This is a genomic window from Bradyrhizobium sp., from assembly GCF_022844465.1.
Taxonomy (GTDB): Bacteria; Pseudomonadota; Alphaproteobacteria; order Rhizobiales; family Xanthobacteraceae; genus Bradyrhizobium.
This window is the reverse complement of the sequence record NZ_JALHLP010000005.1, coordinates 114,145-170,382: the sequence shown is the minus strand read 5'-3', so window position 1 is coordinate 170,382 and position 56,238 is coordinate 114,145. Positions and strand designations below refer to the sequence as shown.

The following is a 56,238-nucleotide window of genomic DNA, read 5'->3' as shown; positions in this document are numbered from 1 at the left end:
GCTGGCCCAATCCCCACAACAGATTCTGCAGCGCCAGCGCAAGGCCGAAGACGTCGCGGCCCCAGGCGAACTCACGGCTCATCGGCTGGATGAAGAAGCCGAGGCTGGAGCGTGGTCCGAAGCTCAACAGCGCGATCGCGCACCCGCAGATGACAATCACCAGCGGCGTCCGCCAGGTGCCGAAGCCCGAGGATGGACGAAGGTTGCCGGTCGTCACAGACATGTCAGTTCCCCTGCAAGCAAATCAACCTGGCACGAGACTTAATGCATTTGCATGAAAAGCCCAAGAGCGCCTTGGTCAAAGTCCGGGCCGCAGGGCAGCCCTGCAAAATCGGCGAGTGCAATCAGGGCAATTAATTCAGGAAAGCGACCCCGCCACGCTGCTACCGCCGGGTGCTCGCCTGCTCGGCCGAGCTTTGCGCGGCTTCCGAAAGCCGGGCGGAGATCGCCGCAGTTTCGGCCGCCGTACCCCAGCTCGGCGCGTCGCTGCCGTCGCCCCAGGCGCGCGGCCGGTAGAAGGTGTGGACACCGAACTTGTACATCTTCCTCATTTCGCTGACCCAGGACGGGCGCACCCAATAGGCGTGGTAATGCGTCGACTTGTCGACTTCCGGCAGCCAGAGCTGGCCGTCCAGCATCGCCTTGGCGATCTTGCGGGCGCGGTCCCACATGTCAGGCTCTCGCACCACGTCGGCGTTGTTGTCGCAGGCGAACGTGAACTGGCACGCCAGATGACGATGCTTGTTCTGATAAACCACGCCGCACACCGTATCCGGATATTTTCCGGAGAAAGCGCGGTTCAGCACCACCTGCGCCACCGCGATCTGGCCGCGCACGGCTTCGCCGCGGGCCTCGAAATAGACCGCATCGGCCAGGCACTTCTCCGATCTGGCGCGCGACTTTTCGTCGAACAGGCCGAGGTGTTCGGCCGGCGTCTTGGCGCGCTGGTTGTCGGAGTTGACCTCGCCCTTCGGCGCGACGCTTTCACCCATCCGACCTACCCGCGCCGGCCCGTCGGCATCAGCCGGCAGCGCCGCTATCACCTTGATTTCGGGATCGGCAAGCGTGCCCGGCAGGACGATGACGGGTTCTTCCCCAGGCCGCCAACGCTCGATGCTTTCCGGCGAGCCGAGCGACGATCCGAAAAACAGGCTCGAAGTCTCGAAGGAGAATCCATCGCGCCGCGGCGCTGCCATCGGGGTCTCCGGCGCGGTGCCGAAACCATGATGCGGTCTGGCCTCGCGCGGCGGCGGCAGATCGAATCGCGCCAGCGGCGGCGCGCTGAGCGCGGCCTGAAGCTCGGGGTCGAGCGGCGCGCGCTCGATTGCCGGCGCTGCTTCGGCGGTCTTGGCGCCGGCGACCGATGAATTGGAGGTGGCGGGATCCTCGGTCACCGGCGCGCGCTCGGCCGGGCCCGCGGTTTCCGCCGGCGCAGGAATCGGCGCGACCACAAGGCGATCGCCCTTCAGCGTGCGATCGACCTTGGGAAAATCCGCGGCATGGTAGCGCGGCAGCGGCGCGATGAGCGGACCACGCGTCACCGAGCCGGTGACGTCGACGCCGTGATGGTCGAGGCTTGTCAGCCGGTAAGGTGCAGCCTGCGGCGAGAAAGTTCCGATCGGACGACCGAAACTGAAAGTCGCGACTTGAACGGTCGCCCCGGCGGAGAACACCCGCTTCTGCCAGCGCTCGGCAACGCCGGGCTGCCGGGCCAGCAGCGCCGCGATATCCTGGTGTCCGATCTCGGTCGGCATCAATGCGAAGACGCAAAGACCGAGTCCGAAGGACGCGATTCGCGCGCCCTTCGGCTGGTTACGCAACACAAACATCGATACGCTCACGCAACACTTACACGATCGAATGTCAGTACATCCGTGCAATTCGACCTGTTTTGTTGGTATAGAATTTAGGTTGCCGGCGGGTTAATCGGCATGGCCTGCGTGTTACACGCAAGATAACGCGCGATCTTTGCCCGGTCGCATGCGAAGTCTTGGTAAACAGGCGCTCGACGAAAGTGGTAAACATCCCGTCAACGAGGACAATGAAGGAACTTCGATGCGCGAAAACATGCGCACGTCATTCCGGGGCGATGCGAAGCATCGAACTACGGTGCGCAATTGCGCACCTGGGGTCTGGTGCTTCGCACCATCCCGGAATGGCGCCATCAATTTGTTGTCCCGCAACCCTACGCGCCGCACAAATAAAAATGGCCGAGAAAGCATCTCGGCCATTTCAATTTTGACATCGGTTACGACCTACGCCTGGCTTGCCACCTTCTTGCCAAGCGCGGCCTGCGCCGCGGCAAGGCGGGCGATCGGCACGCGATAGGGCGAGCACGAGACGTAGTCGAGCCCGATCTCGTGGCAGAACGCCACCGATGCCGGGTCGCCGCCATGCTCGCCGCAAATGCCGACCTTGAGGTTGGGCCGCGTCTTGCGGCCGCGCGCGACGCCGATCTTCACGAGTTCGCCGACGCCGTCGCGGTCGACCGAGATGAACGGGTCGATCTCGAGAATTCCCTTCGCCACATAGGTGCCGAGGAAGCTCGCGGCGTCGTCACGGCTGATGCCATAGGTGGTCTGGGTGAGGTCGTTGGTGCCGAACGAGAAGAACTCGGCGGTGCGGGCGATGTCGCCGGCCATCAGGCAGGCGCGCGGCAGTTCGATCATGGTGCCAACCTGATAGGCCAGCTTCTTGCCGGTCTCCTTGAACACCGACTGTGCGGTGGCGTCGATCCGCGCCTTGACGAGGTCGAATTCGGCCTTGGTGGCGATCAGCGGAACCATCACCTCGAGGCCGACAGCCTTGCCGGTACGCCGTTCGGCTTCGATTGCGGCCTCGAAGATCGCGCGCGCCTGCATCTCCGCGATTTCCGGGTAGGCGATGGCGAGGCGACAGCCGCGGAAGCCCAGCATCGGGTTGAACTCGGCGAGGTCACGGGCGCGGTCGGCGAGCCGGCGCGGGTCGGTGTTCATCGCCCGCGCGACTTCCTCGATCTCGGCCTGGGTGTGCGGCAGGAACTCGTGCAAGGGCGGGTCGAGGAGGCGGATCGTGACCGGCAGGCCCTTCATGATCTCGAACAGTTCGACGAAATCCGCGCGCTGCATCGGCAGCAGCTTCGACAGCGCCGCACGGCGCGACTGTTCGTCTTCGGACAGGATCATCTCGCGCACGGTGCGGATCCGGGTCTCCTCGAAGAACATGTGCTCGGTGCGGCACAGCCCGATGCCCTCGGCGCCGAACTTGACCGCGGTGCGCGCGTCATCGGGCGTGTCGCCGTTGACGCGAACGCCGAGCTTGCGGACCGAATCGGCCCAGCCCATCAGCGTGCCGAATTCGCCCGACAGCTTCGGCTCGATCATCGGCATCCGGCCGGCCAGCACCTGGCCGAGCGAGCCGTCGATGGTGATGACGTCGCCGGTCTTGAAGGTGCGCGAGCCGATGCTCATGGTGCCGCGGCCGTAATCGACACGAACGGCGCCGCAACCGGAAACGCAGGGCTTGCCCATGCCGCGCGCGACCACCGCAGCATGCGAGGTCATGCCGCCGCGGGTGGTGAGGATGCCCTCGGCGGCGTGCATGCCGTGAATGTCTTCCGGGCTGGTCTCGATCCGGACCAGGATCACATTGCGGCCGTCGGCCTGCAGCTTGGCCGCCTCGTCGGACGAGAACACGATCTCGCCGGAGGCGGCTCCGGGCGACGCCGGCAGGCCGGTCGCGATCACGTCGCGCTTGGCCGCGGGATCGATGGTCGGATGCAGCAGTTGATCCAGCGAAGCCGGATCGATCCGCATCACCGCGTCCTTTTTCGAGATCAGGCCCTCGTTGGCGAGTTCGACCGCGATGCGCAGCGCGGCCTTGGCGGTGCGCTTGCCGCCGCGGGTCTGCAGCATCCACAATTTGCCCTGCTCGACCGTGAACTCCATGTCCTGCATGTCGCGGTAGTGCTTTTCGAGCAGCGTGTAGAACCGCGTCAGTTCCTTGAAAGCTTCCGGCATCGCGGTTTCCATCGACGGCTTGTCGGAGCCGGATTCCTTGCGCGCGGCTTCGGTGATGTCCTGCGGCGTGCGGATGCCCGCCACCACGTCCTCGCCCTGGGCGTTGATCAGGAACTCGCCATACAGCTTGCTCTCGCCGGTGGAAGGATTGCGCGTGAACGCCACGCCGGTCGCAGAGGTCTCGCCCATGTTGCCGAACACCATGGCCTGGACATTGACCGCGGTGCCCCAGGATTCCGGAATGTCGTGCAGCCGGCGGTAGGTCACCGCGCGCGCATTCATCCAGGACGAAAACACCGCGCCGATCGCGCCCCATAATTGCTGGTGCGGATCCTGCGGAAATTCCTTGCCGGTTTCGCGCGCCACCGCTTCCTTGTACCTGCCGACCAGTTCGACCCAGTCATCGCCGGTGAGATCAGTGTCCAGCGTATAGGCCTGGCTGTCCTTGAAGGTGTCGAGGATGTCCTCGAAATGGTGATGCTCGAAGCCGAGCACCACGTCCGAATACATGGTGATGAAGCGGCGATAGCTGTCATAGGCGAAGCGGCGGTCGCCGGACAATTCGGCGAGCGCTTCGACGGTCCGGTCGTTGAGGCCGAGATTGAGCACGGTGTCCATCATGCCCGGCATCGAGGCGCGGCCGCCTGAACGCACCGACACCAGCAGCGGGTTCTTGGAATCGCCGAACGCCTTGCCGGTCAGGCGTCCGACATGGTCGAGCGCCTTTTCGACCTGCGCCTTCAGCGCCGGGGGATAGGATTTGTCGTGCGCGTAGAAGTACGTGCAAACCGAAGTCGGAATGGTGAAGCCGGGCGGCACCGGCAGGCCGAGATTGGCCATTTCGGCAAGGTTGGCGCCCTTGCCGCCGAGCAGGTCACGCAGGCCCGCCTTGCCCTCCGCCTTGCCGTCGCCGAACGTATAGACCCATTTGCCGGACTTTCCGCCGGCCGCGGCATTCTTGCTTGCCGGGACCTTCTTGCCTGCCTTGGGAAAGATTTTGACATTCGCCTTCGACGGAGCCTGCTTCAGCGGCTTGCGCGCCGGCGGCGCGGCGACTGCCTTGGATCGCGTCGATGATTTTGATTTCGCTGCGGATTTCACTGCAATCTTCCTGGACTTCGCGACGGCTTTGGCCATGAACTGAACAATCCGAAAAAGGGAACAGATGCGCGCCTTACACCACTTTGGGGGGGCCCGCGCAAGCCGCGAAACCCCGGTTTGCGGCGCCAAGCCCTTTCCGTTTCGACTGGGTCGAAACCGCCGCCAGGGTCTTGTTTTGATGTGCTTTCCTCACGCCGATCTCCACGCGTTCGAAAACACCCTAGAACCGAAACATCTTGAACACGCCGAGGCCAACCAGACCGACAAAGATCAGATAGATGGCGACGATGTAGTTCAACAGCCGCGGCATGATCAGGATCAGTATGCCGGCTAACAAAGCGACGATGGCGGGAAGTTGCGCAGCGGTGATGGTCATTGAAATCTCCGGCTGAGGGACGGATCGAATCGAACAACGCAACATACCCGCTGGCGTAGTTCCCGAATAGCAAGACGCGCCTGATATCATCGGGTTCCAAGCCCCGCAAAAATTCCCCGCAAATGCCCCGGATGAGGCCAGCGATTTCCGGAACAATGGTCGGCGCGATGAATTGGGCAGGACCGCAGCGTTTTCCGGCGAAACGGATTGACGGTTCGCCAAAGCAAAGAAAGCGCATCAAGAGCAAACCCTCGCAAATGGAGTTGACCATGCGAACCAGCATATTGGTCGTTGCAGCAGTCGTCGGAACCCTCGCCGCGCCGATCGCGGCGCAGGCGCAGAGCACCATCACAACAGGTGTCGTCGGCGGCAATACGGTGGTGATCGGCGAGTACGACGGCATCGCGGTCGATCGGCGACCCGCCTTCCGTGAGTATATCGTCCGCGAACGGGTACCCAATTATACGATTTCGGAGCGCGTGGTTGTCGGCGGGGTGCTGCCTGAAGCCGGCGTCACCTTTTACGACGTGCCGCAATCGTTCGGGGCGACCCCCTATCGCTATACGGTCGTGAACGGGCAGACCGTGCTGGTGGAGCCGCGCTCGCGTCGAATCGTTCAGGTGGTTGACTAACCCCGGCAGCCTGAACGGTCCATCCTGACGCCGCGCCAACGGAATGCGCATGATGCGTCGGGATACGAAGGCCCCGCCCGTCCCCCCGGGCGGGGTTTTCATTATTCCCTGATTTCGAGGCCCGGTTTCTTGACCACGAGGCGATGTATCTTTTTCCCCGATGAGGCGCTCACGACCTCCTCATCGAGCAACACCGTCGCTTCCTTCAGTTCCGCCAGGACCAGGGCAGCATCGAACGCCGCATAAAGCCGGCCATGTTCGTCACGGTGATCGGCGCTGTCGGTGACGCGCCAGCTCAGGTACAGGATACCGCTGGGCTTGACGACATCGAACAAGCGACGAACTGCGGGCCTGATCTGTTTGCGGTCGAGATGCATGATCACGGTTTCGCACAGCACGTTGTCGTAGGTGCCGAGGCCGCGCAGTTCGGGCAGTTCCGCCTGCGTGAATTTGAAACCGGGGTAGCGCTGCCGCGCCTCTTTGAGCAGTCCTTCGGAAGCATCGAAGCCGACGGCCGCAAAGCCATTGGCATTGAGCCAGGCGACCTCGCGGCCGCTGCCACAGCCGATATCGGCCGAGGTTCCGCCGCGGACAAAAAACCGTTCGACGACTTCCTGCAGATCGACCGGAGCCGGCTGGTCGTGCCACTCTTTTGCAAACGCCGCCGCATTCTGGTCGTAGGCGGCGAGCGTCTGTCGATCCATCGTCTAGCCTTCGATCTTCGAAAAATCCGCGACCGCGCGGGTGGCCGCGCGGATTTCGTTCAGCAACCTTAGTCGATTCTCCCGCACCCGGGGTTCATCGTCATTGACCTTGACCTTGTCGAAGAACGCATCCACCGCCGGGCGAAGCTTTGCCATCGCGCCCATCGCGCCGGCGAAATCCTCCTTGGCCACCGCAGCGGAGGCCTCGCCCCTGGCCTGGCCGATCGCCTTGGCCAGCGCCTTTTCCTCCGGAAGTTTATAGAGCCCGGCGTCCGGCGCCCCGTCGAAGGCGCGCTTGTCCTTCTTCTCCTCGATGGAAAGGATATTGGACGCCCGCTTGGTCCCGGCAAGCAGGTTCTTGCCGTCGTCGGTGTCGAGGAACTTGCCGAGCGCCTCGACGCGGCGGACCACCATCAGCAGATCGTCCTGGCCGCCGAGCGCGAAGACGGCATCGACGAGATCGTGTCGCGCGCCCTGCTCGCGGAGCTGAACCTTCAGGCGGTCGGCGAAGAAGGAGAGCAGTTGAGAAATGAGGGCAGCGTCATTGCTCACAAGACTTTGCAGTGATTCCACAACTCCCCTGTCGCGCTGCTTCTGGGACAATGGGCTGTTTGGATCATATCCCCAAATCCATCGACTTCCGTTGTCGTCAAGTGGGGCCAGACCGTCGATTGCTTTCAGAACAATCTTCTCCAGATGAATTCTGTGCTTATTCTCGACAACCAATCTGATGACGCCCAGCGCCGCTCGCCGCAACGCATACGGGTCCTTGCTCCCCGTGGGCTTTTCATCAATCGCCCAGAAGCCGACCAGCGTATCGATCTTGTCCGCCAGCGACACCGCCACGCTCACCGGATCGGTCGGCACGCGATCAGTCGGCCCTTGCGGCTTGTAGTGCTCCTCGCTCGCTGCGGCGACGGCGGCATCCTCGCCCTGCGCCAGCGCGTAGTATTTTCCCATCAGGCCCTGCAGTTCCGGGAATTCTCCGACGACCTCGGTCAGCAGATCGGCCTTCGCCAGATGCGCCGCGCGCTTCGCCTTTTCGGTATCGGCGCCGACCATTGGAGCGATTTGCGCAGCCAGCTCCGCGATCCGTTGAATCCGCTCGGCCTGCGTGCCGAGCTTCTCGTGAAACACGATTCCGTCGAACTTCGGCAACCGCGCTTCGAGCTTCGTCTTCAGGTCGGTCTCATAGAAGAACTTCGCGTCGCTGAGCCGGGCGCGGATGACGCGCTCGTTGCCGGCGACGATGGCCTTGCCGCCGTCGCTGGCCTCGATGTTGGCGGTGAGGATGAACTTGTTGGTGAGCTGTCCCGTTTTGGGGTCGCGGACCACAAAGCATTTCTGGTTGTTGCGGATGGTGGCGCGGATCACCTCGTCCGGTATCGACAGATATTCCTTTTCGAACGAGCCCATCAGCGCGACCGGCCACTCGACAAGGCCCGCCACCTCGTCGGCCAGCACCTGGTCTTCCACCAGCTCAAAGCCCTGCGCGAATGCCAGTTCGTTGGCGTCCGCGAGGATGATGTCCCTGCGCGCCTGCGCGTCGAGCACGACTTTGGCCGCCTTCAGCTTTGCCTCGTAATCCCCAAAGCGGCGCACCGAGATCGCCGCCGGCGCCATGAAGCGGTGGCCGCAGGTGGTCTGCCCGGCCTCGATGCCATCGACGGAAAACTTCACCACGTCGGGCTGCTCGGTCTCCAGACCGAAGGTGGCGATGATCGAATGCAGCGGCCGCACCCAACTCAGCGATCCCGGCTTGGCCGAACGCTCGCCCCAGCGCATCGATTTCGGCCAGGGAAAAGTGCGGATGATGACCGGCAGGATTTCCGCGAGCACGTCGATCGCATCGCGCCCAGGCTTTTCGATCAGCGCGACATAGAAATCGCCCTTCGGGTCGCGTTGGATCGTCGCCTCGTCGAGCGATTTGAGGCCGGTCGCTCGCAAGAAACCCTGCACGGCCGCATCGGCGGCGCCGAGCTTCGGTCCGCGGCGCTCGGTCTTCAGATCGGATTGCCGCGCCGGAATGCCGTGTACGGTCAGCGCCAGCCGCCGCGGGGTGGCGAAGGCCTTGGCGCCCTCATAGACCAGGCCCTCGGCGACGAGCTTGTCGGTGACCATGCGGCGCAGGTCGTCCGCCGCCTTTGCCTGCATCCGCGCAGGGATTTCCTCGGAGAACAGCTCCAGCAAGAGGTCAGGCATCAGTCCGCCCTGCCCGCTTCGGTGTGAATCCAGGCCTCGCCGCAGGCTTTCGCGAGATCGCGCACCCGCATGATGTAGCTTTGCCGCTCGGTCACCGAGATCACGCCGCGGGCATCCAGCAGATTGAAGACGTGGCTGGCCTTGATGCACTGGTCATAGGCCGGCAGCGCCATCAGATGCGCCTCGCGCTTGCCGTCCTTCCAGCCGGCGTCGAGATATTTCCGGCAGGCTTCTTCGGCCATGGTGAATTGCCGGAACAGCATCTCGGAATCGGAATGCTCGAAATTGTGCCGGGAATATTCCTGCTCGGCCTGCAGGAACACGTCGCCATAGCTGACGCGCGCGCTGCCGTCGCGGCCGTTGAAGTTGAGATCGTAGACGCGGTCGACGCCCTGCACATACATCGCCAGGCGCTCGAGCCCGTAGGTAAGCTCGCCGGCGACGGGCGCGCATTCGACGCCCGCGACCTGCTGGAAATAGGTGAACTGGCTGACTTCCATCCCGTCGCACCAGCACTCCCAGCCCAGCCCCCAGGCGCCCAGCGTCGGGCTTTCCCAATCGTCCTCGACAAAGCGGATGTCGTGCAGGCCGGAATCGATGCCGATGGCGGCGAGCGATTTCAGATAGAGGTCCTGCAGGTCAGGCGGCGACGGCTTCATGATGACCTGAAACTGGTAGTAGTGCTGCAGCCGGTTGGGGTTTTCGCCGTATCGTCCGTCCTTCGGCCGCCGCGAGGGCTGCACATAGGCCGCATTCCAGGGTTTCGGGCCGAGGGCGCGCAATGTGGTCGCGGGGTGGAAGGTGCCGGCGCCCATTTCCATGTCATAGGGCTGCAGGATCACGCAGCTCTGCTCGGCCCAGAACCGCTGCAGGGCGAGGATGAAGCCCTGGAATGAACGCTCCGGGTGCATATGGGCAGGAAGTGCGTCCATCGGCAGAATCAGTCTCGCGAGGGGATTTTGAGCGCGCGGGACCGTATCGGCGTGGAAGCGGGGAATCAAGGCGATGGCGGGGCGTCCTCCTCATGGTGAGGAGCGCGGCGCCGCCACGCGTCTCGAACACGAGGCCCCGATCTTGCGGCATCCTTCGGGACGCGGGCTGGCGCCCGCCTCTGGATGAGGACTGGAAGGTTCAACCCGGCCGATACGCGCCAGTGACGGGGTCGCGCCTCAGGGTTGGAATCTCGCTCGCGCGGGCGGCCTCGGCCACGCGTTCCCTGCGCGCCTCTTCCAGTTCCCGGTTGACGCGGACAGCAGTTTTGTAGGCCCAGCGGAACACAGCGAGCCCGCCCAAGGTGCCTGCGAATGCGATCAGCGGTGGCATCGGTCGATCCTTGTCGTTCACGTAGCCGTCCCAACTGGTATTGTCGCCCAAGCCGGCCTGCGCCGCAATTCCGCTTTTGGGACCAGGCGCGGCCCGATTAACTGAAGTTGGCCCCTAGAACCCGAATTTGGCCCAGATCGCCCGGGTTTCCAGCGCGGAAATCAGTTCGTCCGGCCATCCCGCGATACCATCCAGGGCGGCCAGCGAACCCGCCCCCGGCGACTTGCGGCCGAGCAGCCCGGCCAACATGCCGCTCGCGGGCGCAATCACGGGCGTGCGCACCTCTTCGCCAAAGCGTTGACGCAAGGTCGAACGGAGATCACCGATCCCGTCCGCCAGCCCCAGCGAAACCGAGGTTTCGCCTGCCCAATATTCGCCCGTGAACAGCACGCCGTCGGCGCCCTTGAGGCGCGCGCCGCGGCTTTGCCTGACCAGCGCGATGAAGATGGCGTGGATTTCGCGCTGCAGCGCCTTGACGCGCGCGACGTCATCGGGGTTTTCGGGCAGGAACGGATCGAGCATCGCCTTGTGCTCGCCCGCCGTATAAAGCCGCCGCTCGACGCCGATTTTCCGGATCAGTTCCTGAAAACCGAAACTGCCGCCGACCACGCCGATCGAACCCAGGATCGATGACGGATCGCAGAAAATCTCGTCACCCGCGCAGGCGAGCATGTAGCCGCCCGAAGCCGCGACGTCCTCGACGAACACCAGCACCGGCAATTTCTTTTCCGCGGCGAGCTGCCTGATCCGCAGATAGATCTGGCGCGACTGCACCGGCGAGCCGCCGGGCGAATTGATCACCAGCGCCACGGCCCTGGCATGCCTGGTGGCAAAGGCGCGCTCCAGCGTCCTGGCGATCCCGGCCAGCGTCAGACCCGGCCGCAACGGCGTCACCGCGCCGATCACGCCGGATAACCGCACCACCGGCACCACGGCCGCCCCACGCCGGAACCGCGCCGGCATCCATTTTTTCAGCCTGTCGATGACGCCCGCGAGCCCCGCGCGCTCGCTCACTTGCTCATTCATGCCGATACCTTGGTTAACCCTTCTTTATCACCTCGATGTCATTGCAAGGGCCGGAGCGCAAGGACCGGAGCGGGACTTGGCTGTCGCGGCCGCGATGATCGGGAGAGAGTGCATGAAAATCTATCTGCTGGTAATGCTCATCGGCAGTCTTTTGACCGCGATTCACTTCACCTCGACGCCAAAACGGCAATCGGAAACAATCCCGCAGTAGCCGCGTTATGGCGCTCGCTCACGCTCTGGCCAGCGGCAAGCTTGCCTTTCCCGCGAGAATATCCTGCACGCCTTTGTTGGGCATGCCCGCCTCATTATTGAGCATCAGGCCGGCATGGATTTGCGTTGGCCCGCGACCGCCCTTGATGGCGCGAAGCAGGATGCGGTTCGCTGGCGCCCTCGCGTCGCCGTGAACGGGCAGTATCTCAAGGCTCCCGAAACCGTGATCGAGCGCCGTCAGCACGTCGGCGATGCCGTCGGCGCGCCAGATCGCCGTCAGCACGGCCCTGGGCTTGAGCAGGCGACGCGCCGCATGCACCCAACCCGACAGCGTCGTCGCGGTCGCCACATGCGCAACGCTACGTGCGCTGTCGGGCGATATCCGATGCCGCGCGGGATCGTTGAAGGGCGGATTCATCAAGACCGCATCGAAACTGTCGGGAACGAGCCCGGCAGCCGCGAAGGCGGCCGCGCCAGCCTCGACATCGAGCACGACGACCTCCGCCGCGATCGCGTTGGCCGCGGCGTTTGCGCGCGCCAGGGCCGCCAGTGCGGGATCGATCTCGACCAGCACCAGATCGATGCCGGCGACGCGCCTTGCGACCGCCAGGCCGGCGGCCCCGACGCCGGCGCCGAGATCGGCCACGCGATCCCCTGAACCGGCAGATGTCGCGGCCGCAAGCAGCATCGCGTCGTGGCCGGCGCGGTGACCCGATCTCAGCTGGCGCAGGCGCAATTGCCCACCGAGAAACGCATCCTCGGTAAGGTCGTCGGCGGGATCAGTCATCGGCCCGCAATTCGTGGGCGAGCCCAGCATCGGTCAGCAACTGGCGGGCTTCGAGGTTGTCGTCCTCATGGACCAGGATACGGCGCGGCAGGACGCCAAGCGATCCCTCGATGACGCTCATGTTCTGGTCCAGCACCAGATGATGAATATTGGCGCCGTCGAGCAGCGCGCCGACCGCGGAAACCAGCACGATATCGTTGGTCCGAACCAATTCCCGCAATTTACGCTCCCTGTCGCAGGGTTGTGAAAGCGATAGGTCCTGTCAAGCGCTACCCACCCTTGCCGCCAAAGCCTGCACTTTCTATTGTAGATGAAGGATAGTGCCAATCGGCCAAAATTGGAGACCCGCGTGGCGGTTATTGTACCCTTTGAAAGCCCGTCAACCGCGTCGATCGATGCGCTGGTCGGGCTTGTCGCCGCCGACATGGACCGGGTCAACGCCACGATCCTGTCGCGGACCGGCTCCGAAGTCACGATGATTCCCGAGGTCGCCAACCACCTGATTTCGTCCGGCGGCAAGCGCCTCCGCCCGATGCTCACCCTGGCGATGGCCGGGCTGGCCGGCTATTCCGGCGACGGCCATATCAAGCTCGCCGCCTCCGTCGAATTCATGCATACCGCCACGCTGCTGCATGACGACGTGGTCGATGAAAGCGAACTGCGGCGCGGCAAGCTTTCGGCGCGGATGCTGTGGGGCAACGAGGCCAGCGTGCTGGTCGGCGATTTCCTGCTCGGCCAGGCCTTTCGCATGATGGTCGAGGTCGGCTCGCTGCGCGCCCTCGACATTCTTTCCTCGGCCGCAGCCACCATCGCCGAAGGCGAGGTCATGCAGCTCGCGGCCGCCAAGAACACCGCGACCACCGAGGACGAATATCTCGCAGTGATCCGGGGCAAGACCGCCGAATTGTTCGCCGCCGCCTGCGAGGTCGGACCGGTAATCGCCAACCGGCCGAAGGCCGAGCAGACCGCTTGCCGTTCGGTCGGCATGAATCTCGGCATCGCGTTCCAGCTCGTCGACGACGTGCTCGATTACGGCGGCAAGGCCGCCAAGCTCGGCAAGAACATCGGCGACGATTTCCGCGAGGGCAAGATCACGCTGCCGGTGGTGCTGGCATTCCGCCGCGGCAATGAAAGCGAGCGCGCGTTCTGGATCAAGGCATTGGAGCGCGGCGAGATCAGCGACGGCGATCTCGATCACGCCATCGGCCTGATGACCAAGCACCGCACGCTCGAGGACACAATCAGCCGCGCCCATCACTACGGCGCGATGGCTGTCGACGCGCTGGCGCTGTTTCCGGCCTCGCCGATGAAGACCGCGCTCGAGCAGGTCGTGGCGTTCTGCCTGGCGCGATCGCATTAAGCGGGCGTGTAGGATGGGTAGAGCGCAGCGAAACCCATCGCTTCATCACGATTGGCGAAAGTTGATGGGTTTCGCTGCGCTCTACCCATCCTACGAAACCCCGCTGTATCAATGAACGACACAAATCTTTTGCTGTTTCTGCTTGCCGCGCTTGTCATCGCCGCGGCCCCCGGCCCCGGGATTTCTATGTCGCCACGAGAACGCTGACCGGCGGCAAGCGAGCCGGCATTGCGTCGACGTTCGGGACCGCGCTGGGCGGGCTGGTCCACGTGATTGCAGGCGGGGTTGGCGTCTCGGCGATCATTCTTGCGAGCGCCGAACTCTTCACCGCACTGAAATTTGCGGGCGCAATCTATTTGATCTGGCTTGCCATCAGGACGTTTCGCGAGGCCCGCCAGTTGCTGCCGGACCAGATCGCTCCGATCGGCTCAAAGCCGGCCTTTCTGGATGGCGTGCTCGTCGAAGCGCTCAATCCCAAGACGGCAGCCTTCTTTCTGGCCTTCATTCCGCAGTTCCTTGATCCAGCCGGCAGTTACCCTGCCCTCCAGTTCATGGCGCTGGGGCTGGTCTCGGTCGCGCTCAATACGCTGGTCGATTTCATAGTGGTGTTGGTGGCATCGAGCGCGCATTCGGGACTGGTGCGCCGGCCACAGCTGTTTCAACGCCTGCGACAGGGATCGGGGCTGTTCATCGCCGGGCTCGGGGTGTCGCTGGCGCTGGCGCGCCGGCCCAACTCGTAGGATGGGTAGAGCGCAGCGAAACCCATCACGTCATGCGAATTGTGAGTCAGTCGATGGGTATCGCTGCGCTCCACCCATCCTACTAAGAGAATTTCAGCTCAGCACCCCCGCATGCACCCACCATCCGGGGCGGTCGCGCCGGATCTGGTCCGCGGCGCGCTTGGCGTCGGCGGTGTTCTCATAGATCGCAAAGCAGGTTGCGCCTGATCCCGACATCCGCGCCAGCCAGGCCCCGTTGGTAGCGCTTAGTGCCGATACCACGTCGCCAATCGCGGGCTCGATGCGCATCGCCGGGGCTTCCAGATCATTGCTGCTGGCAGCCAGCGCCTCAACCCAGTCTTCCAGCGAGGCTGCTTCGTCGGGCCAACGGTCCTGCAACAGCACGTCGGCGGCGCCGACCAGCAGCTGTCCGTTACGCAGGCCCAGCGCATTGAACACGTCGCGGGTCGCGACGGGGACGCGCGGGTTCACCATCACGCAGGGCATTTTCGGCAGTCTAAGCGGAAGCAGCGTGTCGCCGACGCCGGTCATGACGCAGGCTTGCGAATTGACGCAGACCGGCACGTCGGCGCCGGTCAGCTGCGCGACCTCGATCACGCGGGGATCGTCGAGCGCCAGCCCGTTCAACTGCGCCAGCAATCGCAGCGCGGCGGCGGCGTCGGCCGAACCGCCACCGATCCCGGCTGCGACCGGCAATACCTTTTCGAGGTTGAAACTGCCGGCCTGCAAGCCGGGCACTCGCTCGGCCAGCAAGCGCGCGGCCTTCAGTACGAGATTGTCCGCGGCTTCGCCACAAGCTTGCGCCAGCGGTCCGGCCATCTTCAGCTCAAGACCGGGACCTGGCGTCAGCGTCAGGCGGTCGGCGCAGTCGGCGAACGCCACCACGCTCTCAAGATCATGATAACCGTCCGAACGACGGCCATATACCCGCAAGGTCAGGTTGACCTTGGCCCGCCCCTCATTGCTCAGTGCCGGCATCGCCGAACAGCCCCCAAGACTTCCTCCGTCAACCGCCCTTGCCGTCTTCCTTCTTCTTGTCGGCAGACGCCGCCGAAGAAGTGTCTTCCGGAAGGCCGTTTGCAAGCTTGGCCTCGATCTTCGGCAGCTCTTCCGGCTCGGGTTTGAGATCGCGGGCGTGGGCCCACTGGAATTTGGCTTCCAGCGTCCGACCGACGCGCCAATAGGCGTCGCCAAGATGGTCGTTGATGGTGGGATCCTCGGGCTTGAGATCGATGGCGCGCTCGAGATGCTTCACCGCGTCCTCAAAATTGCCGATACGGTAATAGGCCCAGCCCAGGGAATCCACGATGTAGCCGTCATCGGGTCGCTGTTCGACGGCACGCTTGATCATCTTCATGCCTTCGTCGAGGTTGATACCCTGGTCAATCCAGGAATAGCCGAGATAGTTCAGGACATGCGGCTGCTCGGGCTGCAACTCGAGCGCCTTGCGCATGTCGACCTCGGCCTTGCTCCACTGCTTGGAGCGTTCCAGGCAAATGCCGCGATAGTAGTAGGTGACCCAGGTGTTCTTGTCGGTCATCGAGCCCATCGCATCGATCGCCTGCGAATAGGTCGCAGCGCAATCGTTGAACTTCTTGCGGCCGCGCTCGATGTTGCCGAGCGCCATGATGGCTTCGATATCCTTCGGCGCTTCGGCGGTGACGCCCTTCAGGATCTTGATCGCCTCCTCGCTGCGCTCGGCGGCGTCGAGATTGGTGGCAAGCTGGATCTGCGCATTGCGCCTGAGGGGCGAACTCGCCGGCATGCGCTCATAGACCTTGATCGCCATCCGCGGCTTCTTCACGGACTCATAGAGGTCGGCGAGCGAAAGCAGCGCCAGCGGATAATTGGGTTGCAGGTACAGCGATAGCTGCAGATAGACCAGCGCCAGATCCTCGCCGCCGCGGCGGGTAAGCGTCGCGCCGATGCCGTACAACGCTTCGGCCGCGCCAGCCTGCGCCGATTCGGCCAGTGGCGACAGCTTCTTGCCGGCCCTGGTCTCGCGCAGACCCTCCTGCACCAGGGGATGCCGCGGCAGCTTCTTGTCGAAGGCCTCATAGATGCCCGCGGCCGCCGCGCCGTCCTTGTTGCGCGACAACCAGCGCGCATAGGCGTCGGAAACCCGCAGCATGGAATCGTCGAGCTTGTAGGCGCGCTCAAAGCGCGTGCCGGCGTCCTTTTCCTTGCCCGAGATCTCCAGGATCATGCCGGCGTGGAGATCCTTGAAGATCGGATACCATTCAGGCCCGGTCAGCTTGTCGATATGGGTGACGGCCGCCTTGGCATCGCCGGCGCCGTAACTCGCCCAACCCGACAGCAGCGTCGCCACCAGGTCGGTAATCGGTCCGCGGATCGACTGGTTGATATTGATCTGCGCGGCCGCGTACTTCTTCTGCTTGAGGTCGCGCACGCCGACCACCAGGCGGGCAACCCGGTTGGACTTGTCCATGGTCAGGATGCGGTCGGCGAGCTTGACGGCCTCGTCAATGTCGCCGTCCGCCAGCGACGAGATAAAGGCGCGGTCGAGCAGCTCGTTGTTCTTGGGGTCGGTGCGAAGCGCAGAGCGATAGAATGCCGCCGCCGACGAGGCATCGCGCTCCACGCTGGCGTGGCGCGCGGCCAGATAGCTGCCCGCCGTGGTCAGCGATTTCAGGTCGGTCTTGCTCGGGAACTGCGTGACGCTTTCGGCCGCAGCTTCGGTCGCCTGGGCCAAGACCGCGCCGGGCGCGGCCAGTGCGGCGAGAGTGGTTGCGGCGATCGTCCAACGGGTAAAACGAGTGGAAAGCATCACGGTTCGCCTAGCTCCAGGATGTAGGGCAAGTTTTACGATCGTTCTCGCGACTGTCTTCGCGATTCGTTCTCGAATGCAGACCCAAGCGGCGGCATCTCGGTGGGCGACAATGCCGCTTTTGGCCTTCAACCGCAAGGATACGGGCTCGCGAATCGATTGGTCGATTAGACCCTTAGGTCGCCAATTTTCCCCACCTAGCCCGGAAACGCTTTCTCTGTGGCGGTATCGTGGCCGCCGGTGATAATACACCGCCGGTTTTCACGCAATCGTGGTCAGATCGATCGCTTACATGGCCTGGTAGTTCGGACCACCGCCGCCTTCCGGCGGAACCCAGGTGATATTGCCGTTGGGGTCCTTGACGTCACAGGTTTTGCAATGGACGCAGTTCTGGGCGTTGATCTGGAACCGCGGTCCCGAAGCCTCCTCGACCCATTCGTAGACGCCGGCCGGACAATAACGGTTCGAAGGACCGGCATAGACGTCGTGCTCTGACGTCTTCTGCAGGTTCATGTCCGCGACCTTCAGATGAACCGGCTGGTCCTCTTCATGGTTGGTATTCGACACGAACACCGAGGACAGCTTGTCGAAGGTGAGTTTTCCGTCCGGTTTCGGGTAGGCGATCGGTGCATGCTCGCGCGCAGGATCCAGCGTTTTGCGATCGGGCTTGGCGTGCGACTGGGTTCCGAACAGCGAGAAACCCAGGGTGTTGCACCACATGTCGAACCCGCCGAGCGCCACGCCGATGATGGTTCCGAATTTCGACCACAGCGGTTTGACGTTGCGAACCCGGTGCAGATCGCGGCCGACGGCGGAATCCCGCCAGTTGTTCTCATAGTCGACCAGTTCATCGTTGGCGCGGCCGGCCCCGAGGGCTGCAGCAACACATTCGGCCGCGAGCATGCCGCTGCCCATCGCGTTGTGGACGCCCTTGATGCGCGGCACGTTGACAAAACCCGCCGCGCAACCGATCAGCGCGCCGCCCGGAAAGCTCAGGCGCGGCACGGATTGATATCCGCCTTCGGTGATGGCGCGCGCGCCATAGGCAAGCCGCTTGCCGCCTTCGAACAGCGGACGAATGGCGGGGTGGGTCTTGAATCGCTGGAATTCGTCGAACGGCGACAAATACGGATCGTCGTAATTGAGATGCACGACAAAGCCGACCGCCACCTTGTTGTCGTCGTAGTGATAGAGAAACGAGCCGCCGCCGGTTGAGTTGTTCAGGGGCCAGCCGAACGAATGCTGGATCAGGCCCTTCTGGTGCTTGGCCGGATCGATCTCCCAGACTTCCTTCAGCCCGATGCCGAATTTCGGCGGTTCGCTGTCGGCGTCGAGCGAGAATTTCGCGATCAGCTGCTTGCTCAGGCTGCCGCGCGCGCCTTCGGCGAACAGGGTGTACTTGCCGCGCAGTTCCATGCCGCGGGTATAGGAATCCTTGTGGCTGCCGTCCCTGGCGATGCCCATGTCGCCAGTCGCGATGCCACGCACCGCGCCATTGTCGTCGTAGAGCACTTCGACCGCGGCGAATCCCGGGTAGATTTCGACGCCGAGCGCCTCGGCCCTCGGCGCCAGCCAGCGGCAGACATTGCCGAGCGAGCCGATATAGCAGTGATGATTATCCATCAGCGGCGGCATGGCGAAGTTCGGCAGCCGGATCGCGCTGCCTGCCGTCATCCAGTAGAAACGGTCGTCCTTGACCTGGGTCTTCAGCGGGCAATCGGCGTCCTCGCGCCAGTCCGGGATCAACCTGTCGAGCGAGACCGGATCGATCACCGCGCCCGAGAGAATATGGGCGCCGACCTCGGAGCCCTTTTCGACCACGACGATGTTCAGGTCAGCATTGATCTGCTTCAGCCGGATCGCCGCCGCCAGGCCTGCCGGCCCGGCGCCGACGATCACGACGTCAAATTCCATGGACTCACGCGGCGATAGTTCTTCTGTGCTCATGATCTGCTCTCAGCCTGATAGAGAACGGCTCCACCGGGTTCTTGTTTCCGATTTTTGCAGGCAGGACAACCATGGAAATGCAAGGTAGGGCGTTTCGCGGCCGTGTGATCCGAGATAGGTTGTGATCATGGACCTGACCTCCGAACCCGCGCCTACTATTCGGCAATTGCTGGACTTTTATGTCGAGGCCGGCGTTGATTGCGCGTTGGCGGACGTCGCCGTCGACCGGTTGACGGAATCCGAACTGGTTTCCGCGCCCGCGGCCGAGGTGACCGCCCCGCCCCGCGCGGTCCGGGAAACCCCGGTGGCGATTCCTTCCGTTGCGCGCGGCGAAATGGCGCCAACGCCGGAAGCGGCAATCGCTTCCGCACGCGAGGCGGCGCGGGCTGCGCCGACGCTGGAAGCGCTGCGCGTGCTGTTGGAAAATTTCGAGGGCTGCGCGCTGAAGAACACCGCGACGCGGCTGGTGTTCGCCGACGGCAATCCCGCGGCGCGCATCATGTTCGTCGGCGAGGCGCCCGGCCGCGAGGAGGATATCGAGGGGCTGCCTTTCGTCGGCCGCTCCGGCAAGCTGCTGGACCGGATGATCGCGGCGATCGGGCTCGACCGCAGCAAGGCCTACATCGCCAACGTGATCCCGTGGCGGCCACCGGGCAACCGAACCCCGACGCCGCAGGAAACCCAGATCTGTCTGCCGTTCATCCAGCGGCAGGTCGAACTGGTCAATCCGGACGTGCTGGTGACACTCGGCAATCCCTCGACGCAGACGCTGCTGTCGACCCGCGACGGCATCATGAAGACCCGCGGGAAATGGTTCGACTACGACACCGGCGCGCGCAAGATCCGCGCCATGGCGACCTTCCATCCGGCCTATCTGTTGCGCTCGCCATCCTACAAGCGGATGTCCTGGCAGGATTTGCGCGCCATCGCCAAGGCGCTGGAACAAGCGCCCACGGGCTGACGATCAAGGCGCTTTCGGCCGCACGATCGCCCAACCGATCCGCAGCGATGGCTGCCGGCCGTTTACGATCCTTTCGAAGCTCCGCGGCACTTCCGGCACCAGGCCGGGAAACCGCTGCGCGATATCGGGCGGCGGCGTGCCCGCGGTATCCGAAGCGCGCCAGACCACGACGCCGCCGGTCTCGTTGAACTTCGCGACCGAGAGCCACGGGGTCCGCTCCGGCGTGGCATCCAGCAGCAAATGCGGACGCCCGGCGTCCATCGCGACGAAGCTCGCGAGTTGGGGATCGCCGGCTACCGCGCGCAGCGGCTGGTTGGTCCGCCGTTCAAAGCTGTCGCCGAAGAAACGAGCGATCGCCTTGGCCGGCAGCGCGGTCGGGACTTCCGTGCCGCCGATCCATGGCGAAACGAACGTGGTCGCGCTCACCACCAGGGCGGGAGCGACAAGCGCCGCGGCCCAGACCGAACGCAACAGCCGCGGACGCCGCAGATAGACCAGATCGCCGGTCGCGACAATGACGGCGAGCCCGGACATCAGCAAGGCGACGCCGGCGCCGCCGACGACGTGGTCGAGGTCGAAAAGCCCGCCGGCCAGGCTCCCGAGCAACGCCGGCCCAACGGCGAAGAAATATACGAACTGGCGCGCCAAGGGATCGACCGGAGGCCGATAGATGATCGGCGCATCCTCGGCATTGCGGGCAAACCAGCCGGCGTTGAGGATCACCAGCAGCACGAGGCCCGACATCGCCAGCACGAGGCCGCCGAGCAGCCCGCCCCATTCAACCGCGCGGGTGCCGAGATCGGAGATCGCCGGCCCGGGTGGCATGACCAGCGCGTCAGCGCGAACGAGCCAGATCAGATAGGGCAGAACCAGGACGACGATCACCAGCAGCGCATAGAGCGGGTCGAGCGACGTCAGCACACCTCGCCCGCGCGGCGTGGCAAGCGCAAATCCGGCGAGCAGCAGCAACAGCCCCGGCGCCGCCGACGTCGTCAGCAGCAACAGGCCCGCCTCGATCGACCAGGCAAACCACGCGGTGCGCCGGTTCTGGCCGATCAACTGCCATGAGTGCAACAGCAGCAGCGCCCACAGCGGGCGCGCCAGCACCAGCGGGCCGAATTCGACGCCCGGCGAGCTGAAGGCCACCACCGTCAACGAGAGCAGCACGGCGAGCACCGCCTGCTGGCCGCCAACAATCGCGCGCGCCAATTGGTAGAAGGTCCAGAAGGTGAGGACGGCGCAGATCTGCGCCAGCAGGTACACGCCGAACAGGTGATTGCCGGCGGCGCGGAAGGCGATGTCGGCAAGCCAGAAGGCAAGTGGCGGGCCGAGCCAGGACCCGACCAGGTATTCGCGGCCGTAGGCGAGCGTGGTGGCGAGCTCACCGGGCGGGCTTCGATAGAGCAGCATCGGCAGAAAAAGCCAAAGTGCGGCCTGCAGCAGCAACACCAGCCACACCACCAGCCGCGGGCGGGCGCGGATCAGTTCGACAACGAGCGAGGTGAAGCGCATGAAACGTCCGAATGCCCGGGCCAGGCCGAGAGCGCTTGATAGAGCGCGAGCGCCGCCGTGGCAACCATCGCCATCACCAGGCGCAACGGGCGGGCGTCGCGCGTAAGCAAACGCCAGCGCCGACCTCAGACCGCGACCTTGATCTCGGGCATGATCAACGGTTCCGGCAGGAACAGATCGCGCTCGACAGCCTCGGGCCGATGCTTTTCCCGCGCGGCGATCACGGGCGCGAAGAACCGGCGATGGTGGACGCTCGGACCAAGCCGATCAAGCGCCTCGCGATGTTCCGGCACCGCGTAGCCCTTGTGGTTTTCGAAGCCATAACCCGGACAATCCAGCGCCAGCGCGCACATCAGGCGATCGCGCGTCACCTTGGCGATGATCGAGGCCGCCGCGATCGACATGACGATGCCGTCGCCGCCGATCACCGCATCGCAGTCGCAGGGCGCGTCGATCCGGTCGCGGCCGTCGACGAACACATGCTTCGGCAGTTCGGGCAGCGCGCGCACCGCGCGCGCCAGCGCCCACAGCGAGGCGCGCAGAATGTTGTCGCGGTCGATCCGCGCCGGCGAGGCAAAGGCGACGGCAAATGACGCGGTCGCGCAGATTTCCTCGAACAGCTCCTCGCGGCGTTCCGCCGTCAGCCGCTTCGAATCATCGATTCCCCTCGGAATTCTCTTCGGGTCCAGCACGACGGCGGCGGCCACCACGGGACCGGCCAGCGGACCGCGGCCCGCCTCGTCGCAACCGGCCACCGGCCAGACGCCGCGCTTGATCAGCGCCCGCTCCCGCCGAAAGCTCGGCGGCGCGACCGCGATCACGCCCGCCGGCGATCTGACTGGCTTTCGGCCGGACGCATCGAAGGATTTTTCCCGAATCATGCCGGGATGGTGCGAAACTGCGCGCCCCGACGCAATCCGGAACTTGGCCGCGATTCCCGCTATTCAATGCTGCCGGCCTGTCGCCGAGGCCGGGCGTAACGACGGGCTAGAACAAACTCAATTGTTGCCCGCTTCGCTTCGGCTTGACGAAATGATCAATCGTCAATTTGGAACGGCGCCTGTTGAGGCCGAGCTTCTCGCAGGCAATTTCAAACCGGCGGCCGATCATCCAGGCCATCGGGCCGGTCCCCTTCATCCGGGCGCCCCACTGCGAGTCATAATCGCGACCGCCGCGCATGTCGCGGATCAGGGTGAAGACGTGGCGATAGCGGTCGGGATAGTTCGCCATCAGCCATTCGCGAAACAGGTCGCGCACTTCCAGCGGCAGCCGCAGCATCACGTAGCTTGCTTCTCCCGCGCCGGCATGGGCCGCGGCGTCGAGAATGCGCTCGATCTCGGCATCGTTCAGCGCCGGGATGACAGGCGCGACCATCACGGTCGCGGGAATGCCGGCCTCCGACAATTGCCGCAGCGCCTCCAGCCGCTTCGGCGGCGTCGAAGCCCGCGGCTCCATGGTGCGCGCAAGTTTCGGATCCAGTGTGGTCACCGACAGCGCGACCTTGACCAGATTGCGCTTCGCCATGCGCTGCAGGATATCGATGTCGCGGGTCACCAGCGCCGACTTGGTGACGATGCCGACCGGATGGCCGGCGCGTTCCAGCACTTCGAGAATGCCGCGCATGATTTTTTGTTCGCGCTCGATCGGCTGATAGGGATCGGTGTTGGTGCCGATCGCTATCATGCGCGGCTCGTAACCCGGCGCCGCCAGCTCCTTCTCCAGCAACTCAGGCGCGTCGGGCTTGGCGAGCAGCCTGGTTTCGAAGTCGAGCCCCGGAGAAAGCCCGAGATAGGCGTGGGTCGGCCGCGCGAAGCAGTAGACGCAGCCATGCTCGCAGCCCCGGTAAGGATTGATCGAGCGGTCAAAGCTTATATCCGGTGAGTCGTTGCGGGTGATGACCTTGCGCGAGGTGTCCAGCCCTACCGTGGTCTTGAACGGTGGCAGCTCTTCCAGGCTTTGCCAGCCATCGTCGAAGGCGACGCGCGCCGTGGCCTCGAACCGGCCGCTTTGGTTGGACTGCGCGCCACGACCGCGCCGCCGCTTACCCTCGATGAGGACAGCAAGCTCGGGAAAAGGTGTCGCACCCGCCGGCTCGGAGGGCGCCGCGACCGGCGGGTGCTTGAGGGCATGAGAGGATGCTCGGCTCATGGGGAAAACATAACACGTCGTAAGAACAAATCAAGAACAGTATCGCAGATTACAAACCGATCGAGATGGCTCGCAAATGCCGCAAAAAGCGGCGCGTAAGTGGCTGCTTTGATTATGACAAGATGATAATGGTGCGAAGGATTTCACCGTTGAGCGATCAAAGCCTGACCATGCTGAGCGTGATCATTCCGACCGAAGGGGTCGAGCAGCCCGCCGTCGCGACGCTGGCGGCCCTGGTGCCGGGAGCCGCGGCCGGCGTGATCCGGGAGGTGATTCTGGTCGATCGCGCCCGTACCGGGGTGATCGAACGGGTGGCAGACGTCGCCGGATGCCGTTTTCTCGCCTTTGAAGGAACGCGCGCTGCCGCGCTTGCGGCCGGCGCGCGGGCTTCTGATTCGCCGTGGCTGATGTTCCTGCATGCCGGCGCGGTGCTCGACGGCAGCTGGATCGACGAGACCACCCGGTTCATCCAGGGCGTATCGAACAGCGGCCGGTCCCGCGCCGGGATATTCCGCTACGCCCGTTCGCCCTATTCGGATGCACGGCTGCGCGACGGCCTGAAGTTCATGGCCCGGCTGATCGCTGGGCCCTCGGCGGAACAGGGGCTGCTGATCGCGCGCGACCATTATGAACGTCTTGGCGGCTACCGGCCGGATTCCCGCCGCTCCGAAGCGCAGCTGTTGCGCAAGCTCGGCCGCTCCGCACGCACCCAGTTCCACAGCCGAATCATGGTCGTCGCCTAGTTCGCGGCCCGCCAACCCAGCGCCAAAACAAAATCGCGAAAACAACCCCATGCAAAGGAGGCGGAGCCAGGACGCGCGCGGGCATCCAAACGCTACGCCTCGGGGTCTCATCGCAGTCCGGCCGCAAAAATACTTGCCATCGTCATATATCTATTTGACTATGGCAATTATCTAGAGGTTGCCATGTCCCACTCCGACGATCAGGTCCAGGCGGTTCGCGCCTTCAACCGCTTCTACACCCGCAAGCTCGGCGTGCTCGACCAGCAGCTTCTGAAGAGCCCGTTCTCGCTCAGCGAGGCGCGGGTACTGTACGAACTGGCCCACCGCGAAGATCCGTCCGCCAAGGAGATCGGCAACGAGCTGGGCCTCGACGCCGGCTATCTCAGCCGGATCGTGCAGAGCTTCGACGACAACGGACTGATCACGCGACAGCCGTCAGCATCCGACCGCCGGCAAATCCGGCTCGCCCTCACCGCCAAAGGGCGCCAGGCGTTCGCAAAACTCGAACGCAGTTCGGAGCAGGATATCGCCGCAATGCTGGCGAAGCTGACTGAGGGCGGCCGCCAGCGCCTGGTCGGCGCGATGGCAACCATCGAAGGGCTGCTCGGCGAAACCGCCGCCGCGCCATCGGCCATCCTGCGCGAGCCGCGTCCCGGCGACATGGGATGGGTGGTGCAGCGCCACGGCGCACTCTACGCCAGCGAATATGGTTTTGACGCCTCGTTCGAAAGCCTCGTCGCGGAGATCGCGGCGAAATTCCTCAACTCATTCGATGCCTCGCGCGAACGCTGCTGGATCGCCGATATCGACGGCGCGCCGGTCGGCTCGGTATTTCTGGTGCGGCACAGCGACGATGTCGCCAAGCTGCGGCTATTGCTGGTCGATCCGGCCGGGCGCGGACAGCGGCTGGGCCAGCGGCTGGTCGGCGAATGCATCGGCTTCGCAAGAGCCTGCGGCTATCGCCGGATCACGCTGTGGACCCAGAGCATTCTGCTCGCCGCACGCGGCATCTATCAGCAGGCCGGTTTCAAGCTGGTCGCGACCGAGCCGCATCGCAGTTTCGGCCAAAGCCTGGTCGGCGAAACCTGGGAAATGGAGTTGTGAAGCCGGGGCGTCGAGACGTGCGTGCGGCTTTGTCAGTACGCGTCGTCAGCACCCGTCATTCCGGGGCGCGCAGAGCGCGAACTATGATGCGCAATCGCGCATCTGAGAATCTCGAGATTCCGGGTTCGATGCTGGCGCATCGCCCCGGAATGACAGACAACAAATCAGCCAGTTGGATGGGTAGAGCGAGAAGCCGCTGATCAGGCCGACGCGCCTTTCGCCTTCGGCCGCCGCAGATGCTCGTCCAGCCGCGGCATGATCTCGACGAAATTGCAGGGACGGGTGCGGTAATCGAGCTGGGCGCCGAGGATGCCGTCCCATGCGTCGCGGCACGCGCCCGGCGATCCCGGCAGGCAGAAGATGAAAGTCGCGCCCGCAACCCCGGCGGTGGCCCGGCTCTGCACCGTGGAGGCGCCGATCTTGGCGTGGCTCAGCATGTGAAAGGCGATGGAGAAACCATCCATCCGCTTTTCAAACAGCGGCTCGACCGCCTCCGGCGTCACGTCGCGGCCGGTGAAGCCGGTGCCGCCCGTGGTGATGATCGCATCGATTCCCGCATCGGCGATCCATCGCCGGACGACGGCGCGGATCGCTTCGACATCATCGGTGGCGATCTCGCGCGCCGCAAGATGATGCCCGGCCGCTGTCAGCCGGTCCGCCAGGGTGGCGCCCGATTTGTCGTCGGCCAGCGACCGCGTGTCCGATATCGTCAGCACCGCGATGTTGAGCGGCACGAACTGCTTGTTCTCATCGATGGAGGACATCTCTCAAAGCGCTCCCGCGCCGAACGTGTTGCAGGCCTGCACCGAGCCCTGCTTGTAGCCGGTCATGAACCATTGCCGGCGCTGCGCTGCCGAACCGTGGGTGAAGGAATCAGGCACCACCCTGCCCGTTGCCTGGCGCTGCAGCGTGTCATCGCCGATCGCGGTCGCCGTGGTCAGCGCTGCGTCGATATCGCCGGCTTCGAGGAAGCCGGGACGCTTCTTCTCCTGGCGGTTGACCCAGACGCCGGCAAAGCAATCCGCCTGCAACTCGACCTTGACCTGCAGCGCGTTGGCTTCGGCCTTGCTGCCGACCTGCTGCTGCAGCCGCTGCACGCGCGGCAGGATGCCGAGCAGGTTCTGAACGTGATGCCCCGCTTCATGCGCGATGATATAGGCCGTCGTGAACTTGCAGGCATTGCCCGAGCAGCCACGAAAACGCGTCTCGACCTCGCGGAAGAAGCTGGTGTCGAGAAATATCTGCTTATCCGGCGGGCAATAGAACGGCCCCATCGCCGACTGCGCCATGCCGCAGCGTCCGCCATTGGTGGCGTTGCGAAACAGCACGATGCGCGGCCCGGCGTAGGTTTGCCCGCTGGCCTGGAAGATCTCGGTCCAGCGATCGTCGAGTTCGCCGAGAACGCCTGCGATCATGCTGCCGACTTCGTCCTTGGGCGCGCCGGTCTTGGCCGGCGCCGACCGACGATCGGTCTGGTAGGTCGGCGCCTGGTTGCCGCCGGTGAGGATTTCGGCGCCGCTGATCAGGATGCGAGGGTCGATGCCGAAGGCGTAACCGACCAGGCCGAGCACGATCATGGTGCCGATGCCGAGCCCACCGCCACCCATCGGAAGGCCAAATCCCCCGCCGCCCATTCCGCCGCCGCTGTCGTCGCGACGGTCATCGATCTGGTCGCTGCGACGGAAATCATCGTAACGCATTTCGGCACTTCCTCATCCCGGCGGTTGGCTTCGATAGCCAACGCAGCACTGACGTAAAATTTCCAATCCATCAATCAATAGCCCGACCGGCAATAATTGCCTAGTGCGCGGGCCCCCGCCAATTCTGCCAGCAATTCTGTCGACATAGTTCCCGGCAAATTCTGCCCGCGACCTTCGCGGTTAAGTCGATTTTTACTTTGCCCGGTCAAGGTGTCTCCAGTCGGTTGTTTAGTCCCGCGTCGCCGACAGCGTCGCCTGAGTCAGAGTATTCGAGTCATGGTTGTGTCGCGTCGCGGGGCGTCTGCAAAGGCGCCCCGCACCAAATTTGAGCCTGATGCCAGCGTTCGTATCGTCGTTGGCGATTGCGTCGCCGAGATGTCGAAGCTTCCGGCCGGCTCGGTCGATCTGGTGTTCGCAGATCCGCCGTATAATCTGCAGCTGAAGGGCGATCTCAAGCGTCCCGACGAATCCCACGTCGATGCGGTCAACAACGACTGGGACAAGTTTTCATCCTTTGCCGCTTATGACGATTTCACCCGCGCCTGGCTGCTCGCCTGCCGCCGGATCATGAAACCGTCGGCGACGCTGTGGGTAATCGGCTCCTATCACAACATTTTTCGCGTCGGCGCCATCATGCAGGACCTCGGCTTCTGGGTGCTCAACGACATCGTCTGGCGCAAGACCAACCCGATGCCGAATTTCCGCGGCCGCCGCTTTACCAATGCCCACGAAACCATGATCTGGGCGGCGCGCGACGAAAAGGCCAAGGGCTATACGTTCAACTACGAAGCTTTGAAGGCCGCCAACGAGGACGTGCAGGCGCGTTCCGACTGGCTGATCCCGCTCTGCACCGGCGAAGAACGTCTCAAGGGCGCCGACGGCAAGAAGGTGCACCCAACGCAGAAGCCTGAGGGCCTGCTGGCGCGCGTTCTGCTGTCGTCGTCAAAGCCCGGCGACCTCGTGATCGATCCCTTCAACGGCACCGGCACGACAGGCGCGGTGGCAAAGCGCCTCGGCCGCCGCTACATCGGCTTCGAACGCGACCAGACCTATGCGAGCGCGGCCGAAGCACGCATCGCCGCCATCGAACCGCTGCCCGAGGCAACTCTGGCGCCGTTCATGACCGCGCGCGACGCGCCCCGCGTGGCGTTTTCGGAATTGATCGAGCGCGGCATGATCGCGCCCGGCACCAAACTGGTCGATTCGAGAAAACGTCACGGCGCCCTGGTCCGCGCCGACGGCGCTATCATGCTCGGTGACAAGGTCGGCTCGATCCATCGCATCGGCGCCGTGGCACAGGGCTCGCCCGCCTGCAACGGCTGGACCTTCTGGCACGTCGAAACCAAGAACGGCCTCAAGCTGATCGACGAGTTGCGCGCCGAGATCCGCTCCGGTATGGCGGTGGGATAAGCCCCACCTCTACGTTACTGTCAGACCAGCCCGCGAAAGCGCACCGTATGGCGGCTTCGATGGCGCGAAACGCCTTTCGCCGCACCAATCGCAGCTTGAACCATCGACGGACATGGCAGCCGTGTCATGCACGCAGGCGAGCGCGCCCGTGTTTGCCTTAATTGGCGCAGATACTTGAAACATTCATGATCCCATGTGAGATTGCTCCCATGCGCGCGCGAGAATCCGAATCTCTCATTGTGCTGCCGTTGCTGCCGATTTTCTTCCTCGGCGCATTCCCAATATTGTTGTTGAGCCTGTTGGGACCTGCCGGGCTGGTCATCCTCGGTATCCTGATCGCCAGCGCCGGCCTGACCGACATATTGGACGCCAACAGCGCCTTCAGCGAACAGATTATCGTCCGCGGCTACACGCGCGGATCCGAACGCGCCGGGCAGCAAAAGGCGCTGCATTCGCAGATTCGCTTCGCGTTCCTCATGATAGCTGCCGGCGCCGGCCTGGTGGTCGTCGGCATCTGCGGCCTGGCGCTGTCGTAGCGGCTGCCACCCGGCCCATTCACCAACTCTTCGGTTGCACCGCGCGCCATAATTTGCGCATGGATATGCCTGCCCGCGGCAGTGCCGCCGCGCCCCGATTTTTATCGGTAACGAGAGCCAGGGAGAACGCCAGATGCTCAAATTCTACTTCAACGGATCGCCCAACCCGACCAAGGTCGCCCTCTTGCTCGAGGAAGCCGGCATTGCCTATGAGCCGGTCGCCATCGACACCCGCAAGGGCGACCAGTTCAAGCCGGAATATCTCGCCGTCAACCCGAACGCCAAGGTGCCCGCGATCGACGACGGCGGCGTCAAGGTGTTCGACAGCAACGCCATCCTGCTCTATCTGGCGGAAAAGACCGGCAAGTTCCTGCCCGCGAACACCCCGGCCAACCGCGGCGAATTGCTGTCCTGGCTGATGTTCGTCGCGACCGGCGTCGGACCGTTTTCAGGCCAGGCCGTCCACTTCAGGCACTTCGCGCCGGAAAAGATCGACTACGCCAACAACCGCTACCAGTTCGAGGCGCAGCGCCACTTCGGCATTCTCAACGACCATCTGGCCAAGCGGCGCTACATGGTCGGCGACACCTATACCATCGTCGACATGGACGTCTGGGGCTGGGCCCGCATGATTCCGTTCATTCTCGGCGACGACGCGGTCGCGAAATATGCCAACGTCAAGCGGCTGGTCGACGAGATCTCGGCGCGTCCGGCGGCGGCCAAGGCGATTGCCTTGAAGGACAAGTTCAAGTTCAAGGCCGAGATGGACGACGAGGCCCGCGGCAACATGTTCAAGCATCTCAAGGTCAAGGCGGCCTGAACAGGCAGAGAAAGTCGTAGGGTGGGCAAAGGCGCACTTGCGCCGTGCCCACCTTTTTCTTTTGTCGACGCATCTCCGAAGCTTGAAGAATGGTGGGCACGCGTTGCTTTGCCCACCCTACGCAGCGGGCTACGCGGCGGCTCGGTGTCTCAAACCGCGGCGGCGAGTTTCCGCTCCGCCGGGAATGGCCCGAGCACGCGCTCGACCAGCGTGGAATCGCAGTATTCCTTGATCTCTTTGATCTTGCCGTTCTCGATGCGAAAGACCATGCAATACTGATTGTCGTAGCGAACGCCGGCCCTGGTGACATTGTCGCCACGCGCTTCGACCACGACATGATCACCTTCGGCGATGAAGTTGAACGCCACCGTGCGCGGCCGCAACGCGAAGAACGATCGGAAATGACCCATCAGGCCGCTGTTGATGGCGTCGCGTCCCTTGAACTGATGCGACCACGAATACTGGCCGGTCACGATCCAGGTCGCATCCTCGGCAAGGTTGTCGAGGAATGTTGTGCCGCTGCGGTTGGCCGAGTCGGCGTAGACCTGCTGCACCAGCTTCTTGTTGTCGGCTGAACTCATCGTCGTCTCCTTTGCTGCAGAAGGGGCGTGCCCCGCGCCCGCATCATCGGCCGTTATCGCTCATTCTTCCAATCGATAGCGAATATGATATATATTCGTTCCATGAATTTGAATTCGCTTGACCTCAATTTGCTGGTCGCGCTCGACGCGCTGCTCAGGGAAGCCAATGTCAGCCGCGCCGCGCTGCGGATCGGGCTGTCGCAGCCGGCCGCCAGCCACGCGCTGCAACGGCTGCGCGACCTGATCGGCGACCCGCTGCTGGTTCGTACCGGCGCGCGGATGGAACTGACGCCGCGGGCGCAGGCGCTGCGCGCGCCCCTCGCGCAGGCGCTCGATCAGGTGCGATCGCTGTTCATTACCGACGATTTCGACGCCGCGACGAGCGAGCGGAATTTCCGCCTGATGATGCCGGATCTGGCGGTCGAGCTGCTGGTGCCGCCGCTGATGGAGAAGATCACGAAAGCTGCGCCGAACGTCCGAATCGACGTGGTGCCGTGGCGCGGGCCCGCGATCTTCACGGCGGAGTTCGCCCGCACCATTGATCTGGTGATCTCGATCGGCAACGCGTTCACCGGGTTTCACCGGCAACGGCTCTACATCGACCGCGATGCGCTCGCGGTACGGCGCGGTCACCCCGTCGGGGCGCGGCTGAGGCGGCCCGAGACCTTTCTCGACGCGCGCCATGTCGCGGTCGTGATCCGCGGCCAGAGCGAGGACCTGATCGACGGCTGGTTGCGCTCCAAGGGCATCGAGCGGCGCATCGCGCTGGTCGTGCCCGGCTATATTGAGGCGCTGCACGTGACCGCGCGCACCGATCTTGTCGCTTTCGTGCCGCGCCGCCTGATCGACGCGCTTTCGAAGCAATTGTCGCTCGCAACGGTCACGCCGCCGCTCGATCCCGGGACCGACGAGCAGTTCATGTTCTATCCGACCCGCGCCCAGATGGGCCCAGGCTCGATCTGGCTTCGCAAAATCATGTTGGGCATCGGCCGCGAGATGGAGCGCGGCAAGCGGAAGGCGGCGTAGCGTCCAATAGGCCCTCATGGTGAGGAGGCGCGCAGCGCCGTCTCGAACCACGAGGCCCGGCTGGTGCCATTCATCCTTCGAGACGCCGCTGCGCGGCTCCTCAGGATGAGGTCCGGCAAACGATACTCAACTCCTCTCGTCGGCCAGCGCCTTCTGCACCGCCGGCCGCTCCGACATCCGCTTGCGGTGAGCGGCCACCTTGGGCAACGGCGCAAGATCGACGCCGTCGCCCTGCAGCCACCCCGACAAGGTGAACAGATAAGGGTCGCAGATCGTGTACTGCTCGCCCATCACCCACGGTCCCCTGATCATGTCGCGCTCGATCAGGGCAAAACAGGCGGCCATGGTTTCCGGCACCTTGCGCTTCATGTCGGCGAACGAGGATTCCTCGGTTGCCCAGCGATAGCCGCGCATCTTGTGCGCATGATTGATGTGGACCGTGGAGCAGAGGTAGCTGTTGAAGGATTGCGCCTGGGCGAACACGAAGGGATCGTCCGGCAACAGCTTCGCTTTCGGTGCGGTTTGCGCGACGAAGGAGAGGATGGCCGGCGTCTCGGTCAGGATGCCGCGATCCGTCACCAGCGCCGGCACCCTCCCCTTTGGGTTGATCGCCAGATAGGCCGGGCCGGTCTGCTGGCTGCTCTTGAAATCGACGCGCTCGGCGACGTAGGGCGCGCCGGCTTCCTCCAGGGCGATGTGCGAAGCAAGCGCGCAGCTGCCGGGCGAATAATAGAGCTTGAGCATGGCTGTCCTCATGGGAAAGCCGGACGTTAGCGGCGCGTCCTTCCGCCGTCCACCCCCGGGGGAGCGCGACGCCGGCGGCGCGCGGTGTCCTCCGCGCTTCAGCCGGCCCGCGCCTGCAGCTTTCCCGACAGATAGACACTGACGATCGTGTCGTCGGCGGGATAGTGTTCGGGCGCCACGGCTGTGAGCTGGGCCTGGATGCATTTCCATGCGCCGTCCTCGAACAGGTACGTGTCGGTGTACATGGTCATGCCGGTCACTTCGTTTCCATCGCGGCGGCGCGTATGCTTGTTGGTAGAGCGCACCAGCGCGACGTCGCCAACCACCGTGATCAATTCGTCGCGCGCGTCCCAATAGACGATGACGTTGGGATCAAAGCCGGTAGCCCAGCGCTTCAGATAGGTCGCGCGATCCGACCGCTGGCCCGTCGGCGCGATACTGATGAAGCCGGGATGAAGAATGGCGTCGTGCGCGGCCACGTCGTTGGTGACGAAGTTGTGGATGAAGCGGGCGTTCAGCGCGCGCAGTTCGTCCATTGCGCCGGCCGATTGATGGTTACGCGGAGAAGGCGGCATTCCTAGTCTCCCGAGCCATGTGAGAGCGCCATCTGGCGCGCCTTCTCGGCGGTCGCATCATCAGCCGGAAAGAAGCATTCGATCTTGATCTGCTGCAGCGCCGCGTCGGTCGGCATCGCCAGCGTCGTAAAGGTGGAGAAGAAGTCCAGCCGATAGTCACCCTTGGCGAGTTGCATCGTCATCACCGGCGAGGACGAAGACGAATGGCGGGGAAGTCTCCATTCGGCCGGCAGCCCGGGATAGGCCATGATCTCACCGAGCAGTTGCGCCGCGGCCCGGCTGCCTTGCGCTACGTCGCGATGAAGAATCTGGACCATTTGGCCGGCAAACTCTTCCCAATTCACGATGAATTGCCGCAGGCCCCTGGGATGAAAAACGACGTGCATGGCGTTACCGGCAAGTCCACTTTCCATCTCATACGAATCGCGAAACGTTTTCAGCAGACGCGCCGATCCCTCGTTGCGCATGCGAACGTCCCAGCGCCCGTCGATGACAATGCCCGGATACGGCTCCTGCTGCCGGAGCATGAAATCCAGCGCCTGGCGCACCGGCTGCAGATTGTCGGCCGCCAGTCCCTTGTCGCCGTATGGCGGCACGAAGCCCGCCGCGACGTGCAACGCGTTCCTCTCCTCGAGCGGCAGGTCGAGCGCGCTGCCAAGCAGTTGCACCATCTCGCGGCTCGGCTGCGACCGCCCGGTTTCCAGAAAGCAAAGATGTCGGGCCGACACGTTTGCATCGCTGGCCAACTCGATCTGGGTAAGGCGACGCACGCTTCGCCAATGCTTCAGCAGGCTGCTGAAATGCCCGGCCGGGAAATTCTGCACGTTCTGGTTGGCGGCGCCCATGCCGGGCAATCTAGACCATCGCGTCAGAAGGGCAATTACCTCGGATGTAAGCAACCTGCAGGGAGATTTCGTCTTCGCGGTTGCCCACTGCCGCCCCTCGTGCCATGACGCCCGAGAAGTAAGGGCGCAACGGGGGCGTGACATGACCGTGCTCATCGCCGGCGGCGGCATCGGCGGCCTGACGCTGGCGCTCAGCCTGCACCAGATCGGCGTTCCCGCCAAAGTTTTCGAGAGCGTCTCCGAACTGAAGCCGCTCGGCGTCGGCATCAACGTCTTGCCGCATGCGGTGCGCGAGCTGACCGAACTCGGCCTGCACGACGCCCTCGACGCAGAAGGCGTCCGCACCAAGGAGCTCGCCTATTTCTCCAAGCACGGCAGGCCGATCTGGAGCGAGCCGCGCGGCGTCGAGGCCGGTTACAAATGGCCGCAATTCTCGATCCACCGTGGCACGCTGCAGCAGATCCTGCTCGATGCGGCGATCGAACGGCTGGGAAGGGAAAACATCCTCACCAGCCATCATCTGTGCGGCTGGAGCGAGACGGAAACCGGCGTCCGCGCCGAATTCATCGACAAGGCGACCGGCAAATCGCAGGGGCATCAGCAGGGCGTGCTCCTGATCGCCGCCGACGGCATCCATTCGGCGGTGCGCGAAAAACTCTATCCCGACGAAGGCCCGCCGATCTGGAACGGACGCATCCTGTGGCGCGGCATCACCGACGGCGACGCCTTCCTGTCCGGCCGCACCATGATCATGGCCGGCCACGAGACCCTGAAATTCGTCTGCTATCCGATTTCCAAACGCGCCGACAGCGCCGGCAAATTCAGGATCAACTGGGTGGCCGAGCGGCACATGCCGCCGACCTATCAATGGCGGCGCGAGGACTACAACCGGAGCGCTGACCTCTCGGAGTTCCTGCCCTGGTTCAAGGACTGGACATTCGACTGGCTGGACGTGCCCGGCCTGATCCGGAACTGCCAGCGCGCCTACGAATATCCTCTCGTCGACCGCGATCCGATCGCGCAATGGACGTTCGGCCTGACCACGCTGATGGGCGACGCCGCGCACCCGATGTACCCGATCGGCTCCAACGGCGCGTCGCAGGCGATCCTGGACGCCCGCGTCCTGACCCGCGAGATCCTGGCGAAGGGGACGACGAACGCGGCGCTGTCAGCCTATGAAGCCGAACGCCGGCCGGCGACCTCGGACCTCGTGATGCTCAACCGCCGCAACGGGCCCGAGCAGGTGATGCAGATGGTCGAGGAGCGCGCGCCTGATGGCTATGACGTCGTCACCGACGTCTTGTCGCTGCAGGAGCTGGAGGACATCGCCGCCAATTACAAGCACGTCGCCGGCTTCCAGGTCGAAGGCCTCAACGCCAGGCCGCCGATCGTGCAGTTCAAGTCCGAAGCGCCGCGGGCGGGTTAGCACCGCTCCGTTTTCGGAATCAAAGGCCAAGCCCGTGGGCGATCACCTTGCGCATTACATTCGGCAGCGCCTCGTCGGCGAGCGTTGCGACCGGCACCCAGCGCATGCCCTCCGGCGCGGGCGCGCGGGCCGCCACCCCGGCGGTATAGACCACGAGTTCCAGCGGAAAGTGCGTGAAGACATGGGTGACGACGCCCGTCTTGCGGTGCCAGCGCGTCAGGCCCTTGAGAGCGGGCGCCTGTTGCAGCGCCGCCGCGTCGTCCTGACCTGCAAACCATTGCGATCCCGGTACTTCCGTCATGCCGCCGAGCAGGCCTTTTTCCGTTCGCGTGCGCACCAGCAGTTCACTGCCGCGCGTGACGATGAAGGCGGCGCCGCGGCGAAGCGCCCCCACCTTCTTCGGCGCGTTGCGCGGAAAAACCTCCTGATCGCCGCGCGCGCGCGCCGCACAACCCTCGTTCAGCGGGCACAGCGCGCAGGCCGGCTTCTTCGGCGTGCAGATCGAGGCGCCGAGATCCATCAGCGCCTGCGCGCTATCGCCGGCGCGGGACTTCCCGTCGCCAGCGCGGGACGGGCCGAGCAACATCGCCGCCAGCTCACCTATCACCGGCTTTGCCTGCGGCAGCGGCTGTTCCACCGCGAACAGCCGCGACACCACGCGCTCGATATTGCCATCGACCGGCATGGTTCTGGCGCCGAACGCGATCGCCGCGATCGCCGCCGCCGTGTATGGCCCGATCCCCGGCAAGGCGCGCAGGCCCTGCTCGCTCTCGGGAAACACCCCGCCATGGTCGCGCAGCAGCGCGACCGCGCAGGCATGGAGGTTGCGCGCGCGCGAATAATAGCCGAGCCCGGCCCACATCCGCAGTACCTCGTCCTGCGAGGCGCGGCCGAGCGCGGCGACATCCGGCCAGCGCGCCAGGAACTTCTCGAAATACGGCCCGACCGTCTTGACCCCGGTCTGCTGCAGCATGACCTCGGACAGCCACACCCGGTACGGATCGGCCCGCTCGCCCGCGGGCGGCCGCCACGGCAACCGGCGGCGATGGCGGTCGTACCAGGCGAGCAGCAGCGCCGGGCGATCGGTGCTGTTTTCAGCCCGTTCAGTTCGTCGTTTGGTTTTGGCGACCGCAGAAGACGGCATCCATGCACTCTAGTTTCGGAACGCAAATCTCTCCACGTCTTGCCGGAGCTTGTCCCGGGCATCCACGTCTTTCTTTCCCGCGACGGGCACGATGGTATAAGGCGCCATGGCAAAGCCCGGCCCGATCTCGGCAAAACCGCTTTCCGTCCTGCTCAGCGACGTGTTTTCGGACGCCTATGCCAAGCAGGGGTTTGCCGCCCGCGAACTGGTCACGCGCTGGGCCGACATCGCCGGCCCCGAAATCGCCGCGCATTCCGAGCCGCTGAAGATGCAATGGCCGCGGCCGGTGGACGGGCAGCCGCAGGAACCGGCCACGCTGATCTTGCGGGTGGAGGGCCCGGCCGCGCTGGAGATCCAGCATTCCTCCGACGTGATCCTGCAGCGGGTCAACCGCTTCTTCGGCTGGAGCGCGGTCGGCCGGCTGGCGCTGCGCCAGGCGCCGCTCGCGCGCCGCAAGCGCTCCGCGCCCTCGCGCGCGCCGGACGAAAAATCGGTGGCCAGGGTCGCCGAAACCCTCGACGGGGTCGAGGATGAGGCGCTACGCGCCGCGCTGGCGCGGCTTGGCGCCTCAATCAAGCGAAATTGAGCCTGCGGCGCGGCGCAGCCGGCGGAACCGCCATTGCCACCCCCATCATTTCGAGATAGCGAAAGCTTCGTTTTTCCGTACTTTCCGGCGTAACCGCGCCATTCGGGAGCAGACCTCTGATGATCACGCGCCGCGCCTTCACCGCCGCCCTGTCCGTGACCGGGCTCGGCCTTCTCGCCGGCTTCTCGCCGCTGCGGCTGATCACGGATGCGACGGCGCAGGGTGCTGCCGACGTCGCCAAGCCGCAATCGCTGCCGGACATGGCGCTCGGCCCCGCCAACGCCTCGGTGACCATCACCGAATATGCGTCGATGACCTGCCCGCATTGCGCGGCCTTTACCGAGAAGGTGTTCCCGAAGATCAAGTCGGAATTCATCGACAGCGGCAAGATCCGGTTCGTGTTTCGCGAATTCCCGCTCGACATCAAGGCGGCCGCAGGCTCGATGCTGGCGCGCTGCATCGCCAAGGATGACGCCCCGAAATTTTTTGCCGTGATCGATCTGTTGTTCAAGCAGCAGAACGACTGGGTGACGAAAAACACCACGGAGACGCTGACGCGGATCGGCAAGCAGGCCGGCCTCACCCAGCAGGCCGTCGAGGACTGCCTGAAGGACCAGGCGCTGCTGGACAAGCTCGCGGCCGACCAAAAGTACGCCGCCGAGGTGCTGAAGGTCACTTCGACGCCGACCTTCTTCATCAACGGCGAGATGATCAAGGGCGACCAGAGCTTCGAGGAATTCTCGAAGCGCATCAATTCGATGCTGAAGAGCTGATTCGCGCTGCGGATTCGGATGGCGCCATAAGCCCAGAAAAAGTCTCGGTAAAAGCCGGCTCGCGCGCCGCGCCCGAATCGTTGGCTGAACTTTGGCAAAACCCTTGGTAAAACCCTTGGGAAAAGCCCGGCCGGGCCGTTGCCCTCCGGTCCCGGCCTCGCCATTGTCGCCGCCACCAGCGCCCTAGCGGCGACTCATTCACACCGACATTGCCTTCTATGGTATTGTCATGGCAGGGAGATTCGCGCCCGGCCAACAGAGATCCGTGTACATGAAACTCACGCGCCTTCGCCTCCATGGTTTCAAGTCGTTCGTTGAACCCACTGACTTCATGATCGAACCCGGCCTGACCGGCGTGGTCGGACCGAACGGCTGCGGCAAATCGAATCTGGTCGAGGCGCTGCGCTGGGCGATGGGCGAGACCTCGCACAAATCGCTGCGCGCCGCCGACATGGACGCGGTGATCTTCGCCGGTTCCGGCAACCGTCCGGCGCGCAACCATGCCGAAGTCGTCATGACGATCGACAATGCCGACCGCTCCGCACCGGCCGCCGTCAATGACGGCCAGGTGCTGGAGATTTCCCGCCGCATCGAACGCGAGTCCGGCTCGGCCTACCGGATCAACGGCCGCGACGTGCGCGCCCGCGACGTGCAGATTCTGTTTGCCGACGCCGCCACCGGCGCACGGTCGCCGGCGCTGGTTCACCAGGGCAAGATCGGCGAGATCATCCAGGCCAAGCCCGAGCAGCGCCGCCGTGTGCTGGAAGATGCCGCCGGCGTGGCCGGGCTTCATGCCCGCCGCCACGAAGCCGAACTGCGGCTGAAGGCGGCCGAGGCCAACCTCACCCGCGTCGAGGACGTCGTTGGTCAGCTCGCCGGCCAGATCGACGGCCTGAAGAAGCAGGCGCGGCAGGCCATCCGTTTCCGCGAAGTCGCCGCCAAGGTGCGCAAGGCCGAGGCGACGCTGTTCCACCTGCGCTGGCTCGAGGCCAACAGCGACGTCGGCGAGGCCGCGCGCAACCATGACCTCAACGTACGCGAAATGGCCGAACGCACCCGCGAGCAGGCCGAAGCCGCGCGCATCCAGGCGATCCGCGCCGCCGAACTGCCGGCGCTGCGCGACAATGAAGCCCGCGCCGCGGCGGGGCTGCAGCGCCTCACCCATGCGCGCGAACAGCTCGACCGCGAGGAAATGCGCGCCAGGGAGCGCGTTGCCGAACTCGACCGGCGGCAGACGCAGTTCGCTGCCGACATCGCCCGCGAGCGGCAGCAGACCTCCGACGCCGAGATCGCGCTGCAACGGCTCGACACCGAGGATGCCGAGCTGAAGGAAGAGATCAGGTCGCGGGTCGAAAAGCGCTCCGGCCTCGATGAACGGGTGTCGGAGGCGGAGGCGACGCTTGCCGCTTCCGAGCGGCTGTTCGGCGAACTTACCACCGCGCTCGCCGACCTCACCGCCAAACGCACCCAGCTCGAAGCGGGTGTGCGGACCCACCGCGAGCGGCTGGCGCGGCTCGACCAGGAAATCGCCAGCGTCCACGCCGAAGAGCAGAAGCTTGGCGAGGAAACCGGTGCGCTCGGCGACATCGCCGCGCTGGCCGGCGCCTTGGCGACCGCCCAGGAAACGCTGGCGGCCTCGGAAGCCGCCGCGCAGGCCAGCGAGGCCGGTCACCTTGCCGCACGGCAGCGACTGGAATCCTCGCGCGCCCCGCTTGCGGAAGCCGAAAAGCGCGTGCAGCGGCTCGAGACCGAAGCGCGCACCATTTCAAAGCTCGTCGGCGAAACCAAGAATCTCTGGCCGCCGATCATCGACGGCGTCACCGTCGCCAAGGGTTATGAGAAGGCGCTTGGCGCCGCGCTCGGCGACGATCTCGACGCGCCAATCGATCCCTCGGCGCCGATGCGCTGGAGCAACACGGGTTCGCGGATCGACGATCCGGCGCTGCCCGCGGGCGTCGAAGCCCTCGCCACCCAGGTGCTGGCGCCGCCCGAACTGGCGCGCCGGCTGGCGCAGATCGGCGTCGTGCCCCGGGAACGCGGCGCGGCGCTGGTGTCGCAGCTCAAGACCGGCCAGCGGCTGGTGTCGCTGGAAGGCGACGTCTGGCGCTGGGATGGGTTTGTCGCGGCGGCGCATGCGCCGACCGGCGCCGCGCGGCGGCTGGCCGAACGCGCCCGGCTGGTCGATATCGAGCACGAGCTCGAACAGGCCCGCGCCGATGCCGCCGCCAGGCGACAGGCGCTGGAAGCCGCCGAGACCGAATTGAAGTTAGCATCGGGCGTCGAGTCCGCCGCCCGCGACGCCTGGCGTGCCGCGCAACGCGAAGCCGACGCCGCCCGTGAACGTCACGCCACCACCGAGCGTGAGATCAACCGCCACGCCGCGCGCAAATCGGCGCTGACGGAGGCCCACAGCCGTCTGGCGGCCGATCGCAGCGAGGCCGAAGCCGCGCACGAGAGCGCCGCCGCCGCGCTCGCCGAACTGCCGCCGACCCTCGAGGCCGAAACAAGGCTGACAGCGGTTCGCACCGACATCGAGGGCCATCGCCGGTTCGCAGCCCAGGTGCGCGCCGAGGCGCAGGCGCTGGCGCGCGAAGCCGAAATCGCCGACCGTCGCTTGCAGGCGATCCTCGCCGAGCGCACGGAATGGCAGAATCGCCAACAGAGCGCCGCCTCGCAGGTCGCCACCATCGAGGCCCGCATCACCGAAGTGACGGCCGAACGGGCCGATCTCGACCAGGCGCCGGCGCTGTTCGCGGAAAAGCGCCGGGCCTTGATCAACGAGATCGAGGCCGCCGAAAGCGGCCGCCGCGTCGCCGCGGACGCGCTGGCCGCCGCCGAGAGCGCGATGGCGGAAACCGACCGGGCCGCCAAGGCGTCGCTGGAAGCGCTCTCCTCCGCCCGCGAGGCCTGCGCCCGCGCCGAGGAGCGGATGCAAGGCACAAGGCGCCGGCTTGCCGACATCGAACGCGAGATCCACGACATGCTCGAAGTCGAGCCCAGCGCCGTGGCGGCGCTGGCCGAGATCGAGCCCGGCGCGGAATTGCCGCCGCTGGCCGAGATCGAGGACAATCTTGAAAAGCTGCGCCGCGACCGCGATCGGCTGGGCGCCGTCAATTTGCGCGCCGAGGAAGAGCTGCGCGAGGTCGAAGCCCAGCACACCGCGCTGACCACCGAACGCGACGACCTCGTCGAAGCCATCAAGCGGCTGCGCCAGGGCATCCAGAGCCTGAACCGCGAGGCGCGCGAGCGGCTGTTGACGTCGTTCGAGACCGTCAACGAGCATTTCAAGCGGCTGTTCTCGGAGCTGTTCGGCGGTGGCGAAGCCGCACTTCATCTGATCGAGAGCGACGACCCGCTGGAAGCGGGCCTTGAAATCATCGCCAAGCCGCCCGGCAAGAAGCCGCAGACGCTGTCGCTGCTGTCGGGCGGCGAGCAGGCGCTGACGGCGCTGGCGCTGATCTTCGCGGTGTTCCTCACCAACCCGTCGCCGATCTGCGTCCTGGACGAGGTCGATGCGCCGCTCGACGACCACAATGTGGAGCGGTTCTGCAACCTGTTGCACGAAATGACCTCTTCGACGGAAACCCGTTTCATCATCATCACGCACAATCCGATCACGATGGCGCGGATGAACCGGCTGTTCGGCGTCACCATGGCCGAACGCGGCGTCTCGCAGCTGGTCTCCGTCGGCCTCGACGACGCCGTGAAGATTCTGGATCAGAACGTGGCGTGACGTCGCGCTTTCGTCGCCACAATGGTTGACGTCATCATCCGCGAAGGCGGATGATCCAGTACGCTGGGCTGCCCATGATCGTCACTGCCGCGTCGGCGTACTGGATGCCCGCCTTCGCGGGCATGACGAGAGCCATGACCTCACCCGATCTTCCCGCCGAACTGAAGGCCGCGCTTGACGCCAAGCTCGTGGGTCTGTCGCGCAACGACGCCGCTGAGCGTGCCGCCGCGATCTCAAGGACCTATCGCGACGGCGGCGGCTCCGGCGCGATCCAGTCCGCGACCGACGCGCTGGCCTATGCGCTGGCGCGCATGCCCGCGACCTATGCCGCGGTCACCGCCAGCCTGAACGCGCTGGTCGGAATCAGGCCGGACTTTGCCCCGAAAAGCCTGCTCGATGTCGGCGCCGGGCCCGGCACCGCAACCTGGGCGGCCGCCGAAGTCTTCCCGTCGCTGGCGGATTTCGCGCTCTTGGATGCGAACCATGCCTTGCGGGCGCTGGCGCTGGATCTGATGCGCGACAGCACGCGGCTGCGCGAGACCGGCTACGAACGTGGCGAAGCCCGTGCCGCGCTGGCGAAAGCGGATGCGGCCGACCTCGTCATGGCGAGCTACATGATCGGAGAGATCGGCGATGCCGAACAGCGTGCGCTCGCCGAAATGATGTGGGAAAAAACGCGCGACGCGCTGCTCGTGGTCGAACCCGGCACACCCGCGGGCTATGCCCGGATCATCGCGCTGCGTGAACGGCTGATCGCATTGGGCGCGCATGTCGCCGCCCCCTGCCCGCATGATGGCGCTTGCCCGATTCAGGCGCCGGACTGGTGCCATTTCACCCAGCGCCTGCAACGGTCGCGGGCGCACCAGCAGGTCAAGGGCGTCGAGCTGCCGTTCGAGGACGAGAAATTCGCCTATGTCGCGCTGACGCGCGCGCCGGCCGCTCAGCGCCGTTCCCGGATTCTGGCGCAGCCGGTCGTCACCAAGGTCGAAATATCCGCAAAACTCTGCACCCCGACCGGCCTTGCCGCTACAAGCGTACCACGCCGCGCCAAGGCGGAGTATGCCAGCGCCCGGCGCTGGCGGTGGGGCGATGCCATCAATTGATCCCGTCATTCCGGGATGGTCCGAAGGACCAGACCTCAGATGCGCAATCGCGCATCGGGGAATCTCGAGATTCCGGGTTCGATGCTTCGCATCGCCCCGGAATGACAGAGGAGTGTTTGCCTCTTGAACTTATCCCGCCTCACGTCCGACTAACGCCATGCCCGACTCGGGCCGGGGCTGCCCGCCCGTCGTTTCTCGTCTAATTTCCCTGTCTCTTCGTCCCACAGGAGTTGTCTGCCATGTCGACCGGCTGGATCGTTCTCGGCGTCATCGTCATCATCGTGCTGTTTGCCTTCGGCGCGTATAACCGCCTCGTCGCGCTCAGCCAGCGCGTCAGCCAGGCCTTTGCCGACATCGACGTCCAGCTCAAGCAGCGACACGATCTGATCCCGAACCTGGTCGAGACCGTCAAGGGCTACGCCTCGCATGAGCGCGGCACGCTCGACGACGTGATCAAGGCGCGCAACTCGGCGATGTCGGCGCAGGGGCCGGCGCAGGTGTCGGCGGCCGAAAACCAGCTGAGCGGCGCACTTGGCCGCCTGATCGCGCTGTCGGAGGCCTATCCGGACCTCAAGGCCAACGCCAATTTCCAGCAGCTGGCGAGCGAATTGTCCGACATCGAGAACAAGATCGCGGCCAGCCGGCGCTTCTTCAACAACGCGGTCCAGGAGTACAATACCGGCATCCAGCAGCTGCCCGCCGCATTGTTCGCCGGCATGTTCGGCTTCACCAGCAAGGAATTCTTCGACCTCGGGGCCAGCCGCACCCAGGTCGAAGTGGTGCCGACCGTGAAGTTCTGAGGGCTGTCCATGTCTCTCTTTCGTCATTCCGGGGCACGCCAAGGGCGTGAACCATGGCGCGCGATTGCGCACCTGGGAATCTCGAGATTCCGGGTTCGATGCTCCGCATCGCCCCGGAATGACGCGTGGTGACGCACCATGGCCGCCTACGGTCTCTATACGCATATCGCATCGAACAAGGTCCGTTCGATGCTGATGCTGGCGGGCCTGTTTCTGCTGATCTACGTGCTGGTGTTCGCGGGCGCGCTGGTCGCCGAAGCGACGATCCGCGGCGACGGATCGGTCGACTTCTACCTGAGAGCCGCCTGGCGCGACCTGGTCGTGGCTTTCCCCTATGCCACGTTCGCCGCGGCGCTGTGGATCGTGGTCGCCTATTTCTTCCACCAGAACATGATCGACGCGGTGACCGGCGGCGCGAGCGTGACGCGTCAAGAGCAGCCGCGGCTGTACAATCTGCTGGAAAATCTGTGCATCTCGCGCGGCATCCCGATGCCGAAGCTGAAGGTGATCGACAGCCCGGCGCTTAACGCCTTTGCGAGCGGCCTCAACCGGCGGCAATACGCCATAACGGTCACGTCAGGGCTTCTGCAGGCGCTCGACGACCGGGAGATGGAGGCCGTGCTCGGCCACGAACTCACGCATGTCCGCAACGGCGACGTGCAGCTGATGGTGATCGCGGTCATCATCGCCGGCGTCGTCGGCTTCTTCGGCGAACTGTTCTTTCGCATGTTCACCAACATGTCGGGCGGCTCCGGCAGCAGCTCGTCATCGTCTTCCTCCTCGTCCAACCGCAGCAAGGGCGGCGGGGCGGTAATCGCGATCATCATCGCGGTGGCGCTGATCCTGCTGGCCTGGCTGTTGTCTCAGGTGGTCAAGCTGGCGCTGTCGCGGTCGCGCGAATTGCTGGCCGACGCCGGATCGGTCGAACTGACCAAGAATCCCGACGCCATGATCTCGGCGTTGCGCAAGATCGAGAATCGCGGCGAGCTTCCCGGCGCAACCTCGGCGATCATGGAATTGTGCATCGACAATCCGCGCGAGGGGTTTGCGGACCTGTTTGCGACCCACCCGTCGGTGGATCGGCGCGTCAAGGCGCTGGTGCAGTTCGCCGGCGGCCGCGATCCTGGCCCGCTGGCCGCGCCGCCGGATGCAGCGGTCACCCCGGAAAATCCGGCGGAACCGGTCCCCACGCAACTCCCGCCTTCGCTTCCCCAAACCCCCTGACATGACGCCGATGGCCCGGCCGCGGGCTCGCCATCCCGGCCATCCGAAGCGCATGGACGCCGGGGCGGCTGGCGCCTGCCCTTGGTCAGGGCCATTTCCGTTTCAACCCAAACAGAACGGGCGTCTAAAGCGCGATGAGATTGGGATGAACCGTCATCGCGCTTTAGCTCCTTGTTTGAGCATGATCTTTTCGGAAAACCGCTGCACACTTTTCCGGATCATGCTCTAGATTCTTGATTTGACGGGTCTTATCCACATCGCTGGAAAGCGTGCCATCAACATATCCAGTATGAATAAGGGCGCCGGCCTTCTAAGGAATTGAATTCTCCCTTGTTTCTGCCATGTTCGCGACCAAAGCAGGGAACGGGGACCTGCCGATCGCTCCCGCGGTTGGAGAGCCGTTCAAGGGAATTCCATGGCAAAGCCGGTCGTGATTGTGGTGGGGGCGGACAAGGGTGGGGTCGGCAAGACCACGGTGTCACGGACCCTGCTGGATTATTTCAGCGCCAACAATGTGCCGACCCGGGCGTTCGACACCGAATCCCCCCGGGGAACCCTGAAGCGGTTTCACCCCGACATCACCGAGATCGTCGACATGACGACGACCTCGGACCAGATGAAGATCTTCGACACGCTGAACGCGGCCAGCCCCTTCGTCACCGTGATCGACGTCCGGGCCGGACTGCTGTCGCCGGCGCTGGCCTCGCTGCGGGACATCGGCTTTCTCGACGCCGCGAAGTCCGGACAGATCACCTTTGCCGTGTTCCATATCCTGGGCCCTTCGATCGCCTCACTCGATGAAATTGCCGAAACCGCCAACTTCATGCAGGGCGCCAGGTATTTCCTGGTGAAGAACTTCATCAACGACACCCAGTTTTTCCAGTGGGACCAGGCGACCTATAATTCCTACTTTCACCGCATCAAGGACGCGACCGATCTCGTCATCCCCAAGCTCAACGAAATGGCCTATGAGCAGGTCGAGGTTTCCTCGGTGCCGTTCCTCAAATTTGTCGCCAACAAGGGCAAGGACGACGAAGCCGCGAATTATTCGTTCGTGCTGCGCGGCTATGTCCGGCACTGGCTTGCCAACGTCTGGAGCGAGTTCGACCGCATCAAGCTGACCGACCTCGTGGGCGCCGGCAAGCCGGGCGTCCGCACCGGCGAAAAATAATCGCCCCGTGGTCACGATGGGGCTGGATTAGGCTAAAAATTCGCCTGATATAGCGCCTGATGAGCCTTACGCCCGTCTACATCATCTGCTCGCCCCGACCGATGGTCGGCAAGACACTGCTCGCGCGGTTGTTGAGCGAATTCCTGCTGTTGAAGGACGGCGCGGTCGCCGCTTTCGACATCAATCTGAAAGAGCCGTCCCTGCTCGAATTTCTGCCTGACATCACCGAGACGGCCGACGTCATCGACACCCACGGCAAGATGCAGCTGATGGACCGCCTGATCGCCCATGACGGCGTCGCCAAGGTGGTTGACCTTGGTTTCCACGCCTTTGACGAGTTTTTCAAGATGATCGAGCAGATCGGTTTTCTGAAGGAAGCCGCCCGCCGCGGCGTCACACCGATCATCCTGTTCATCGCCGATACCGACCGGGTCTCGGCGCGCAGTTTCCTGGCGCTGCAGGAGCAGATTCCGCCCGAGGTGCTGATCACCATCGACAACGAATATGTGGTGCGGGGCGAATTGCCGGCCGCGATGGACCTCGGACGCACCGTTCGGCTGTCGGCGCTGCCTTCGTTCCTGAAGACCTATGTCGACCGGCTGGCCTTTTCGTTCACCGACTACCTGCGCGGCGAGCGCGACTCCTCGACCGAGCTGCATCAGTGGATTCGCAGGAATTATACCAGCTTTCGAGAGATCGAGCTGGACCTGATCGCGCAGCGGCCTTAAGCCGCGATCACGAAAACAGCGAGCTAGTGCCCCTCGAACGCCATCAGCGTGCGTACCGGGACATCCATTGCGCGCAGCTTGTCCGCGCCGCCGAGATCGGGCAGATCGATGATGAAGCAGGCGGCGACCACGTTGGCGCCGATCTGGCGCAGCAGCTTCACCGCGCCCTCCGCGGTGCCGCCGGTGGCGATGAGGTCGTCGACCAGGATGACGCGCTCGCCCGGCTGAATGGCGTCGACATGCATTTCCATTTCATCGAGGCCGTATTCCAGCGAATAGGCGATGCTCACGGTGGTATGCGGCAGCTTGCCCTTCTTGCGGATCGGCACGAAGCCGGCGGAAACCTGGTGCGCCACGGCGCCGCCGAGAATAAACCCCCTCGCCTCGATCCCGGCGACCTTGTCGATCTTCAGTCCCGCCCAGGGCTGCACCAGTTCGTCCACCGCGCGGCGAAAGGCGCGGGCGTCCGCCAGCAGGGTCGTGATGTCGCGGAACAGGATACCCGGCTTCGGGTAATCCGGAATGGTGCGGACGGTGGCCTTCAGGTCGTGATCGAATGTCATCGGTGTCTTTCTCCAATGTCATTCCGGGGCGATGCGCAGCATCGAACCCGGAATCTCGAGATTCCGGGTCTGGTGCTAGCGCACCATCCCGGAATGACATGCCTCAAAATTCTTCTCGACCTGTCCCCGCATTCAACCGAAACGCGTTCTCGACGATACGCAGTCCGACATCGCCGCCGAGCGACATCAGCGATTCCGGGTGAAACTGCACGCCGCCGACCGGCAGGGTCTTGTGTTCGATCGCCATCGCGACGCCGTCCTCGGTGGTCGCGGTGACCTGCAGCACTTCGGGAACGCTATCGCGCTCGACATAGAGCGAATGGTAGCGGCCGATCACGATCTCGTTGGGCAGGTTCTGCATCAGCCGTCCGCCCCGCACCAAAACCCGCGACGGCCTGCCATGCGCGGGCTGGGCGAGCTGGCCGAGCTGGCCGCCGAAATACTCCCCTATCGCCTGCAGGCCGAGGCAGACGCCGAAGATCGGAAGCTTCTGTTCGATCGCGGCGCCGATGGTTTTCGAAATCCCGAAATCCTCGGGCCGTCCCGGACCCGGCGACAGCACCAAGAGATCCCAGTTCCTCTGCTTCAGCATGTCCTGGGCATGGATGTGCCGGACCACGGTCACGCTGGCGCCGACCTGGCGGAAATAATCCGCCAGCATGTGCACGAAGCTGTCATCATGATCGATCAGCAGCACCTTCCTGCCCGAGCCGGTGGCGTCGGGCGCAAACGCCGACAGCGGCTTCGGCGGATCGCCGCGCAACGCCTGAAACAATGCCGCCGCCTTGACCTGGCATTCGCGGTCCTCGGCCGCTGGGTCTGAATCGAACAGACAGGTGGCCCCGACCCGCACCTCGGCCAGCCCGTCCTTCATGCGGATGGTGCGGATGGTGAGCCCGGTATTGATGCTGCCATCGAAGTTCACCGCGCCGATCGCGCCGGCATACCAGCGCCGCGCCGATCGTTCATTGTCCTCGACGAACTGCATCGCCCATAATTTCGGCGCGCCGGTCACCGTCACCGCCCAGGCATGGGTCAGAAACGCATCGAGCGAATCGAATCCCGGACGCAGCATGCCCTCGACATGATCCACGGTATGGAACAGTTTCGAGTAGGTCTCGATCTGCCGTCGCGCCAACACCTTGATCGTTCCCGGCACGCAGATGCGCGCCTTGTCGTTGCGATCGACGTCGGTGCACATGTTGAGCTCGAATTCGTCCTTCTCCGAATTCAGCAATTGCCGGATCTGTTCGGCGTCGCCGATCGCATCGACGCCGCGCGCGATCGTGCCGGAGATCGGACAGGTTTCGACCCGCCGCCCGTCGGAGCGCACGAACATCTCCGGCGAGGCCGACACCAGGAACTCGCCGTCGCCGAGATTCATCAATGCGCCATAGGGCGACGGGTTGATGCGGCAGAGCCGCTGGAACACTTCCGCCGGCGAGCGTTCGCACGGCTCGGCGAACAACTGGCCCGGCACCGCCTCGAACAAATCGCCGCGCGCGAACGCCGCGCGCGCCACTTCCACCGTCGCCTGGTATTCGCCCGCCGCATGATCGGCAAAACCCTGACGCGGCGTTTTGGCGTAGATGCTTTCGGCCGTGTCGCGCGGCATGCCCTTGGTCGACTTTCCCTTCCAGGAAAAATCAAAGCTCAGCACCACGCCGCGGCCGGTGGCGCGGTCGTAGGCCAGCAGCCGATCCGGCACATAGAGCACGATGTCGCGCTGATCGGCCTCGCGGGCGCGTTTCTGCACCAGGTCCTCGATCTGGAACACGAGGTCATAGGCGAACGCGCCGAACAGCCCGAGCAACGGATCGTCCGGGGCTGACAGGGCGGCGACGATATCGCGCACCAGCGACATCACGCTGGCGCGGCGGGTGCGCTGGTCTTCCTCGACCGGCGCGGCGCCGCGCAGGATGTGGCCGGACAGCCGCGTCGCACTCCGCTCCGAAATCACCACGCAGGGCTCGCGCAGCACCTCGCCGAGGAAGGCGACCAGCACCTCGCCACGCCCGTTCAAGGCCTGCAGCGAAAAGTCGACGCCGGCGGTCTCCAGCACCAGCGGCGGATCGGCAAAGCCGAGGTCGAAGCTCTCGTAGCGGCCCGGCACCGTGGTACCCGAGGACAGCACCACGCCGCGGCGGCGGTCGAGCAAATCAATGAGGTCATCGAGCCGCCTGGCATCCCCGGTGAACTGCTCGACCGTTCGCGAGATCGCCAGACCGCCGCTGCTACGGTATTCGCTATGCGCCGGGAGGGAGAAGGCTGTCCTGTTCACGTGATCCTCTTACGAAGCTTGCGGAGGGAGCGCCACACAGGACAACCGAATCGACCGCCGCCCTGCGATGGCGACCTTCGACGATTGAAAAAATGAAATCGCACCGGCCACCTCTTTAAGAGGTGCGCCACCAGAGACGGGATGGGCGGACAACGGTGTTCATGGGCGCCTAGACACCATCCGCCGCCGGTGATGTCAAGAGTTGGGCCGGGAGGGGCCCCGGCGGCGACCCGATCTTTTGCTGTCGGCAGACGCCAGATCTGCTTAGGATTTGAACAGGCAGCGGCGCATCGGCGCGCAAGGATTTGCCAGGGGCGGAGGCGCAGGATGGCATTGCTGGGTCTGGGATATGCCGGGTTCGGATCGTCGGCCCTCGAGGACTGGCGCCAGTTCGGGACCGGCCTTGTCGGGCTGCAGGCGGTCGAACGCGGCAATTCGCTGCTGGCGTTCCGGATGGACGACCGCAAGCAGCGCATTGTCATCGACCGCGCGATGGGCGACGGAACGCGATTCTTCGGCTGGGAAGTCGCCGACGCCACCGCGCTCGATGCGCTGGCGGCCCGGTTGGAAAACGCCGGCGTGGAAGTGACGCGCCAGCCGCAAACCCTGGCCGACGCCAGGCGGGTCCGCAGCCTGATCTCGTTTCGCGACCCCGCCGGCAACCGGCTGGAGGCGTTCCATGGCGCCGAGATCGACGACACGCCGTTCCTGCCCGCCCGATCCATCTCGTGCTTCCGCACCGGCCCGCTCGGACTTGGCCATGCGGTGCTGACGGTCGAGAACATCGAGCCGGTCATGGCGTTCTATGTCGGCGTGCTGGGCTTCGGGCTTTCCGACTTCATCGAGAAGCCGTTCCGCGCCTATTTCTTCCACATCAATGCGCGCCATCACAGCCTGGCGCTGATCGAGACCGGCAGCAACGGCATGCACCATCTGATGGTGGAGATGTTTTCGCTCGACGATGTCGGCCAGTGCTACGACATCGCGCAGACCGAGGAAGGTCGCGTCAGCGTCACGCTCGGCCGCCACACCAACGATTTCATGACCTCGTTCTACGCCAGGACGCCGTCATCGTTCATGATCGAGTGCGGCTGGGGCGGCCGCGAGATCGATCCCGCAACCTGGCAACCGGTCGAGATGCATGACGGCCCGAGTCTGTGGGGGCACGAGCGCGTCTGGCTGCCGCCCAAGGACCGCGAAGTCGCGCGCCAGATGCGGCTGCGCGCCGCCGCCTCCGGCCTGCGCGCACCGGTGCAGGTGATGGAGGGCAATTACAGGCTGATGTCGGGGACGTGCGCCTGGTGGGACGGGGTGAGGGGCGGCGGTTCTGGCTAGCCGGCCGGGTCCTGGATTTCTTCAGGCACCGCTCGGCTCGCATGTCGAACATGCACGATTACGAGGTCGTCACCTCGAACGCTATGGTAGACGAGGTAGGGATAGCGCGCCGTCGGAAAGACGCGAACACCAGCAATATCCGTCTCTCGTCCCAGATCGGGATATTCAGCCAGCAGGCGGCCGGTGGCCCGAATTTGCGCGGAGACTGCCACTGCCGCGCGCGGACTGTGTTGCGCGATGTATTGGTAGATTTCTACGATATCAGCACGGGCACGCGGAGTGTAACGCAGCCTCACAGACCGCACTTCTTCCAGAGCGCAGCCATTTCCTCGTCGTTCACGAACTCGCCGGACTCGACCTGTTCGAGGCCTTCGAGAACCGCCGCGCGATGTTCCTTCGGCACAGTGAAAGGATCACTGCCGGCAGCGGCAATTTGCTCCAGCACCTGCGCGACATAGGCTTGCCGGTCTTCGGGGAGCTTGCGTACCTTCGCAATGGCGTCTTCGAGAATCTTGGTCATTGAAGCACCTTATAACAATCCGAGACGGACTGCGAGATGCGGCTCCCACCCATTTGCGATTGCTAGGACCCGCACGTCTGCTCCCGGTAACACCCCTGCTCGATCTCCTCGATCAATCCGCCCGCGTTCGGCTTCCAGCCCATCCGCCGGGCGCGCTTCGCCCGCACGCGGCTGTTGGACGCCATCGTTTCTTCGGCGGTGCCCTCGCCCCATTCGGCAACGGCTTCCGCCATCGGCATCGCCGCCGGTGGCCCCGAAAAACCGAGCATGCGGTTGATGGCTTCGCACGCCTCCCGCATCGAGTTCTCGCCATTCTCGGCGAAATAGAAGGCGCCGGCCGGCGCCTTCTCGATCGCCAGCGCGTAGAGCGTCACGAGATCGTCGATATGCACATTGGACCAGACGTTCGCGCCGGGTCCGGCATGCGCCGCGTTGCCGCGCTTTTTGGCAAGGCTGATCAGCAACGGAATCTGCACGCTGTCAGGCCCAAAGCCAGGGCCCCGGCCGTAGATCAGGCTCGGGCAGATGATGACCGGCCGGCAACCCTTGTCGCGGTATGAGAGAATGAATTCGTTCAGCGCGACCCGCGCCACCCGCGCCGGCGATGGCGTGAACGGCGTGTCCTCGTCGAAAACCGCGTCGGAATGCCGGCCCCTGGCGCGCGTGCCGACAACGCTCGATCCCGAGGTGTGGATGAATGTCTTGCCGCTTCCTTCAAGCGCGCCGAGCAGGCTATCGACCGCGCCCCTGTGATCGGCGCTGGCGGCGTTGACGATAATGTCAGCGGCCCGCGCCGCTTGCGACAGTATCCCGGCGTCGTCGAGCGTCCCCAACAAGGGCTGGACGCCCCGGGCGCGGACCGCCTCGGCTTTGTCGGCGGAGCGAACCAGGCCCGTCACCTGTTGGCCGGCGGCGGCGAGGCGCGCCGCCACCGATCCGCCGATATAGCCGGACGCGCCGGTGCAGAAGACTTTCATCAGACTCCTTGCGAGGGCTTCGCTGACGCGCCTGTCAGCTCAACCCAGATGCTTCCTGAAAAACTCCGTCGCCCTGCCCCAGGCCAGCTCGGCGGCGGCGCGGTCATGAACCGATTGCCGCTGCTCGTTGACGAAGGCGTGTTCGGCGTCGTAGCGGAAAATCTCCAGCGACTTGCCGGCCGCCTTCATGCCCTTCTCGAACGCATCGACCACCTGCGGCGTGCACCAATCATCCTTGTTGGCGAAATGGGCCTGCAGCGGAATCTTCACATCTGCAGGCTTTGCGGCTTGCTCCGGCGGGATACCGTAGAACACCACGCCCGCCGCCAGTTCCTGAATCCTGGCGGCGCCGATGATCGTCACCGCGCCACCGAGGCAGAAGCCGGTCAGCCCGACCCTAGCGCCGTTCCTGGCAAGGTACTGCGCTGCGCCGCGCACGGTCTGCGTGGTGGCGTCGATGAAATCCAGCGAGTTCATCTCCCGGCCGGCGGCGTCGGTGTCGTGATACGGCACCACCTTGCCCTTGTAGAGATCCGGCGCCAGCGCATCGAAGCCGGCGAGCGCGAATCGGTCGCTCAGGCCCTTGATCTGGTCGGATAGTCCCCACCATTCCTGGATGACAACCACGCCCGGCGCATTGCCGCGCGCCGCGTTGGCGAGATAGCCGCCGGCCTCCTTGCCGTCCGGGCGCTTGAAGGTGATGCTGGTACCCATGGGTTCCTCCGCAACGATTTCTGGCCAACCTAGCGGCTATTTTGTCCGCAGTAGAAATGCGGCGCAACCCCGCACACCGTCATTCCGGGGCGATGCGAAGCATCGAACCCGGAATCTCGAGATTCCGGGTCTGGTGCTCACGCACCGTCCCGGAATGACGAGCCCAACAAAAAAAGCCCCCGCAGGGGCTTTTCCGAATTCGCAATGAAAAGAGGCTCAGTGGGCGTTGGCCCAGACCTTCTTCTTGGTGAAGTACAGCAGCACGGTGAGGATGATCAGAAACACGAACACCTGAAAGCCGAGCTGCTTGCGCGCCTCCATGTGCGGTTCCGCGGTCCACATCAGGAACGTGGTGACGTCCTTGGAGTATTGCGCGACGGTCGTCGGCGCCCCGTCGTCATAGGCGACCTGGCCGTCGTTGAGCGGCTTCGGCATCTTGATGGCGTGACCCGGGAAATACTTGTTGTAGTAGGACCCTTCCGGCAGCTTGAAACCGGCCGGCGGTTTGTCCTCATAGCCCTCCAGCAGCGCGGCGACGTAGTCCGGGCCCTGTTCCTGATACTGGGTAAAGAGGTCGACCACGAAAAGGGGGAAGCCGCGCTTGTAGGAGCGCGCCTTGTTGATCAGCGACAAGTCGGGCGGATAGGCGCCGCCATTGGCAACGCGCGCCGCCTGCTCGTTCGGGAACGGCGACGGGAAATAATCGGCGGGCCGGCCCGGCCGCTCGAACATCTCGCCCTGATCGTTCGGGCCGTCCTTGACCTTGTATTCGGAGGCGAAGGCGGCGGCCTGCGCCATCGAATAACCGGGACCGCCGGCTTCCGCGAGGTTGCGGAACGCGACAAAGGACAGGCTGTGGCAGGATGCGCAGACTTCCTTGTAGACCTTCAGGCCGCGCTGCAGCGCGCCGCGATCGAACTTGCCCGTGGGCCCGGCGAACGACCACTTCTGCGCCGGAGGCGCAGGCGCATCGCCCGCGGCGCGGGCGTCGGAGGCACTGCCCAGCAACAGGCCGCCGGCGAACAGGAGGGCGATCAGGCTCGATACCATCGGCGCGGCCTTGCCGCCTGACTTTGCCAGCACGTCGTCGGCGATCGAATTGGGAACCGGACGCGGCTTCTCGATCCGGCTCAATAGCGGCAGCACGATGAGGAAGTAGGCGAAGTAGCAGAAGGTCAGCACGCGTCCGGCGATCACGTAGACGCCTTCGGCGGGCTTGGCGCCGAGCCAGCCGAGCAGGATGCAGACGATCACGAAGATCCAGAAGAACTGCTTGGCCAGCGGGCGATATTTCGACGATCTGGTCCGGGCGGTATCGAGCCAGGGCAGGAACGCCAGGATCAGGATCGCGCCGAACATGGCGATGACGCCGGCCAGCTTGTTCGGAATGCTGCGCAGGATCGCGTAGAACGGCAGGTAATACCATTCCGGCACGATATGCGGCGGCGTCACGCCGGGATTGGCGGGGATGTAGTTGTCGGCCTCGCCGAGATAATTCGGCATGTAGAAGATGAACCACGAAAACAGCAGCAGGAAGCAGGAGACGCCGAACATGTCCTTCATGGTCGCGTAGGGCGTGAACGGCACCGTGTCCTTGGCGGTCTTCGGCTCGACGCCGGCCGGATTGTTCTGGCCCGCGACATGCAGCGCCCAGACATGCAGCACCACCACGCCGGCGATCACGAACGGCAACAGGTAATGCAGCGAGAAAAAGCGGTTCAGCGTCGGATTGCCAACGGAGTAGCCGCCCCACAGCAGCGTCACGATGCTCTCGCCGAAATACGGCACGGCCGAGAACAGGTTAGTGATGACGGTGGCGCCCCAGAAGCTCATCTGGCCCCACGGCAGCACGTAACCCATGAAGCCGGTCGCCATCATCAAGAGGTAGATGATGACGCCGAGGATCCAGAGCACTTCACGCGGTTCCTTGTACGACCCGTAATAGAGGCCGCGGAACATGTGGATGTAGACGGCAAGAAAGAACATCGAGGCGCCGGAGGCGTGAATGTTGCGCAGCAGCCAGCCGTAGTTGACGTCACGGACGATGAGTTCGACCGACTTGAAGGCAAGATCGGCATGCGGCGTGTAATGCATCGCCAGAATAACGCCGGTGATGATCTGCACGGCCAACATCATCGAAAGGATGGCGCCGAAGGTCCACCAGTAATTCAGGTTGCGCGGCGTCGGGTACGCCACGAACGAGGAATGCATCAGTCCCATGATCGGGAGGCGCCGCTCGATCCACTTCAAGGCGGGGTTGGTCGGCTGGAAATCGGATGGTCCGCTCATTGATGCGATCCTGAGGAAGGTAGACGACGCGACGGGCAAAGGGGCCTCGGGCTGACGCCCGGGCCTTTAGCCGATCTGGATTTTGGTATCGGAAACGAACTGGTAGGGCGGCACCGGGAGGTTGGTGGGCGCGGGGCCTGAGCGAATGCGGCCCGAGGTGTCGTATTGAGAGCCGTGGCAGGGGCAGAAAAAGCCGTCGTACTGGCCCTCATGGGCGATCGGGATGCAGCCGAGATGGGTGCAGATGCCGATCACCACCAGCCACTGTTCATGCCCTGCCTTGACCCGCGCCTCATCGGTTTGCGGATCGGGCAGGCTCGCGATCGACACCTTGCGGGCCTCGTCGATCTGCTTCTTGGTCCGGTGGCTGACGAAGATCGGCTTGCCGCGCCAGAACACCTTGATGTCCTGTCCTTCGGCGATCGGGGTCAGGTCGACCTCGATCGGCGCGCCTGCCGCGACCGTCGAGGCATCCGGGTTCATCTGGGAAACCAGCGGCCACACCGTGGCGGCGGCGCCAACGGCAGCGACGGCTCCGGTTGCGACATAAAGGAAATCACGGCGTGTCGGATGGCCCGCCGAAGACGCTGTCGTCACGATTCCAAGCCCTTTCTCATCTGCAGCCGGCGCTACCGTCTCCGGACACGCTGGAGGCGCAACCGCAAGAGGCTGCCGGCGCCCGCGGCCCCCGCGGCGGCAAAAAAACCGCTCTTCCTTCCCCAATCCGGCGGAACAAGCAGTCCAGAATCGTTCTATTGGCACCCTTGCCGTAATAGCGCAAGCCCGCTATCGGCTCGCAAACGTGCAATGCACTAAATCCGCGCCAGGCCTCGAATTATTCGGACATTCATCAGCACTTCCAAAAGCCGCCACACCATGCAGATTGCGCTCTTCCAACCCGACATCCCCCAGAACACCGGAACGATTCTGCGCCTGTGCGCATGCCTGGACGTGGCGGCCCACATTATCGAG

The 56,238-nt window shown here is 64.5% G+C and carries 52 protein-coding genes and 1 pseudogene (2 of these 53 cut by a window edge); 21 read left to right on the top strand and 32 right to left on the bottom strand.

Going from position 1 to position 56,238, the window contains the following annotated elements:
* The 4 genes from Q0D31_RS11960 to Q0D31_RS11945 form a co-directional block, all read right to left on the bottom strand.
* Nucleotides 1–223, bottom strand: partial view of an MFS transporter gene (locus Q0D31_RS11960; RefSeq protein ID WP_291850404.1) — the 5' portion only. 1,037 nt of this gene lie to the left of the window's left edge; 223 of the gene's 1,260 nt are visible here — the first part of the coding sequence; the start codon lies at nt 221–223; its stop codon lies beyond the left edge, outside the window.
* A 160-nt stretch (nt 224–383) separates the two neighbouring features.
* Nucleotides 384–1,829: a cell wall hydrolase gene (locus Q0D31_RS11955; protein ID WP_291850401.1), complete on the bottom strand. Its 1,446-nt coding sequence runs from the start codon at nt 1,827–1,829 to the stop codon at nt 384–386.
* A gap of 426 nt (nt 1,830–2,255) precedes the next feature.
* Nucleotides 2,256–5,135, bottom strand: coding sequence for a pyruvate, phosphate dikinase (gene ppdK, locus Q0D31_RS11950; protein WP_291850399.1), 2,880 nt, complete (start codon nt 5,133–5,135; stop codon nt 2,256–2,258).
* Between the two features lie 184 nt (nt 5,136–5,319).
* Nucleotides 5,320–5,475, bottom strand: a complete 156-nt coding sequence (locus Q0D31_RS11945) for a DUF3096 domain-containing protein (protein ID WP_291850396.1) — start codon at nt 5,473–5,475, stop codon at nt 5,320–5,322.
* Between the two features lie 269 nt (nt 5,476–5,744).
* On the opposite strand from Q0D31_RS11945, the gene Q0D31_RS11940 reads away from it, so the two are divergent.
* Complete coding sequence (locus Q0D31_RS11940) at nt 5,745–6,107, top strand: DUF1236 domain-containing protein (protein WP_291850672.1); 363 nt, start codon at nt 5,745–5,747, stop codon at nt 6,105–6,107.
* A 101-nt stretch (nt 6,108–6,208) separates the two neighbouring features.
* Here Q0D31_RS11940 and Q0D31_RS11935 read toward each other — a convergent pair whose 3' ends face one another.
* The 7 genes from Q0D31_RS11935 to Q0D31_RS11905 form a co-directional block, all read right to left on the bottom strand.
* Nucleotides 6,209–6,811: a class I SAM-dependent methyltransferase gene (locus Q0D31_RS11935; protein WP_291850392.1), complete on the bottom strand. Its 603-nt coding sequence runs from the start codon at nt 6,809–6,811 to the stop codon at nt 6,209–6,211.
* A 3-nt stretch (nt 6,812–6,814) separates the two neighbouring features.
* Complete coding sequence (glyS, locus tag Q0D31_RS11930) at nt 6,815–9,013, bottom strand: glycine--tRNA ligase subunit beta (RefSeq protein WP_291850389.1); 2,199 nt, start codon at nt 9,011–9,013, stop codon at nt 6,815–6,817.
* Nucleotides 9,013–9,945, bottom strand: coding sequence for a glycine--tRNA ligase subunit alpha (locus Q0D31_RS11925; protein WP_291850386.1), 933 nt, complete (start codon nt 9,943–9,945; stop codon nt 9,013–9,015). Before Q0D31_RS11925 ends, glyS begins: the two co-directional genes overlap by 1 nt.
* 199 nt (nt 9,946–10,144) lie before the next feature.
* Nucleotides 10,145–10,336, bottom strand: coding sequence for a hypothetical protein (locus Q0D31_RS11920; protein WP_291850670.1), 192 nt, complete (start codon nt 10,334–10,336; stop codon nt 10,145–10,147).
* A 114-nt stretch (nt 10,337–10,450) separates the two neighbouring features.
* Complete coding sequence (locus Q0D31_RS11915; protein ID WP_291850383.1) at nt 10,451–11,362, bottom strand: S49 family peptidase; 912 nt, start codon at nt 11,360–11,362, stop codon at nt 10,451–10,453.
* A 229-nt stretch (nt 11,363–11,591) separates the two neighbouring features.
* Nucleotides 11,592–12,359, bottom strand: a complete 768-nt coding sequence (locus tag Q0D31_RS11910; protein ID WP_291850380.1) for a methyltransferase — start codon at nt 12,357–12,359, stop codon at nt 11,592–11,594.
* Entirely contained in the window at nt 12,352–12,579 is a 228-nt protein-coding gene (locus tag Q0D31_RS11905; protein WP_291850377.1) for a DUF2007 domain-containing protein, read from the bottom strand. Before Q0D31_RS11905 ends, Q0D31_RS11910 begins: the two co-directional genes overlap by 8 nt.
* A 129-nt stretch (nt 12,580–12,708) precedes the next feature.
* Between Q0D31_RS11905 and Q0D31_RS11900 the strand changes: the two genes are divergently transcribed.
* Both Q0D31_RS11900 and Q0D31_RS11895 read left to right on the top strand, forming a co-directional pair.
* A complete protein-coding gene (locus Q0D31_RS11900) occupies nt 12,709–13,719 on the top strand; it encodes a polyprenyl synthetase family protein (RefSeq protein ID WP_291850373.1) in 1,011 nt (336 codons plus the stop codon).
* A gap of 111 nt (nt 13,720–13,830) precedes the next feature.
* A pseudogene (locus Q0D31_RS11895) lies at nt 13,831–14,459 on the top strand (LysE family translocator).
* Between the two features lie 93 nt (nt 14,460–14,552).
* On the opposite strand, the gene Q0D31_RS11890 reads toward Q0D31_RS11895, so the two are convergent.
* From Q0D31_RS11890 to Q0D31_RS11880, 3 genes are all read right to left on the bottom strand, one after another.
* Entirely contained in the window at nt 14,553–15,437 is an 885-nt protein-coding gene (locus Q0D31_RS11890; RefSeq protein WP_291850370.1) for a 4-(cytidine 5'-diphospho)-2-C-methyl-D-erythritol kinase, read from the bottom strand.
* A 28-nt stretch (nt 15,438–15,465) separates the two neighbouring features.
* Nucleotides 15,466–17,247: a tetratricopeptide repeat protein gene (locus tag Q0D31_RS11885; protein WP_291850367.1), complete on the bottom strand. Its 1,782-nt coding sequence runs from the start codon at nt 17,245–17,247 to the stop codon at nt 15,466–15,468.
* Between the two features lie 288 nt (nt 17,248–17,535).
* A complete protein-coding gene (locus Q0D31_RS11880; RefSeq protein ID WP_291850364.1) occupies nt 17,536–19,194 on the bottom strand; it encodes an electron transfer flavoprotein-ubiquinone oxidoreductase in 1,659 nt (552 codons plus the stop codon).
* Nucleotides 19,195–19,327: 133 nt separating this feature from the next.
* On the opposite strand from Q0D31_RS11880, the gene Q0D31_RS11875 reads away from it, so the two are divergent.
* A complete protein-coding gene (locus Q0D31_RS11875) occupies nt 19,328–20,155 on the top strand; it encodes a uracil-DNA glycosylase (RefSeq protein ID WP_291850668.1) in 828 nt (275 codons plus the stop codon).
* Between the two features lie 3 nt (nt 20,156–20,158).
* On the opposite strand, the gene Q0D31_RS11870 is transcribed toward Q0D31_RS11875, so the two are convergent.
* The 3 genes from Q0D31_RS11870 to Q0D31_RS11860 form a co-directional block, all read right to left on the bottom strand.
* Nucleotides 20,159–21,667: a glycosyltransferase family 39 protein gene (locus tag Q0D31_RS11870; RefSeq protein WP_291850361.1), complete on the bottom strand. Its 1,509-nt coding sequence runs from the start codon at nt 21,665–21,667 to the stop codon at nt 20,159–20,161.
* 125 nt (nt 21,668–21,792) lie between these two features.
* Nucleotides 21,793–22,548, bottom strand: a complete 756-nt coding sequence (locus tag Q0D31_RS11865) for a ribonuclease HII (RefSeq protein ID WP_291850358.1) — start codon at nt 22,546–22,548, stop codon at nt 21,793–21,795.
* Between the two features lie 106 nt (nt 22,549–22,654).
* Nucleotides 22,655–23,815: a PA0069 family radical SAM protein gene (locus tag Q0D31_RS11860; RefSeq protein WP_291850355.1), complete on the bottom strand. Its 1,161-nt coding sequence runs from the start codon at nt 23,813–23,815 to the stop codon at nt 22,655–22,657.
* Between the two features lie 170 nt (nt 23,816–23,985).
* Between Q0D31_RS11860 and Q0D31_RS11855 the strand changes: the two genes are divergently transcribed.
* Together Q0D31_RS11855 and Q0D31_RS11850 are read left to right on the top strand one after the other, a co-directional pair.
* Nucleotides 23,986–24,558: a glycosyl transferase gene (locus Q0D31_RS11855; protein WP_291850666.1), complete on the top strand. Its 573-nt coding sequence runs from the start codon at nt 23,986–23,988 to the stop codon at nt 24,556–24,558.
* 183 nt (nt 24,559–24,741) lie between these two features.
* The gene (locus Q0D31_RS11850) at nt 24,742–25,662 is read left to right on the top strand and encodes a helix-turn-helix domain-containing GNAT family N-acetyltransferase (protein WP_291850352.1); all 921 of its coding nucleotides are present in this window, start codon (nt 24,742–24,744) and stop codon (nt 25,660–25,662) included.
* 200 nt (nt 25,663–25,862) lie between these two features.
* Here Q0D31_RS11850 and moaB read toward each other — a convergent pair whose 3' ends face one another.
* Nucleotides 25,863–26,426 carry a molybdenum cofactor biosynthesis protein B gene (gene moaB, locus Q0D31_RS11845; protein WP_291850349.1) on the bottom strand — a complete coding sequence of 188 codons (564 nt, stop codon included), beginning with the start codon at nt 26,424–26,426 and terminating at the stop codon, nt 25,863–25,865.
* Between the two features lie 3 nt (nt 26,427–26,429).
* Nucleotides 26,430–27,362: a neutral zinc metallopeptidase gene (locus Q0D31_RS11840; RefSeq protein ID WP_291850347.1), complete on the bottom strand. Its 933-nt coding sequence runs from the start codon at nt 27,360–27,362 to the stop codon at nt 26,430–26,432.
* Nucleotides 27,363–27,638: 276 nt separating this feature from the next.
* Here Q0D31_RS11840 and Q0D31_RS11835 point away from each other — a divergent pair, with 276 nt between their 5' ends.
* The 3 genes from Q0D31_RS11835 to Q0D31_RS11825 all read left to right on the top strand — a co-directional run bounded on the left by Q0D31_RS11835 (nt 27,639) and on the right by Q0D31_RS11825 (nt 30,128).
* Nucleotides 27,639–28,772, top strand: coding sequence for a site-specific DNA-methyltransferase (locus Q0D31_RS11835; protein WP_291850345.1), 1,134 nt, complete (start codon nt 27,639–27,641; stop codon nt 28,770–28,772).
* 209 nt (nt 28,773–28,981) lie between these two features.
* Entirely contained in the window at nt 28,982–29,308 is a 327-nt protein-coding gene (locus Q0D31_RS11830) for a hypothetical protein (protein WP_291850341.1), read from the top strand.
* Between the two features lie 133 nt (nt 29,309–29,441).
* Nucleotides 29,442–30,128: a glutathione S-transferase N-terminal domain-containing protein gene (locus tag Q0D31_RS11825; RefSeq protein ID WP_291850338.1), complete on the top strand. Its 687-nt coding sequence runs from the start codon at nt 29,442–29,444 to the stop codon at nt 30,126–30,128.
* Nucleotides 30,129–30,277: 149 nt separating this feature from the next.
* On the opposite strand, the gene Q0D31_RS11820 is transcribed toward Q0D31_RS11825, so the two are convergent.
* Nucleotides 30,278–30,709, bottom strand: a complete 432-nt coding sequence (locus Q0D31_RS11820) for a nuclear transport factor 2 family protein (RefSeq protein ID WP_291850335.1) — start codon at nt 30,707–30,709, stop codon at nt 30,278–30,280.
* A 102-nt stretch (nt 30,710–30,811) separates the two neighbouring features.
* Here Q0D31_RS11820 and Q0D31_RS11815 point away from each other — a divergent pair, with 102 nt between their 5' ends.
* A complete protein-coding gene (locus tag Q0D31_RS11815; protein ID WP_291850332.1) occupies nt 30,812–31,735 on the top strand; it encodes a LysR family transcriptional regulator in 924 nt (307 codons plus the stop codon).
* A 126-nt stretch (nt 31,736–31,861) separates the two neighbouring features.
* Here Q0D31_RS11815 and Q0D31_RS11810 read toward each other — a convergent pair whose 3' ends face one another.
* The 3 genes from Q0D31_RS11810 to Q0D31_RS11800 form a co-directional block, all read right to left on the bottom strand.
* Nucleotides 31,862–32,479 carry a glutathione S-transferase N-terminal domain-containing protein gene (locus Q0D31_RS11810; protein ID WP_291850329.1) on the bottom strand — a complete coding sequence of 206 codons (618 nt, stop codon included), beginning with the start codon at nt 32,477–32,479 and terminating at the stop codon, nt 31,862–31,864.
* Between the two features lie 98 nt (nt 32,480–32,577).
* Nucleotides 32,578–33,054 carry a nuclear transport factor 2 family protein gene (locus Q0D31_RS11805; protein ID WP_291850326.1) on the bottom strand — a complete coding sequence of 159 codons (477 nt, stop codon included), beginning with the start codon at nt 33,052–33,054 and terminating at the stop codon, nt 32,578–32,580.
* A gap of 2 nt (nt 33,055–33,056) precedes the next feature.
* On the bottom strand, nt 33,057–33,899 hold the full coding sequence (locus Q0D31_RS11800) for a helix-turn-helix transcriptional regulator (RefSeq protein WP_291850323.1): 843 nt from the start codon (nt 33,897–33,899) through the stop codon (nt 33,057–33,059).
* A 142-nt stretch (nt 33,900–34,041) separates the two neighbouring features.
* Here Q0D31_RS11800 and Q0D31_RS11795 point away from each other — a divergent pair, with 142 nt between their 5' ends.
* Entirely contained in the window at nt 34,042–35,325 is a 1,284-nt protein-coding gene (locus Q0D31_RS11795; RefSeq protein ID WP_291850321.1) for a flavin-dependent oxidoreductase, read from the top strand.
* A gap of 19 nt (nt 35,326–35,344) precedes the next feature.
* On the opposite strand, the gene Q0D31_RS11790 is transcribed toward Q0D31_RS11795, so the two are convergent.
* A complete protein-coding gene (locus Q0D31_RS11790) occupies nt 35,345–36,469 on the bottom strand; it encodes an A/G-specific adenine glycosylase (RefSeq protein WP_291850318.1) in 1,125 nt (374 codons plus the stop codon).
* 106 nt (nt 36,470–36,575) lie between these two features.
* Here Q0D31_RS11790 and Q0D31_RS11785 point away from each other — a divergent pair, with 106 nt between their 5' ends.
* The 8 genes from Q0D31_RS11785 (at nt 36,576) to Q0D31_RS11750 (ending at nt 46,587) form a co-directional block, all read left to right on the top strand.
* The gene (locus Q0D31_RS11785) at nt 36,576–37,055 is read left to right on the top strand and encodes a DciA family protein (protein WP_291850315.1); all 480 of its coding nucleotides are present in this window, start codon (nt 36,576–36,578) and stop codon (nt 37,053–37,055) included.
* Between the two features lie 116 nt (nt 37,056–37,171).
* A complete protein-coding gene (locus tag Q0D31_RS11780; protein WP_291850664.1) occupies nt 37,172–37,828 on the top strand; it encodes a DsbA family protein in 657 nt (218 codons plus the stop codon).
* A 271-nt stretch (nt 37,829–38,099) separates the two neighbouring features.
* Nucleotides 38,100–41,561, top strand: a complete 3,462-nt coding sequence (locus Q0D31_RS11775) for an AAA family ATPase (RefSeq protein WP_291850313.1) — start codon at nt 38,100–38,102, stop codon at nt 41,559–41,561.
* A gap of 134 nt (nt 41,562–41,695) precedes the next feature.
* Nucleotides 41,696–42,664, top strand: coding sequence for a small ribosomal subunit Rsm22 family protein (locus Q0D31_RS11770; protein ID WP_291850662.1), 969 nt, complete (start codon nt 41,696–41,698; stop codon nt 42,662–42,664).
* Between the two features lie 239 nt (nt 42,665–42,903).
* The gene (locus Q0D31_RS11765; protein WP_291850310.1) at nt 42,904–43,464 is read left to right on the top strand and encodes a LemA family protein; all 561 of its coding nucleotides are present in this window, start codon (nt 42,904–42,906) and stop codon (nt 43,462–43,464) included.
* Nucleotides 43,465–43,602: 138 nt separating this feature from the next.
* Complete coding sequence (locus Q0D31_RS11760) at nt 43,603–44,688, top strand: M48 family metallopeptidase (protein WP_291850307.1); 1,086 nt, start codon at nt 43,603–43,605, stop codon at nt 44,686–44,688.
* A gap of 415 nt (nt 44,689–45,103) precedes the next feature.
* Nucleotides 45,104–45,859, top strand: coding sequence for a hypothetical protein (locus Q0D31_RS11755; protein ID WP_291850302.1), 756 nt, complete (start codon nt 45,104–45,106; stop codon nt 45,857–45,859).
* 59 nt (nt 45,860–45,918) lie between these two features.
* A complete protein-coding gene (locus tag Q0D31_RS11750; protein ID WP_291850299.1) occupies nt 45,919–46,587 on the top strand; it encodes a hypothetical protein in 669 nt (222 codons plus the stop codon).
* 23 nt (nt 46,588–46,610) lie between these two features.
* Here Q0D31_RS11750 and Q0D31_RS11745 read toward each other — a convergent pair whose 3' ends face one another.
* Nucleotides 46,611–47,150, bottom strand: coding sequence for an adenine phosphoribosyltransferase (locus Q0D31_RS11745; RefSeq protein ID WP_291850296.1), 540 nt, complete (start codon nt 47,148–47,150; stop codon nt 46,611–46,613).
* A gap of 103 nt (nt 47,151–47,253) precedes the next feature.
* On the bottom strand, nt 47,254–49,431 hold the full coding sequence (locus Q0D31_RS11740) for an anthranilate synthase component I (protein ID WP_291850291.1): 2,178 nt from the start codon (nt 49,429–49,431) through the stop codon (nt 47,254–47,256).
* 141 nt (nt 49,432–49,572) lie between these two features.
* On the opposite strand from Q0D31_RS11740, the gene Q0D31_RS11735 reads away from it, so the two are divergent.
* Entirely contained in the window at nt 49,573–50,766 is a 1,194-nt protein-coding gene (locus Q0D31_RS11735) for a VOC family protein (RefSeq protein ID WP_366518514.1), read from the top strand.
* Here Q0D31_RS11735 and Q0D31_RS11730 read toward each other — a convergent pair.
* The 6 genes from Q0D31_RS11730 to petA form a co-directional block, all read right to left on the bottom strand.
* The gene (locus Q0D31_RS11730) at nt 50,763–51,062 is read right to left on the bottom strand and encodes a type II toxin-antitoxin system RelE/ParE family toxin (RefSeq protein WP_291850285.1); all 300 of its coding nucleotides are present in this window, start codon (nt 51,060–51,062) and stop codon (nt 50,763–50,765) included. The two genes, Q0D31_RS11735 and Q0D31_RS11730, sit on opposite strands and share 4 nt — an antisense overlap.
* Complete coding sequence (locus Q0D31_RS11725; RefSeq protein WP_291850282.1) at nt 51,059–51,286, bottom strand: hypothetical protein; 228 nt, start codon at nt 51,284–51,286, stop codon at nt 51,059–51,061. The genes Q0D31_RS11730 and Q0D31_RS11725 overlap by 4 nt, the downstream gene beginning before the upstream one ends.
* Nucleotides 51,287–51,348: 62 nt before the next feature.
* Nucleotides 51,349–52,263 (bottom strand): NAD-dependent epimerase/dehydratase family protein, encoded by a 915-nt coding sequence (locus Q0D31_RS11720; protein WP_291850279.1) that lies wholly within the window; start codon nt 52,261–52,263, stop codon nt 51,349–51,351.
* 39 nt (nt 52,264–52,302) lie between these two features.
* A complete protein-coding gene (locus Q0D31_RS11715) occupies nt 52,303–52,977 on the bottom strand; it encodes a dienelactone hydrolase family protein (protein ID WP_291850275.1) in 675 nt (224 codons plus the stop codon).
* A 216-nt stretch (nt 52,978–53,193) separates the two neighbouring features.
* Complete coding sequence (locus Q0D31_RS11710) at nt 53,194–55,266, bottom strand: cytochrome c1 (protein WP_291850272.1); 2,073 nt, start codon at nt 55,264–55,266, stop codon at nt 53,194–53,196.
* Between the two features lie 66 nt (nt 55,267–55,332).
* Nucleotides 55,333–55,863, bottom strand: a complete 531-nt coding sequence (petA, locus tag Q0D31_RS11705; protein ID WP_291850269.1) for a ubiquinol-cytochrome c reductase iron-sulfur subunit — start codon at nt 55,861–55,863, stop codon at nt 55,333–55,335.
* A gap of 279 nt (nt 55,864–56,142) precedes the next feature.
* On the opposite strand from petA, the gene Q0D31_RS11700 reads away from it, so the two are divergent.
* Nucleotides 56,143–56,238 carry the 5' portion of a tRNA (cytidine(34)-2'-O)-methyltransferase gene (locus tag Q0D31_RS11700; protein WP_291850266.1) on the top strand. The gene runs 390 nt beyond the window's last position, so the window shows 96 of its 486 coding nt (coding positions 1–96); the start codon lies at nt 56,143–56,145; the stop codon falls past the right edge of the window.

Excerpts from the sequence above, each read along its gene's own strand:
- Q0D31_RS11765 (WP_291850310.1), top strand. The coding sequence starts at position 42,904 with ATGTCGACCGGCTGGATCGTTCTCGGCGTCATCGTCATCATCGTGCTG.
- Q0D31_RS11920 (WP_291850670.1), bottom strand. The coding sequence starts at position 10,336 with ATGCCACCGCTGATCGCATTCGCAGGCACCTTGGGCGGGCTCGCTGTG.
- Q0D31_RS11940 (WP_291850672.1), top strand. The coding sequence starts at position 5,745 with ATGCGAACCAGCATATTGGTCGTTGCAGCAGTCGTCGGAACCCTCGCC.
- Q0D31_RS11710 (WP_291850272.1), bottom strand. The coding sequence starts at position 55,266 with ATGAGCGGACCATCCGATTTCCAGCCGACCAACCCCGCCTTGAAGTGG.
- Q0D31_RS11835 (WP_291850345.1), top strand. The coding sequence starts at position 27,639 with ATGGTTGTGTCGCGTCGCGGGGCGTCTGCAAAGGCGCCCCGCACCAAA.
- Q0D31_RS11795 (WP_291850321.1), top strand. The coding sequence starts at position 34,042 with ATGACCGTGCTCATCGCCGGCGGCGGCATCGGCGGCCTGACGCTGGCG.
- Q0D31_RS11770 (WP_291850662.1), top strand. The coding sequence starts at position 41,696 with ATGACCTCACCCGATCTTCCCGCCGAACTGAAGGCCGCGCTTGACGCC.
- Q0D31_RS11915 (WP_291850383.1), bottom strand. The coding sequence starts at position 11,362 with ATGAATGAGCAAGTGAGCGAGCGCGCGGGGCTCGCGGGCGTCATCGAC.
- Q0D31_RS11840 (WP_291850347.1), bottom strand. The coding sequence starts at position 27,362 with ATGCGTTACGATGATTTCCGTCGCAGCGACCAGATCGATGACCGTCGC.
- Q0D31_RS11945 (WP_291850396.1), bottom strand. The coding sequence starts at position 5,475 with ATGACCATCACCGCTGCGCAACTTCCCGCCATCGTCGCTTTGTTAGCC.
- Q0D31_RS11865 (WP_291850358.1), bottom strand. The coding sequence starts at position 22,548 with ATGATTCGGGAAAAATCCTTCGATGCGTCCGGCCGAAAGCCAGTCAGA.
- Q0D31_RS11925 (WP_291850386.1), bottom strand. The coding sequence starts at position 9,945 with ATGGACGCACTTCCTGCCCATATGCACCCGGAGCGTTCATTCCAGGGC.
- Q0D31_RS11935 (WP_291850392.1), bottom strand. The coding sequence starts at position 6,811 with ATGGATCGACAGACGCTCGCCGCCTACGACCAGAATGCGGCGGCGTTT.
- Q0D31_RS11820 (WP_291850335.1), bottom strand. The coding sequence starts at position 30,709 with ATGAGTTCAGCCGACAACAAGAAGCTGGTGCAGCAGGTCTACGCCGAC.
- Q0D31_RS11855 (WP_291850666.1), top strand. The coding sequence starts at position 23,986 with ATGCTGAGCGTGATCATTCCGACCGAAGGGGTCGAGCAGCCCGCCGTC.
- Q0D31_RS11810 (WP_291850329.1), bottom strand. The coding sequence starts at position 32,479 with ATGCTCAAGCTCTATTATTCGCCCGGCAGCTGCGCGCTTGCTTCGCAC.
- Q0D31_RS11805 (WP_291850326.1), bottom strand. The coding sequence starts at position 33,054 with ATGCCGCCTTCTCCGCGTAACCATCAATCGGCCGGCGCAATGGACGAA.
- Q0D31_RS11755 (WP_291850302.1), top strand. The coding sequence starts at position 45,104 with ATGGCAAAGCCGGTCGTGATTGTGGTGGGGGCGGACAAGGGTGGGGTC.
- Q0D31_RS11815 (WP_291850332.1), top strand. The coding sequence starts at position 30,812 with ATGAATTTGAATTCGCTTGACCTCAATTTGCTGGTCGCGCTCGACGCG.
- Q0D31_RS11750 (WP_291850299.1), top strand. The coding sequence starts at position 45,919 with ATGAGCCTTACGCCCGTCTACATCATCTGCTCGCCCCGACCGATGGTC.
- Q0D31_RS11760 (WP_291850307.1), top strand. The coding sequence starts at position 43,603 with ATGGCCGCCTACGGTCTCTATACGCATATCGCATCGAACAAGGTCCGT.
- Q0D31_RS11745 (WP_291850296.1), bottom strand. The coding sequence starts at position 47,150 with ATGACATTCGATCACGACCTGAAGGCCACCGTCCGCACCATTCCGGAT.
- Q0D31_RS11790 (WP_291850318.1), bottom strand. The coding sequence starts at position 36,469 with ATGCCGTCTTCTGCGGTCGCCAAAACCAAACGACGAACTGAACGGGCT.
- Q0D31_RS11775 (WP_291850313.1), top strand. The coding sequence starts at position 38,100 with ATGAAACTCACGCGCCTTCGCCTCCATGGTTTCAAGTCGTTCGTTGAA.
- Q0D31_RS11955 (WP_291850401.1), bottom strand. The coding sequence starts at position 1,829 with ATGTTTGTGTTGCGTAACCAGCCGAAGGGCGCGCGAATCGCGTCCTTC.
- Q0D31_RS11880 (WP_291850364.1), bottom strand. The coding sequence starts at position 19,194 with ATGAGCACAGAAGAACTATCGCCGCGTGAGTCCATGGAATTTGACGTC.
- Q0D31_RS11830 (WP_291850341.1), top strand. The coding sequence starts at position 28,982 with ATGCGCGCGCGAGAATCCGAATCTCTCATTGTGCTGCCGTTGCTGCCG.
- glyS (WP_291850389.1), bottom strand. The coding sequence starts at position 9,013 with ATGCCTGACCTCTTGCTGGAGCTGTTCTCCGAGGAAATCCCTGCGCGG.
- Q0D31_RS11825 (WP_291850338.1), top strand. The coding sequence starts at position 29,442 with ATGCTCAAATTCTACTTCAACGGATCGCCCAACCCGACCAAGGTCGCC.
- Q0D31_RS11885 (WP_291850367.1), bottom strand. The coding sequence starts at position 17,247 with ATGCTTTCCACTCGTTTTACCCGTTGGACGATCGCCGCAACCACTCTC.
- Q0D31_RS11860 (WP_291850355.1), bottom strand. The coding sequence starts at position 23,815 with ATGAGCCGAGCATCCTCTCATGCCCTCAAGCACCCGCCGGTCGCGGCG.
- ppdK (WP_291850399.1), bottom strand. The coding sequence starts at position 5,135 with ATGGCCAAAGCCGTCGCGAAGTCCAGGAAGATTGCAGTGAAATCCGCA.
- Q0D31_RS11735 (WP_366518514.1), top strand. The coding sequence starts at position 49,573 with ATGGGCGGACAACGGTGTTCATGGGCGCCTAGACACCATCCGCCGCCG.
- Q0D31_RS11890 (WP_291850370.1), bottom strand. The coding sequence starts at position 15,437 with ATGCCGGCACTGAGCAATGAGGGGCGGGCCAAGGTCAACCTGACCTTG.
- Q0D31_RS11725 (WP_291850282.1), bottom strand. The coding sequence starts at position 51,286 with ATGACCAAGATTCTCGAAGACGCCATTGCGAAGGTACGCAAGCTCCCC.
- Q0D31_RS11800 (WP_291850323.1), bottom strand. The coding sequence starts at position 33,899 with ATGGGCGCCGCCAACCAGAACGTGCAGAATTTCCCGGCCGGGCATTTC.
- Q0D31_RS11785 (WP_291850315.1), top strand. The coding sequence starts at position 36,576 with ATGGCAAAGCCCGGCCCGATCTCGGCAAAACCGCTTTCCGTCCTGCTC.
- moaB (WP_291850349.1), bottom strand. The coding sequence starts at position 26,426 with ATGTCCTCCATCGATGAGAACAAGCAGTTCGTGCCGCTCAACATCGCG.
- Q0D31_RS11870 (WP_291850361.1), bottom strand. The coding sequence starts at position 21,667 with ATGCGCTTCACCTCGCTCGTTGTCGAACTGATCCGCGCCCGCCCGCGG.
- Q0D31_RS11720 (WP_291850279.1), bottom strand. The coding sequence starts at position 52,263 with ATGAAAGTCTTCTGCACCGGCGCGTCCGGCTATATCGGCGGATCGGTG.
- Q0D31_RS11715 (WP_291850275.1), bottom strand. The coding sequence starts at position 52,977 with ATGGGTACCAGCATCACCTTCAAGCGCCCGGACGGCAAGGAGGCCGGC.
- Q0D31_RS11910 (WP_291850380.1), bottom strand. The coding sequence starts at position 12,359 with ATGACTGATCCCGCCGACGACCTTACCGAGGATGCGTTTCTCGGTGGG.
- Q0D31_RS11850 (WP_291850352.1), top strand. The coding sequence starts at position 24,742 with ATGTCCCACTCCGACGATCAGGTCCAGGCGGTTCGCGCCTTCAACCGC.